44 protein-coding genes are annotated in these 47546 nt (G+C 70.5%); 18 read left to right on the forward strand and 26 right to left on the reverse strand.

The window, feature by feature from the left end; genetic code table 11:
• Positions 1-1273, forward strand: a 1273-nt coding sequence (locus Q0Q23_RS13370; protein ID WP_295124657.1) for an amidohydrolase family protein, incomplete at its 5' end; no start/stop codon positions are given.
• Between the two features lie 869 nt (positions 1274-2142).
• On the opposite strand, the gene Q0Q23_RS13375 is transcribed toward Q0Q23_RS13370, so the two are convergent.
• Positions 2143-2883: an SDR family NAD(P)-dependent oxidoreductase gene (locus Q0Q23_RS13375; protein WP_295124660.1), complete on the reverse strand. Its 741-nt coding sequence runs from the start codon at positions 2881-2883 to the stop codon at positions 2143-2145.
• A 99-nt stretch (positions 2884-2982) separates the two neighbouring features.
• On the opposite strand from Q0Q23_RS13375, the gene Q0Q23_RS13380 reads away from it, so the two are divergent.
• Entirely contained in the window at positions 2983-3963 is a 981-nt protein-coding gene (locus Q0Q23_RS13380) for an aldo/keto reductase (protein WP_295124663.1), read from the forward strand.
• Between the two features lie 94 nt (positions 3964-4057).
• On the opposite strand, the gene Q0Q23_RS13385 is transcribed toward Q0Q23_RS13380, so the two are convergent.
• Entirely contained in the window at positions 4058-4840 is a 783-nt protein-coding gene (locus tag Q0Q23_RS13385; RefSeq protein WP_295124666.1) for an alpha/beta fold hydrolase, read from the reverse strand.
• 137 nt (positions 4841-4977) lie between these two features.
• On the opposite strand from Q0Q23_RS13385, the gene Q0Q23_RS13390 reads away from it, so the two are divergent.
• Positions 4978-5976, forward strand: coding sequence for a methyltransferase dimerization domain-containing protein (locus Q0Q23_RS13390; RefSeq protein WP_295124669.1), 999 nt, complete (start codon positions 4978-4980; stop codon positions 5974-5976).
• A 58-nt stretch (positions 5977-6034) separates the two neighbouring features.
• On the opposite strand, the gene Q0Q23_RS13395 is transcribed toward Q0Q23_RS13390, so the two are convergent.
• The 5 genes from Q0Q23_RS13395 to Q0Q23_RS13415 all read right to left on the reverse strand — a co-directional run bounded on the left by Q0Q23_RS13395 (position 6035) and on the right by Q0Q23_RS13415 (position 12557).
• A complete protein-coding gene (locus Q0Q23_RS13395) occupies positions 6035-6628 on the reverse strand; it encodes a TetR/AcrR family transcriptional regulator (protein WP_295124672.1) in 594 nt (197 codons plus the stop codon).
• A 91-nt stretch (positions 6629-6719) separates the two neighbouring features.
• On the reverse strand, positions 6720-8387 hold the full coding sequence (locus Q0Q23_RS13400) for an amidohydrolase (protein WP_295124675.1): 1668 nt from the start codon (positions 8385-8387) through the stop codon (positions 6720-6722).
• A 2-nt stretch (positions 8388-8389) separates the two neighbouring features.
• Positions 8390-9214 carry a molybdenum cofactor biosynthesis F family protein gene (locus Q0Q23_RS13405; protein ID WP_295124678.1) on the reverse strand — a complete coding sequence of 275 codons (825 nt, stop codon included), beginning with the start codon at positions 9212-9214 and terminating at the stop codon, positions 8390-8392.
• 42 nt (positions 9215-9256) lie between these two features.
• On the reverse strand, positions 9257-11245 hold the full coding sequence (locus Q0Q23_RS13410) for a primary-amine oxidase (protein ID WP_295124681.1): 1989 nt from the start codon (positions 11243-11245) through the stop codon (positions 9257-9259).
• Positions 11246-11582: 337 nt separating this feature from the next.
• Positions 11583-12557: a helix-turn-helix domain-containing protein gene (locus Q0Q23_RS13415; protein WP_295124683.1), complete on the reverse strand. Its 975-nt coding sequence runs from the start codon at positions 12555-12557 to the stop codon at positions 11583-11585.
• Positions 12558-12757: 200 nt separating this feature from the next.
• On the opposite strand from Q0Q23_RS13415, the gene Q0Q23_RS13420 reads away from it, so the two are divergent.
• Positions 12758-14179: an APC family permease gene (locus Q0Q23_RS13420; protein ID WP_295124686.1), complete on the forward strand. Its 1422-nt coding sequence runs from the start codon at positions 12758-12760 to the stop codon at positions 14177-14179.
• Here the strand turns inward: Q0Q23_RS13420 and Q0Q23_RS13425 are convergent.
• Entirely contained in the window at positions 14128-14784 is a 657-nt protein-coding gene (locus Q0Q23_RS13425; RefSeq protein WP_295124688.1) for a TetR/AcrR family transcriptional regulator, read from the reverse strand. The genes Q0Q23_RS13420 and Q0Q23_RS13425 overlap by 52 nt on opposite strands.
• Before the next feature lie 107 nt (positions 14785-14891).
• On the opposite strand from Q0Q23_RS13425, the gene Q0Q23_RS13430 reads away from it, so the two are divergent.
• Entirely contained in the window at positions 14892-16238 is a 1347-nt protein-coding gene (locus tag Q0Q23_RS13430) for an epoxide hydrolase family protein (protein WP_295124691.1), read from the forward strand.
• Positions 16239-16270: 32 nt separating this feature from the next.
• Positions 16271-17680: an aldehyde dehydrogenase family protein gene (locus Q0Q23_RS13435; protein WP_295124694.1), complete on the forward strand. Its 1410-nt coding sequence runs from the start codon at positions 16271-16273 to the stop codon at positions 17678-17680.
• A gap of 598 nt (positions 17681-18278) precedes the next feature.
• On the opposite strand, the gene Q0Q23_RS13440 is transcribed toward Q0Q23_RS13435, so the two are convergent.
• A complete protein-coding gene (locus tag Q0Q23_RS13440; RefSeq protein ID WP_295124697.1) occupies positions 18279-19796 on the reverse strand; it encodes an APC family permease in 1518 nt (505 codons plus the stop codon).
• Between the two features lie 170 nt (positions 19797-19966).
• Here Q0Q23_RS13440 and Q0Q23_RS13445 point away from each other — a divergent pair, with 170 nt between their 5' ends.
• Together Q0Q23_RS13445 and Q0Q23_RS13450 are read left to right on the forward strand one after the other, a co-directional pair.
• Entirely contained in the window at positions 19967-20623 is a 657-nt protein-coding gene (locus tag Q0Q23_RS13445; protein WP_295124700.1) for an NAD(P)-dependent oxidoreductase, read from the forward strand.
• A 48-nt stretch (positions 20624-20671) separates the two neighbouring features.
• The gene (locus tag Q0Q23_RS13450; protein ID WP_295124703.1) at positions 20672-21109 is read left to right on the forward strand and encodes a putative immunity protein; all 438 of its coding nucleotides are present in this window, start codon (positions 20672-20674) and stop codon (positions 21107-21109) included.
• A 24-nt stretch (positions 21110-21133) separates the two neighbouring features.
• Here the strand turns inward: Q0Q23_RS13450 and Q0Q23_RS13455 are convergent, their stop codons facing one another.
• From Q0Q23_RS13455 to Q0Q23_RS13465, 3 genes are all read right to left on the reverse strand, one after another.
• A complete protein-coding gene (locus Q0Q23_RS13455; protein WP_295124706.1) occupies positions 21134-22099 on the reverse strand; it encodes a hypothetical protein in 966 nt (321 codons plus the stop codon).
• A complete protein-coding gene (locus tag Q0Q23_RS13460) occupies positions 22096-22446 on the reverse strand; it encodes a GntR family transcriptional regulator (RefSeq protein WP_295124709.1) in 351 nt (116 codons plus the stop codon). Before Q0Q23_RS13460 ends, Q0Q23_RS13455 begins: the two co-directional genes overlap by 4 nt.
• A 69-nt stretch (positions 22447-22515) precedes the next feature.
• On the reverse strand, positions 22516-23178 hold the full coding sequence (locus Q0Q23_RS13465) for an IclR family transcriptional regulator (protein WP_295124712.1): 663 nt from the start codon (positions 23176-23178) through the stop codon (positions 22516-22518).
• A 124-nt stretch (positions 23179-23302) separates the two neighbouring features.
• On the opposite strand from Q0Q23_RS13465, the gene Q0Q23_RS13470 reads away from it, so the two are divergent.
• Positions 23303-25267: an FAD-dependent monooxygenase gene (locus tag Q0Q23_RS13470; RefSeq protein WP_295124786.1), complete on the forward strand. Its 1965-nt coding sequence runs from the start codon at positions 23303-23305 to the stop codon at positions 25265-25267.
• A 68-nt stretch (positions 25268-25335) separates the two neighbouring features.
• Here Q0Q23_RS13470 and Q0Q23_RS13475 read toward each other — a convergent pair whose 3' ends face one another.
• Positions 25336-26124, reverse strand: coding sequence for an SDR family NAD(P)-dependent oxidoreductase (locus tag Q0Q23_RS13475; protein ID WP_295124715.1), 789 nt, complete (start codon positions 26122-26124; stop codon positions 25336-25338).
• 102 nt (positions 26125-26226) lie between these two features.
• On the opposite strand from Q0Q23_RS13475, the gene Q0Q23_RS13480 reads away from it, so the two are divergent.
• Positions 26227-26730, forward strand: coding sequence for a MarR family winged helix-turn-helix transcriptional regulator (locus Q0Q23_RS13480; protein WP_295124718.1), 504 nt, complete (start codon positions 26227-26229; stop codon positions 26728-26730).
• 102 nt (positions 26731-26832) lie between these two features.
• Here the strand turns inward: Q0Q23_RS13480 and Q0Q23_RS13485 are convergent, their stop codons facing one another.
• Positions 26833-26955 (reverse strand): hypothetical protein, encoded by a 123-nt coding sequence (locus Q0Q23_RS13485; protein WP_295124721.1) that lies wholly within the window; start codon positions 26953-26955, stop codon positions 26833-26835.
• 208 nt (positions 26956-27163) lie between these two features.
• Between Q0Q23_RS13485 and Q0Q23_RS13490 the strand changes: the two genes are divergently transcribed.
• Positions 27164-28063, forward strand: a complete 900-nt coding sequence (locus Q0Q23_RS13490) for an arginase family protein (RefSeq protein ID WP_295124724.1) — start codon at positions 27164-27166, stop codon at positions 28061-28063.
• 210 nt (positions 28064-28273) lie between these two features.
• Here Q0Q23_RS13490 and Q0Q23_RS13495 read toward each other — a convergent pair whose 3' ends face one another.
• Complete coding sequence (locus Q0Q23_RS13495) at positions 28274-29254, reverse strand: NAD-dependent epimerase/dehydratase family protein (RefSeq protein WP_295124727.1); 981 nt, start codon at positions 29252-29254, stop codon at positions 28274-28276.
• Positions 29251-29691 carry a MerR family transcriptional regulator gene (locus tag Q0Q23_RS13500; RefSeq protein WP_295124730.1) on the reverse strand — a complete coding sequence of 147 codons (441 nt, stop codon included), beginning with the start codon at positions 29689-29691 and terminating at the stop codon, positions 29251-29253. Before Q0Q23_RS13500 ends, Q0Q23_RS13495 begins: the two co-directional genes overlap by 4 nt.
• A gap of 101 nt (positions 29692-29792) precedes the next feature.
• On the opposite strand from Q0Q23_RS13500, the gene Q0Q23_RS13505 reads away from it, so the two are divergent.
• Positions 29793-30947, forward strand: coding sequence for a serine hydrolase domain-containing protein (locus Q0Q23_RS13505; RefSeq protein WP_295124733.1), 1155 nt, complete (start codon positions 29793-29795; stop codon positions 30945-30947).
• Between the two features lie 92 nt (positions 30948-31039).
• Here Q0Q23_RS13505 and Q0Q23_RS13510 read toward each other — a convergent pair whose 3' ends face one another.
• Positions 31040-31408 (reverse strand): VOC family protein, encoded by a 369-nt coding sequence (locus Q0Q23_RS13510; RefSeq protein WP_295124736.1) that lies wholly within the window; start codon positions 31406-31408, stop codon positions 31040-31042.
• A gap of 60 nt (positions 31409-31468) precedes the next feature.
• Here Q0Q23_RS13510 and Q0Q23_RS13515 point away from each other — a divergent pair, with 60 nt between their 5' ends.
• Positions 31469-31924 (forward strand): MarR family winged helix-turn-helix transcriptional regulator, encoded by a 456-nt coding sequence (locus Q0Q23_RS13515; RefSeq protein ID WP_295124739.1) that lies wholly within the window; start codon positions 31469-31471, stop codon positions 31922-31924.
• Here Q0Q23_RS13515 and Q0Q23_RS13520 read toward each other — a convergent pair.
• The 3 genes from Q0Q23_RS13520 to Q0Q23_RS13530 form a co-directional block, all read right to left on the reverse strand.
• Positions 31913-32200: a TetR-like C-terminal domain-containing protein gene (locus tag Q0Q23_RS13520; protein ID WP_295124742.1), complete on the reverse strand. Its 288-nt coding sequence runs from the start codon at positions 32198-32200 to the stop codon at positions 31913-31915. The two genes, Q0Q23_RS13515 and Q0Q23_RS13520, sit on opposite strands and share 12 nt — an antisense overlap.
• Entirely contained in the window at positions 32197-33792 is a 1596-nt protein-coding gene (locus Q0Q23_RS13525; protein ID WP_295124745.1) for an MFS transporter, read from the reverse strand. The genes Q0Q23_RS13520 and Q0Q23_RS13525 overlap by 4 nt, the downstream gene beginning before the upstream one ends.
• A gap of 112 nt (positions 33793-33904) precedes the next feature.
• Positions 33905-34933 carry a LacI family DNA-binding transcriptional regulator gene (locus Q0Q23_RS13530; protein ID WP_295124748.1) on the reverse strand — a complete coding sequence of 343 codons (1029 nt, stop codon included), beginning with the start codon at positions 34931-34933 and terminating at the stop codon, positions 33905-33907.
• A 203-nt stretch (positions 34934-35136) separates the two neighbouring features.
• Here Q0Q23_RS13530 and Q0Q23_RS13535 point away from each other — a divergent pair, with 203 nt between their 5' ends.
• From Q0Q23_RS13535 to Q0Q23_RS13550, 4 genes are all read left to right on the forward strand, one after another.
• Positions 35137-36444, forward strand: a complete 1308-nt coding sequence (locus Q0Q23_RS13535; protein ID WP_295124751.1) for an ABC transporter substrate-binding protein — start codon at positions 35137-35139, stop codon at positions 36442-36444.
• A gap of 5 nt (positions 36445-36449) precedes the next feature.
• On the forward strand, positions 36450-37409 hold the full coding sequence (locus Q0Q23_RS13540; RefSeq protein WP_295124755.1) for a carbohydrate ABC transporter permease: 960 nt from the start codon (positions 36450-36452) through the stop codon (positions 37407-37409).
• On the forward strand, positions 37406-38275 hold the full coding sequence (locus tag Q0Q23_RS13545) for a carbohydrate ABC transporter permease (RefSeq protein WP_295124759.1): 870 nt from the start codon (positions 37406-37408) through the stop codon (positions 38273-38275). The genes Q0Q23_RS13540 and Q0Q23_RS13545 overlap by 4 nt, the downstream gene beginning before the upstream one ends.
• A 232-nt stretch (positions 38276-38507) precedes the next feature.
• The gene (locus tag Q0Q23_RS13550; protein WP_295124762.1) at positions 38508-38804 is read left to right on the forward strand and encodes a DUF2277 domain-containing protein; all 297 of its coding nucleotides are present in this window, start codon (positions 38508-38510) and stop codon (positions 38802-38804) included.
• A gap of 21 nt (positions 38805-38825) precedes the next feature.
• Here the strand turns inward: Q0Q23_RS13550 and mmsB are convergent, their stop codons facing one another.
• The 3 genes from mmsB to chvE all read right to left on the reverse strand — a co-directional run bounded on the left by mmsB (position 38826) and on the right by chvE (position 42734).
• Entirely contained in the window at positions 38826-40001 is a 1176-nt protein-coding gene (gene mmsB / locus Q0Q23_RS13555) for a multiple monosaccharide ABC transporter permease (protein WP_295124765.1), read from the reverse strand.
• Positions 39998-41539, reverse strand: coding sequence for a multiple monosaccharide ABC transporter ATP-binding protein (gene mmsA, locus Q0Q23_RS13560; protein WP_295124768.1), 1542 nt, complete (start codon positions 41537-41539; stop codon positions 39998-40000). The genes mmsB and mmsA overlap by 4 nt, the downstream gene beginning before the upstream one ends.
• A gap of 67 nt (positions 41540-41606) precedes the next feature.
• Positions 41607-42734, reverse strand: coding sequence for a multiple monosaccharide ABC transporter substrate-binding protein (gene chvE, locus Q0Q23_RS13565; RefSeq protein WP_363316253.1), 1128 nt, complete (start codon positions 42732-42734; stop codon positions 41607-41609).
• A gap of 360 nt (positions 42735-43094) precedes the next feature.
• Between chvE and Q0Q23_RS13570 the strand changes: the two genes are divergently transcribed.
• Positions 43095-44120, forward strand: a complete 1026-nt coding sequence (locus Q0Q23_RS13570; protein ID WP_295124771.1) for a LacI family DNA-binding transcriptional regulator — start codon at positions 43095-43097, stop codon at positions 44118-44120.
• Between the two features lie 21 nt (positions 44121-44141).
• Here Q0Q23_RS13570 and lysA read toward each other — a convergent pair whose 3' ends face one another.
• The 3 genes from lysA to Q0Q23_RS13585 form a co-directional block, all read right to left on the reverse strand.
• Positions 44142-45401, reverse strand: a complete 1260-nt coding sequence (gene lysA / locus Q0Q23_RS13575) for a diaminopimelate decarboxylase (RefSeq protein WP_295124776.1) — start codon at positions 45399-45401, stop codon at positions 44142-44144.
• 43 nt (positions 45402-45444) lie between these two features.
• Complete coding sequence (locus tag Q0Q23_RS13580) at positions 45445-46350, reverse strand: universal stress protein (protein ID WP_295124779.1); 906 nt, start codon at positions 46348-46350, stop codon at positions 45445-45447.
• Positions 46347-47546: amino acid permease (locus Q0Q23_RS13585; RefSeq protein WP_295124783.1), on the reverse strand; the 1200-nt coding region annotated here is incomplete at its 5' end. The genes Q0Q23_RS13585 and Q0Q23_RS13580, both read right to left, overlap by 4 nt.

Genomic DNA, 47546 nt, shown 5'->3' on the forward strand with positions numbered 1-47546 from the left:
TATAAGAGACAGGGACAGGCACGGCGCGGCCGACGGACACCGCGGGCTGGACAGGCACGGCGCGGCCGACGGACACCGCGGGCTGGACGGGCAGGCCGCCGGCTACGCGGGCGACCCGACGCCGACGGGCGCCGCCGGCGACCCGCACGACACCTCCCACGCGGCTCCGCTGCTGCGCACCCGCCCGGAACGCCGCGCGGCCATCCTGCGCGCCGGTCGCCTGATCGCCTCCCTCGGCATCACCAGCTACACCGAGCCCGGGCTCGGCCCGGGCGAAGACGCCGGCGCCACCGGCTGCTTCGGCCAGGATGTGCTGGACGCCTACCTCGATCTCGACGCCGAGCGGGCTCTGACTGCGCGCGTGAACGTCCTGGCGCTGTACGGCGTGCTCGACGGCCCGAGCTCGCTCGGCCCCGTGCTGGCCGGCATGCGCGCCCTGCGCCGCGGGACCGAGCGCCCCGACCGGCTGCGGATCGCCGGCGTCAAGATCTTCGCCGACGGCATCCCGCCGATGCACCAGGCCTGGACCCGGCACACCTACCCGGACGGCACGCACGGCGGCCTGCTCGTAGACGGCCTCGATGCCGCCGAGCGCGCCGAACGCCTGACCGCCATGATCCGGGAGGCCGCCCGGCTCGGCCTCCAGGTGGGCGTGCACGCGACCGGCGACCGCACAATCGACACGGTCGTGGAGGCCGTGGCCGCCGCCCGCGCGGAGTTCCCGGCCGACCTGCGCCACTACATCATCCACGGCGACCTCATCACGGCGGCCGCCCTGGCCCGGATGCGCAACCTCGGGATGGGGCTGAACGTCCAGCCCGGCATCGCGGTGCGCACGTCTCCCTGGCTGGCGGGCGTCCTCGGCGACGACGTGGCCGCCGCCGCCTGGCCGCTCGGTGCCGCCCGCGCCGCCGGCGTCGCGGTGTCGCTGAGCTCGGACGCGCCGATCCTCGCACCCGACTGGCGGCAGGGCATCGCCGACGCCGACGCATGGATGGGAGCCCCGGCCCCCGGCGATGAGCGGGCGCGCATGCGCGGGCTCCTGCACGCCTACACGACGGTCCCGGCCTACCAGGACGGCGCCGAATCGTGGAAGGGCTCGCTCGAGCCTGGAAAGGCCGCCGACCTCGTCGTCCTCGCCGCCGACCCGCTGCAGCTCTCCCCCGCCGAGCTGCCGTCGGTCGCCGTCGACTTCACCGTCGTCGACGGCGAGATCGTCTACGACCGCGCCGGGCCCCTCCCGCCTCTGACACGCGCGCCGAGGGGCGCGTAAGCGCCCCTAAACCCGCGAAATAACGGCACCAACTCGCCCCTCGCCCGCCCCTCGGAGCAGCGCGCCCGCCGAAGGGCGCGTAAGCGCCCCCAAACCCGTGAAATAACGGCATCAACTCGCCCCTCGCGCGCCCCTCGCGGAGCGCGGGCTCCGCGCGAGGGGCGCGCGGCTCGGCGCCCGCCGAAGGGCGCGTAAACGCCCCTAAACCCGCGGGACAGGGGCATCAACTCGCCCCTCGCCCGCCCCTCGGAGCAGCGCGCCCGCCGAAGGGCGCGTAAACGCCCCTAAACCCACGGAATAGGGGCGTCAGCTCGCCCCTCCCTCACCCCTCGCTCGCCCCTCGCGGAGCACGGCTTCGCACGGCCGGCACGGCACACGACCCCACTGAAGGGCGCGTAGACGCCCCTAAACCCGCGGGACAGGGGCATCAACTCGCCCCTCGCTCGCCCCTCGGAGCAGCGCGCCCCTCGAAGGGCGCGTTAACGCCCCTAAACCCACGGAATAGGGGCATCAACTCGCCCCTCGCCCGCCCCTCGCGGAGCACGGCTCCGCACGGCCGGCACGGCGCACGACCCCACCGAAGGGCGCGTAAACGCCCCCAAAACTGCGGAACAGGGGCACCAACTCGCCCCTCGCGCGCCCCTCGGAGCAGCGCGCCCGCCGAAGGGCGCGTAAGCGCCCCCAAAACCGCGGATTAGGGGCAACAACCCGCCCCTCGCGCGCCCTTCGGGGCGGGCGCGCCCGCCGCGGGGCGCGCAAGCGCAAGCGCGAGCGCCCCGGAGACAGCGGGCCGCGCGCGAGACCGGGGTCGCGGCGCGGCGCCGTCGCGCCGGTGAGGCGGCGTGCCGCGACCCCGGAGACGGGAGGCGTCAAGCGAGCAGTTGGCCGCCGTCGACGGGGAGGCTCACGCCGGTGATGTGCTGTGCGCCGGCGAGGAACACGACGGCGGGCGCCACGTCCTCCACCTCGGCCAGCCGTCCGAGCGGGATGCGCGACGACCAGGCCGCGCGCTCGGGCGAGCCCTCGGGCATCCCGGCGCGCAGCATCGGCGTCAGCACCGGACCGGGCGCGACCGCGTTGACGCGGATGCCCGCGCCCGCGAGCTCGATCGCGGCCCAGCGGGTGAGGGAGTCGACCGCGGCCTTGCTCGACTCGTACGCGCCCATCCCTGGGGTCGGCTGCCGGCCGCCGATGGAGGAGATGTTGACGATCGCGCCGCCCGTGCCGTGCGCGGTCATGTGCCGCGCCACCGCCTGGGTCACGGTGAAGGTGCCGAGGATGTTGACCCGCACGATGGTCTCGTAGTCGGCGGTGGAGAGCTCGGTCAGGCTGCCGTGCAGCGACAGGATGCCGGCGTTGTTGACCAGCACGTCGATGCGGCCGTGGTCGGCGGCGACCTCCTCGACGGCCGCGGTGACAGCGGCCTCGTCGGTGATGTCGAGCGCGACGGCGGAGGCCCCCGTCCCGAGGGCGGCGGCTGCCGCTGCCACCGCGTCGGCGTCGCGGTCGGCGAGGACGACTCGGTCGCCCACCGCCAGGAACGCCTCCGCGATGCCGCGGCCGATGCCGCCGGCACCGCCGGTGATCAGGATGGTTCGGGTGTCGGTCACGGTGGAGCCTCTCTGCTCGGCAGGCACCCGGCGTTCCGGGTCATGTCGTTATATTATACGAACGTAGAAAAACAGCACACCGCACGCAAGGAGGCCTCTGTGACCGCTGGAACCGTCCCCGCCGTCCCCACCCGCACCCTCGGCCCGGGAGGTCCCACGGTGCCGGTCTTCGCCCTCGGCTCCTGGAACACCTGGGACCGCATGACGGCGGACGAGGCCGTCGCCCTCATCCACCGGGCGCACGAGGTCGGCGCGGCCTTCTTCGATGTCGCCCACTACGACATGGGCCCCCACGCGGAGGGTTCCCGCACCGACATCCTGTTCGGCGAGGCGGTGCGCGCGGCCGGGCTGCGGCGGCAGGACTACCTGCTCTGCGGCAAGCTCTGGCTGTGGGAGTACCCGCGCGCGACGTTCGCCGACCAGCTCACGACCTCCCTCGGCCGCATCGGCGTCGAGCACGCCGACCTGGTCGTGGTCGGCGACTTCTTCGGCGAGGTGGATGTCCCCCGCATCGTGCGCGAGGTGCAGGCCCAGATCGACGCGGGCCGTTTCAGCGCCTGGGGCGTCAACAACTGGACCATCGACGCGGTGCGCACCGCCCTCGCCGTGGCCGCGGCGGAGGGGCTCACTCCGCCCACGTTCGCCCAGCTCAAGTACGGGCTGGTGCGCCGCGCGATGGCGGAGGGCTCGGCCTACGGGGAGCTGTTCCGCTCGGGCGCCCTGGCGCTGCAGGCCTCGGACGTCTTCGAGGGCGGCATCCTGGCCGGCAAGCTCGCGCCGGGGCGCAAGATCGGGGCGGATGTCGGCGGAATCCGCGACCGCATCGTGGCCGCGTACCCGCAGGTCGAGCGGATCGCCGCCGGCTTCGACGCGACGCCGACGCAACTGGGCCTCGCGTTCGCCCTCAGCCATCCGGCCACGGCGAACGTGCTCTTCGGCGTCAGCCGGCTGTCGCAGCTGGAGGACGACCTCGGCGCCCTCGCCCTCCTCGACCGGGTCGGCGCCGAAGCGATCCGCGCCGCGACGGCCGGGCTCTGGCTCGACCGCGACGTCGCCGCCGACGGCACCTGGACGCCGTAAGCGGACGCGAGACCGCCGCCCCCGAGGAGCCGCCCCGGACGAAGGGCGCGCGGCCGGACCGGAACCCCTTTCGGCCGGCCGCGCGGTCGAGGGGTCAGCCGAGGAAGCGGATGACCGCGGCCCGGAATTCGGCCGAGTCGAGGGCACCGCGATGATCGCCCGGAACGCGCACGAAGGTCGCCTCCGGCAGGGCGCCCGCCACCGCCCCGAGGCCGGTCGTCATCAGGTCGTCCGCACCCGCGGCGACGAGCGTCGGCACCGTCGGCCCTCCCCCCGCGGGGTCGAACGGCTGCGAAGCGAGGCCGGCCATCAGGGCGAGCAGGGAGGCCGTGTCGCGTCCGGGCGCGCTCACCATCGCGGCCATCATGCCGGCGAGCGGGTCCCTTGCCGCCCCGGCGCCGGAGGCCGTTTCGCCGCCGGAGACCGCCCCACCCCCGGAGGCCGCGGCGGCCACCGCATCCACGTCCACCGCCGCGAAGGGCTCGAAGGGGCTCAGCCCTCCCAGCACCAGCCGGCGCACCCGGCCGGTGGCGGCGGGCAGCTCCCATGCCAACCGTGCTCCGAGGGAGTAGCCGACCACGTCGACGCCGTCGCCTCCGTCGAGCTCCGCGAGCACGTCCGCGAGGGCGCGCACCAGAGCGGAGGTCGTGGCGGCGTCACCGGAGACGGCGGCCGAGCTCCCGTGGCCGGGCAGGTCGGGCACCTCGACGCGGCGCCCCGCTGCGGCGAGCGCCTCGGGCCAGCCCGTCGCGATGAAGTCCTCGTCGCCGCTGGCGGCGAAGCCGTGCAGCAGCAGCACCGGCGGGAGGGCCGTGGCACCTGCCGGCGCAGACGCGGGCGCGGGGAAGCTGCGGCGGTTGAGCGGCGTGGTGGGCATCGTCGTCCGTTTCGTCGGCTGAGAAGAGTGTCGGCGCGACGGGTTCGCGCCGGTTTTTCTATGATAGTAGAAAATAAACTCCGAAATCGGTAGAGTCATCCCGATTTCACCGGACACCCGACAGAAAGAGCTGCGAAGTGACCACATCCACCGCCACCGCCACGACGACGCCCGAGGCTATCGTCGACATCGCCATCGGCTTCATGGGGGCGAAGCAGCTGTTCGCCGCCAGCCGCATCGGCCTCTTCTCCGCCCTCGCCGACGCGCCGCTCGACGCGGCCGGGCTCGCCGCCGCGACCGGCGCTCCGGAGCGCCAGGTGCGCATCCTCGCCGACAGCATGACCGCCCAGGGGCTGCTCACGCGAGAGGAGGGACGATACGCGCTCACGCCCGACGCCGCCGCCTACCTGACAGGCGACCGCGCCGAGCTCGACCTCGCCCCGTTCCTCGCCTTCCTCGGCGCCACGAGCTACCCGCAGTGGCTCGGCTACGACGCGACGGTCGACACCGATGCACCGGGCGTCCTGGAGCTCGACGAAGCGGGCTGGGGCGGCTTCCTCGCCGGGGTGATGCGGTACAACGAGTTGCACGCGTCGATGCTCGCCCGCCACTTCGACTTCGCCCCCTACCGCGACGCCCTCGACTTCGGCGGCCTGAGCCCGGCCTTCGCGGTCGAGGGGCTGAAAGCCAACCCCGACCTGCGGGTGCGGTTCGTGTTCGATCCGCAGTCCGTCGAGCCGGTGCGGGAGGCGGTGGCGGCCGCGGGATTCGCCGACCGCACCAGCGTCGAAGGGGCGGACACCGCGGACGCGCAGCCCGGCGGCGCCCACGATCTCGTGCTGCTCAACCACGTCATCCACCGCTTCGACGACCAGCAGAACCGCACCATCCTCCGCAACGCGCGCGCTGCGGCGGCGCCGGGTGCGACCCTCGTGCTGCTCGACTTCTTCCTCGACGACGACCCGCGGCAGCGCAAGATCGACGCGCTGCACGCGGGCGAGTACTACAACATCGACGGAACGGTCGTGTACCCGGAGTCGGTCGTGCGCGACTGGCTGGCCGACGCCGGCTGGCAGGCTGAGCGCACCGTCGCGCTGCCGGGCAGCCCGCGCATCCTGCTCGCGACGGCGGTCTGACGCTCGCGCGCCCTCAGACGGCGCCGGAGGCCGGGCACGGGAAAACCGGCCTCCGGTGTCACACGGTCGTGATCCGCGCGAAGAACGCGTCCAGCTGAGCCGTCAGCAGCGCAGGAGTCGACAGGTCGGGGGCGATCAGGCTCATGATGTTCGCCCCCGCGTTGATGAGGACGATCTCGTCCACCAGCTGCTCATCGGGCGTCTCCGTCACGATGTCGCCGTCCGCGCGGCCCTGCGCGATATACGACGCGAGGCCCGCCCGCCACGCGACCAGGTGGTCGCGATACGCCTGGTGCAGCTCCTCGTTCGACAGGGCCCGCTCCCAGAAGCTCAGCAGCACGCGGCCCGCCGTGATCGACTCGGCCGTCGTCGGGGCGGAGGCGTAGACGATCGCGCGCAGCGCCTCCAGCCCGGTCTTGTCGCCGACCGCCGCGTCGACCCCCGAGCTCATCATCCCGAGCGCGCGCTCGTAGGTTCCCTGGATGATCTCGTCCTTGCCGGGGAAGTAGTGCTTCAGGGCGCCGTTCGCGAACCCCGCCTCCGCGGCGATCTCGCGCATCGTCGCCGCCTCCAGGCCGCCTTTGACGATCAGCCCCCAGGTGACGTCGATGATGTCCGATCGCCGCTGGTCGTGGTCGATCACCTTGGGCATGATCCTCCCTCCGACGCCCGGACCGTCCCGGGAATCTCCACAAGTGTAGGGGAAAGATCGGACCGCTCGGGAACACGGCGGCCCAGCGGCGTCACGTGCCCGCGTACACCTGCTGCCCGGCGAAGAACGTGCGCTCGGCCCGCAGCGTGACCAGCTCGGTGACCGGCACGGAGAACGGGTCGCGGTCGAGCACCACGAAGTCGGCCGACCTGCCCGGCTCGAGCGATCCGGTCACGTCGCCGAGACCCATCGCCCGCGCTGCGTTGACCGTGAACACCTCGATGGCCTCCGGCAGCGTGATCGCCTGCTCCGCGCCCAGCACGCCCGGCCGCCTCCCGGACGGGTCGGCACGCGTGACCAGACCCTGGATGCCCTCCCACGCGTTCGGCGTCTCACTCACCGGCCAGTCGGATCCGCCCGCGACCAGCGCGCCGGAGTCGATCAGGGAACGGTTGGGCTGCATGGCCTCCACCTCCTCCGCGGGGCGGACGGTGCCGAGGGCGTCGGCGATCACGCCGGGGAACCAGAGGAACGGCGAGATGTCGGCCGCGACGTCGAGCTGCGCGAAGCGCGGGAGGTCCTCCGGCGCGATGAACTGGCCGTGGGCGATCTGGTAGCGCGGGGCCGTGTGGCCGTCGGCGCGCACCGCCTCCACCGCGTCCAGCACCATGCGGACCGACGCGTCACCGGTGCAGTGGATCTTCGCCGAGATGCCCTGCGCCGCCGTCCGGCGCAGCCAGCCGAGCAGCTCGTCCGCCGGCATGGTGGTCGAACCGTGGAAGTGGTCGCCGAACCCGTCGGCCGGCAGGTACGGCGTGAGAAAGGCGCCCGAGTGCGCCGGAGGCGTGCCGTCGAGGAAGATCTTGACGAAGTCCGGCCGGTGGTGGCGGCTCGTCAACTCCTTCCGGTGGGCGATGAGCGCGTCGCCCAGCTCGGCGTAGCCGAAGATCTGGTCGTTGACGGTCATCGACGACACCACCCACGCGCGCAGTTCGCCACGCGCGTCGAGCGCGGCCAGCGCGCGCATCTGGTCGAGCGAGATCGCGGCGTCCTGGAATGCGGTGATCCCGTACGAGTGCAGGATCTCGATCGCACGCGCCGACGACCGCTGATGCTGCTCCGCGGTCAGCGCGACCGCGGGGGCCGCGGCCTTCTCGACCAGGAGGCCGGCGGCCTCCAGCAGAACGCCGCTGGGCTCGCCGGTCGCCGGGTCGCGCACGATGACGCCGTGGTCGGGATCCGGGGTGGCGGCGTCGATCCCGGCGAGTTGCAGGGCGCGGCTCGACGCCCAGCGGTTGTGGTGGCTGTCGTCGGTGAGCAGCACGGGGCGGCCTCCCGCCGCGTCGTCGAGCGCCCGGCGCGCGGAGCTGTGCGACAGCTCGTCGAGGAGGCCGGTTCCCCAGCTGGCGCCGACGATCCACTCCTCAGGCCCGCGCGTCGCGGCGTACGCACGCACCGCACGCAGGATCTCGTCGAGCGATGCCGTGTTCGCGAAGGTCAGCTCGAACAGCTCGGCACGACCGGCGAGCGCGTGGTGGTTGTGCACGTCGATCAGCCCCGGCATCGCGAACGCGTCCCCGAGGTCGAGCGCCCGGGTGCCGGGGCCGCGGAAGGCCGCGATCCCCTCGGCCGACCCGACGGCGAGGATCCGCCCGCCGCGCACGGCCATCGCCTCGGCGGTCGGCTGCTCGCGGTCGGCCGTGTAGAGCCGCCCCGAGACGATGAGCTCTGCGACGGGCAGGCCGGCGACTCCTCCCACCGTCACTCCCCCGCGGGGTCGTACGGCGCCGGGTGCACGGTGTTCGACAGCAGCCGCCCGCGCGCCCCGAAGGTGAAGTGCGTGGGAACGGTGCCCGACTCGTCGAGTCCGAAGAGCACGCCGTGCGAGCGGAGGTTGCGCTGATCGCGGTGGTCGGCGATCGTGACGGAGGCGCACGGGATGACCTTCTCGCGCCAGGCGAACACGTAGATGCCCGGCCGCAGCTGCCAGACCGTGTTCTCGTCGGTGTCGGCCAGCCCCTTCTCCGGGCCGGCGAGGCACTGCCAGCTGTACCAGTCCGGGCTCAGGTAGACGTGCTCGTAGGCGTGCTCGGAGCTGTAGACCCACAGCACGCGGCGGCCGATCAGCGAGGTGGTCGGAGCGGGTGCCGGGCCGGTGGCCTCCACGCCCTCGAGACGCGAGGGCACGAACAGCTGCTTGACGGCGGTGTTGCCCGGGAGGTCTCCCCCGATCGCCTGGATGACCGACAGCGCCCGGCCGTTCGTCAGGTCGATGACGAGGGAGACCGCCTCGGCGGGGTTGTATTCGTGGTGGAACTGCGCGAAGTACAGCCCGTCGTCGACCCGGAAGGCCTCGTAGTCGTCGGCGCCCTCGGTGGCTGGGATGGGGTCGCCCTCCCCCGGCACGTACTCCCACTCGACCCGGCTCTCGCCGAAGCGGTGGACGATGCGCGTTCCGCGATCGTCGACGAGCGTGACGGTGCGCCCCGCGAGCTCCGAGGTGAGGGGGGCCTTGCCGGCGTCGAATCCCGGCGCCAGCCCGTCCAAGGGCAGCCAGGTGGAGGTGTCGGAGAGTGTGACAGGCATGGTGCTCCTTCGTCGGGTCGGTCGGTGGTTCTGGTTCGCGGGTCAGTGCTCGCAGGTGCAGGCCGCGCCGCCGCAGCACGCCGCGCCGGCCGCGCCCGCCGCCCCGTCGGGCAGGTCGAGGGCGGGATTGCGGTCGAGGAAGCCGTACGGTTTCAGCGCGAAGCCGGAGTAGTCGACCGGCATCACCGGCCAGTCCTCCGGCCGCGGGATGTGGGTGGGGCCGAAGACGTGCCAGAGCACGATGTTCTCGTCGACCAGCGAGCGGTCGGCCGCCGTCCACGCCGGCAGGCCGGCTCCGCCCGCGTGCGCGTTGGGGTAGTCGCCTGCCGGAAAGCGCTCGGCGGGATCGAAGCGCGTCGCCCACAGGTGCTTGGTCGCGAAGGTCGCCCTCCCGAACACCGAGGAGTCCGGCTGCGCCATCAGCGTCGCGCCGGGCTGCGGGATGAGGTGGAAGGCCGTCGGCTTGCCGACCGCGTTCGTGCGGGTCGAGCTGGTGATCTCCCAGACCCGGGAGGTCGCCGGGTTCGCGAGCCGGCCGCCGTCCGACTCCCGTTCGATCGGGGTCGTCGTCCAGGTGAACGCGTTGCCGTAGGGGTTGTCCGGCCCGGTCGGGATGCCGACGACGTCCACTTCGGCCACTGAATTGCGGTCGCCGTCGACCGCGACGTCGAGCCGGGCGCAGAACAGGTGCTGGTGCACGGGGGCGAACAGGCCCGGAGCGATCTCGGTGGCGTGCGGGTCGCTGCTGCCGGGGATGCCGGCGCCGGCGAAGACGATGCCGGTCGCCTTGGCCTCCACCTGGATGGTGCCGTCGAGGTAGAAGTACCAGAAGAAGCCGTAGTCGTAGTTGCCGATGGTCGAGAAGTACGACACCACGAGCCGCCGCGAACGCCGCACCTCCGCGTTCCCGGCGAGGTCGGTGTGCTTCCAGAGCACGCCGTAGTCCTCCTCGTGCATGCACACGGCCTGCGGGATGGTGACCGGGTTGCCGTGGTCGTCGGCGACGACGCCGTCGAAGTAGTGGATGACGCCGAGGCAGTCGCAGCCGAGGGCGAGCGTGTTGGCGTTCTTGCCGAGCAGGTACTCGCCGGCGTCGAAGTAGCTGATCCAGAACCGGGTCGGGGTGGTGTCGCCGTACGGCACCACCATCTCGGGCACCGACGCCCGGTACAGCACCGAGCGGTCCTCGTCGCCGTCGCGGAACGTCACCTGGTTGAGCACCAGGCCCTCCCTGGCGTTGAACCCCACGCGGAACGTCCAGTTCTCCCACTCCACCGCCTGCCCGTCGACCCGGAAGCTGGGCCCCTCGGGCTGCGTGATCTCGATGGGCTTGAGGGAGGTGCGGGCCGGGCCGATCGTGGCGGCCCCGTAGTTGCCGTCGAGGTCGGGCACGGGCACGTCGCCCTCGTCCTCCACGCGGATCACCTCACCACGCGTCAGGTCGATGTGGACGATGAGACCCTCGACCGGGTGCGACCACGGGGAGTCGTCCTCGTGGGCTCGGAGGAAGGTCAGGCTGCGGATCGCGCGCCGGCCGACCTCGTCGGCGCGGTTGAAATGCCCGGGCGCCAGCGGCGCGCAGAAGGCGAGGTCGATGCGGTCTTCGAGACCGCGGCGCCGCATCGCGGCCCGCCACTCGGGCGACGCCTTCGCGATCTCCTCGGCGCGGGCGTACTCCTCGAACAGGTACTGCGGCTGCCCGAACGGCGCCTCGGCGGTGTTCAGCTCCCGATGGTCGACGACCTCCCCGGCGGTCACCGAGACGATCGCCTCGGCCGACCGTCCGGTCGCGGTGTCGAGCAGCACGAACAGGATGCGACGCTCGATCGGGTCGCCCGGCCGGAAGCTCGCGACGGCATCCCGCTCCGGCTCGACGGGCAGCACGTCGGGGAAGCGCGTGGTCTCGCCGACGAGCCCGGCGGCCTCCAGAATGGCACGCCCCGCGGCGAGCTCACCGGCGGTGAGGGCGTCGAGCGGGTGGGTGACGGCGACCGGACCGGTCGTCGTCGACGTGTGTGCGTGGGCGGCCATGGGGATCCTTACGTCGGTGATCCGACCAGTATCCGCCGCGCGCCGCCCCGGGTCGCCGGTGCCGGCGCGACCGTTCCGATCCAGTCAAACGACGTGCGCGGGCGGCATAATCGCGGCCGTCGGCGGGGGCTCGCGTCGCCAACGGAGGACTCACGCAGCCCTACCGCCCGCAACTCCTCCGTTGCCTGCCTTTCGACCTTCTCGGGATGCCGATCTCCTCCGTTGCCGACGTTGCGGCTAACGGAGGAGATCAGCGTCGACACGCCCCGCAAAGGCCGTCAGTGGAGGTGTTGCGGCGCGATTCGGAGCGAAGCTCCTCCGTAACCGGCACCGAACCTCAACCCAGCGCGGCCGCGCGCGCCTCCGACGGCGACTCGCCGTAGGTCGCCTTGAACACGCGGCTGAAGTGGGCGGCGTCGACGAAGCCCCACCGGGTCGCGATCGACGCGACCGAGCGAGTGGCCGAGAGCGGGTCCATCAGCTCGCGGCGGCAGCGTTCCAGCCGCCGCGTCCGGATCCAGGCCGACACCGTCGTGCCCTGCTCCTGGAAGAGACCCTGGAGGTGGCGGGTGGAGATGTAGTGCTCTGCGGCGATGCGGGTCGGGCCGAGATCGGCCGAGGCGAGGTTGGCCTCGATGTAGTCGCGGATGCGCTGCATCAGCGCGTGGTGCGGGTCGGCCAGTTCGGCGGCCGTTCCGAGCTGGTCGGCGAAGAGCGTGGTGGTGAGGTCGAGCGCGCTGTGGGCGAGCCGGGCGCCCGTCGCGCCCGAGAGCTGCTCGAGGTTCGCCACCAGCTGGCCGAGGAACGGGACGACGATGCCGCCGACACCTGTCGCGCCGTCGAACCGCACGGCCGTGAGCTGCGAGACCAGTTCGGGAGGCAGCCCGATGAGGTGCTTCGGGAACATGATCACCATGGTGCGGAAGTCGTCGTCGAACACGAGGGTGTAGGGGCGGTGCGTGTCGTAGACGGCGAGGTCCCCGGGCCGCAGCACGGCCTCCCGCCCCTCCTGGATGAGCAGGCCGGTGCCCGAGAGCTGGAGGCTCAGCTTGAAGTAGTTGCGATCGGCGCGGGCGATCAGCTCGGGAGTGCGCTCGACGACGTGCTTCGAGGCGCTCACCTCCGACACATGGATCTCGTCGGCCTCCGCCGAGCGGATCCGCCCGAAGAAGGGCTCCGGCCGATCGCTGGTCACCTGCAGGGGCACGAACGACTCGGAGACGGCGGTGCGGAAGGCGCTGAAGTCGAGCGCGGGCGCGGTCTCGCCTCTGCTGCGGTCCGACTCGATGGACCGGTGAAGCGCGCTGAGCACGATCGACCTCATTCTGGACCGGGGACGACTTTGTATACGATCCGTGATGAGGATGCTAGCACTCGGCGTCAGGTGCGGCACAGCCGCGTCAGCCCACCCCGGTCAGGCGGAATCGCACGTTGACCCCCGGAGAGGTGACTTTTCTGAGAGAACTCACATAAAGTGGTTCCCCAAACGCCGTGTGCACGAGGGGAGCAACCGTGAGCGATCCGTCCTGGACCCAGGTCGTCAAGACCGTCGAGCCGGAACAGCCGGAGCTGAAGCGTGCGCTCGGTCCGGGCCTGCTCCTGCTCTTCATCGTCGGCGACATCCTCGGAACGGGCGTCTACGCGCTCACCGGGCAGGTCGCGGCCGAGGTGGGAGGCGCGGCCTGGCTGCCCTTCCTGCTGGCGTTCGGAGTCGCGACCATCACCGCCTTCTCGTATCTCGAGCTGGTCACCAAGTACCCGCAGGCCGCGGGCGCCGCGCTGTACACGCACAAGGCGTTCGGCATCCACTTCTTCACGTTCATCGTCTGCTTCGTCGTGATGACCTCGGGCATCACATCCGCGTCGACGGCGTCGCGGGCGTTCGCCGTGAACCTCAGCGTCGGGTTCGGGCTGCCGGGAGACAACCTCTCGACGCTCCTCATCGCACTGGCCTTCATCGTGCTCATCATGCTCGTGAACCTGCGCGGGGTGACCGAGAGCGTGTGGCTCAACGTGGTGCTGACCCTCGTCGAACTGTCGGGGCTGCTGCTGGTGATCTTCATCGGGCTCTGGGCGATCGGCGGCGGCCAGGCCGACTTCTCGCGGATCGTCGCCTTCGAGAGCCCGGACGACAAGGGTGTGCTGCTCGCCGTGAGCACCGCGACCTCCCTGGCGTTCTTCGCGATGGTCGGCTTCGAAGACTCGGTCAACATGGCCGAGGAGACCAAGGACCCGTCCCGGATCTTCCCGCGGATGATGCTGAGCGGGCTCGGGATCGCCGCCGTCGTCTACGTGCTCGTCTCGATCGTGGTGGTCGCGCTGGTGCCGATCGGCGAGCTCGCCGGCAGCGAGACGCCGCTCGTGACAGCCGTCGAGGCGGCGGCTCCCGGCTTCCCGATCAACGACCTCCTGCCGTTCATTTCGATGTTCGCGGTCGCCAACACGGCGCTGATCAACATGATGATGGCGAGCAGGCTGCTCTACGGGATGAGCCGGCAGCAGGTGCTTCCGCCGTTCCTCGGCCGGGTGTCGGCGAAGCGCCGCACGCCGTGGACGGCCATCCTGTTCACCTCGGCCCTCGCCGTCGCACTGATCTCGTACGTCTCGATCGACCCCGCAGGATCCATCGTCGCCCTGCTCGGCGGCACGACCTCCCTGTTGCTGCTCGCCGTGTTCGCAGTGGTCAACATCGCGGTTCTGGTGCTGCGCCGCCAACCGGTCGACCACGGCCACTTCCGCACGCCGGTGGCGTTGCCCGTCATCGGCGCGATCACGTGCCTGTACCTGGTCTTCCCGTGGACCTCCGGCCGCCCGGACGGTCAGTACGTCATCGCGCTCGGCCTCCTGGCCATCGGGGTGCTGCTCTGGGTGGTGGAGCGGATCTACCGGTCGTCGGTCCGGCGGACGGAGGCGGGGCGCCCCCCGCGCGCCTGACCTCGGTTCGGGAGTGACGCCGCCAGGGCGTTCGCGCGGTCGGCCGGCACACCGAGCGTGAGGAGGCTGGTGACGGCGGCGGCCCGTACGCCGAGCGCGGGATCGCCTCGACGGTCGTCGGCGATCGCGAACACCGCCGCGTAGGCGATCCGCGCGAGCGCGTCCGGCGGAAGGTGCGTCCCGAACGCTCCGGCGGCCTGGCCCCGCCGGATCAGCGCGGCGAGCATCGCGTCGACGTTGCCGAGCAGTTCGTGGATCTCGTCGCCGTACTCGCCGCGGCGGAGTGCCAGGAGCACGCGGTACCGGTGCGCGAGGGGCCACAGCCTGCCGACGAACCGCACCCACACTTCGTCCGCGGGTGTTGCGGGCGCATCGACGTCGCTCAGCACCACGCCGATCTCGGCCGCCGCGTGCTCCGCGAGTGTGCGCACGAGGTCGTTACGCGCGGGGAAGTGCCCGTAGACCGTCCGACGCACGACGCCCGCGGCCGCGGCGACCTCCGCCATTCCCGCGTCCGGGCGCTCCCCCAGCAGCTCTCGGGCGACGTCGAGGATGCGCGCACGGGTCTCCTCCATCGCCCGATCGCGAGCCGTGTCCGTCGCCATGAATCCAATCATTGCACATAGGTGTGCAATGAGCTACGGTGGCGGGGAGTCGTTGCACACCCGTGTGCAACGGAATGTCGGCGAAACCATCGCAAGGGAGAACCATCGTGACCGCAAAGCCCCGCGCCGAAAGACCCCGCGCCGAAAGACCCCGCGCCGAAAAACCCTCGGCCGACACACCGTCCACCGAACCCCGGCGCGCCGCGACGCGCGCCGTCCGCCCGTTCACCGTCGCGATCCCCGAAGCCGACATCGACGACCTCGCAGCGCGACTCGCCCGCACGCGCTGGCCCGACCCCGAGACGGTCGGCGACTGGTCGCAGGGGGTGCGGCTCGCGCACGCGCAGAGGTTGGTCCGACACTGGGCCGACGACTACGACTGGCGGCGATTCGAGACCGAGCTGAACCGCCTTCCCCAGTTCCTGACCGAGATCGACGGGCTGGACATCCATTTCATCCACGTCCGGTCGCCCCACCCCGACGCGATGCCGTTGATCCTGACCCACGGCTGGCCGAGCTCGTTCGTGGACTTCCTGCCCCTGATCGGTCCGCTGACCGACCCCGTCGCTCACGGCGGCCTCGCCGCCGACGCCTTCGAGGTGGTGATCCCGTCGCTGCCGGGCTTCGGGTTTTCGGACAAGCCGACGGCGCCCGGCTGGAACGTCGAACGCATCGCCGCCGCGTGGGCCGAGCTGATGCGCCGACTCGGGTACCGCCGATGGACAGCGCATGGCGGTGACTGGGGAGCCGTCGTGACGACCGAACTGGCGAAGACGCACGCCGACGGCCTGCTCGGGGTGCACCTCACCACTCCGTACGCGTTCCCCGAGATCGTCCCCTCGACGCCGTCGTCCGAGGAGCGGCACGCCATCGACACGCTGGCTCTCTACAGCGGAGCGCTCGGCGGCTCGAACCACCTGCAGGGCACCAGGCCCGAGACACCGGGCTTCGCCCTCGCCGACTCCCCGGCGGGGCAGGCGGCCTGGATCTACGACAAGTTCCAGTCGAAGACCGACAACGACGGGCTCGCGGAGGACGCGATCCAACTCGATGTCATACTCGACACGATCTCGCTGTACTGGTTCACCAACACCGCCGCCTCCTCCGCGCGGATCTACTGGGAGAATCGCACCGCGACGATGGCCGGCCCGAGGCTGACGCTCCCGGTCGCCGTGACGGTCTTCCCGAAGGACATCCCCCTCTTGCCGCGGACCTGGATCGAGGACGCCTACGCCGACCTGATCCACTACGGCGAAGCGAGCGGCGGCGGCCATTTCGCCGCGCTCGAACAACCGATGACGCTGGTCGACGAGCTCCGGGCAGGTCTGCGGCCACTGCGCAGCGCGAACGCGACGACGGCAGAGCAGGCGACGGAGTCGCGGCCGTCCGTGCACCCTCCGTCATCCCCCCTGCGCGCACGGACAACCCCGCCGCGCGCAGCGGAGCGAGACTGAACGGACCACCATTCCATCGGAGGAGACCCATCATGACCGATGTCCGTGACCTGCTCGACCGTGTGAGTGCGCCGGAGGGCGAAGGGCGACCCATCCACGACCCGGCGACCGGGGAGCTCATCGGCAACGCGCCCGAGGCGACCGTCGACCAGCTGGACGCGGCCATCGCACGCGCCCGGGCGGCGCAGCCCGCGTGGGAGGCGCTCGGCCACGAGGCCCGGTCGGCTGCGCTGGTCGCCGCCGCGGACGCCGTCGACGCCCGCGCCGAGGAGCTCGCACGGCTGCTCTCCCGCGAGCAGGGCAAGCCGCTGAACGGACCGAACGCGCGCTTCGAGGTCGGCGCCTGCTCCGCGTGGCTGCGCACCAACGCCGCGCTGCGGCTGGAGCCGGAGGTGCTGGTCGACGACGGCGAGACGCACGCCGAACTGCACTACCGCGCCGCCGGCGTGGTCGGTGCGATCGGCCCGTGGAACTGGCCGCTCATGATCGCGGTCTGGCAGCTGGCGCCGGCCCTGCGGATGGGGAACACCGTCGTCGTCAAGCCGTCCGAGTACACCCCGCTCAGCGTGCTCGCGCTGATCGACGTGCTGAACGAGGCGCTGCCCGCCGACGTGCTGATCGGCGTCTCCGGCGGCCGGGAGGTCGGCGCCCGGCTGGCCTCCCATCCCGACATCGACAAGGTGATGTTCACCGGCTCCACCGCCACCGGAAAGAAGATCATCGAGAGCTCGGCCGGCAACCTCGCCCGGCTCACGCTGGAGCTCGGCGGCAACGACGCCGGCATCGTCCTGCCGGGCGTCGACGCGAAGGCGATCGCGCAGGACCTGTTCTGGGGCGCGTTCATCAACACCGGGCAGACCTGCGCCGCGCTCAAGCGGCTCTACGTGCACGACTCCGTGTACGACGAGGTCGTGGAGGCCCTGGCCGAGGTCGCCCGCGCCACCCCGATGGGCAACGGACTCGACGAGTCGAACGTGCTCGGCCCGCTCCAGAACAAGCAGCAGTTCGACATCGTGAACCGCCTGGTGGAGGATGCCAAAGCGAACGGCGGGCGCATCGTCACGGGCGGCTCCCCCGCCACCGCACTGGGCGACCTGTTCTACCCGATCACGCTCGTCGCCGACGTCGAAGACGGCACCGCCCTCGTCGACGAGGAGCAGTTCGGGCCGGCGCTGCCGATCATCCGCTACACCGACGTGGAGGACGCGATCGCCAGCGCGAACCGTCTCGACGTCGGCTTGGGCGGCTCGGTCTGGGGTCCCGACCGCGACGAGGCCATCGCGATCGCCAACCGCCTGCACACGGGCACCGTCTGGATCAACTCGCACGGAGGCGTGCACCCGATGATCCCGTTCGGCGGTGTCAAGGGCTCGGGCTACGGTGTCGAATTCGGCGTCGAGGGCCTCAAGGCCGTCTCGGTGCACCGCGTCATCAACGGCTGACGCCGCCCTCCCCGTCGGCGACGACCGCCGCCCTGCGCCGGAGTCATCGGGGAGGTCGTGCGCGCCCGCCGGTTCCACATCGGCCGCGCCGGCCGCCGCAGCAGCGTCCTCACGACGCGTCGGCCGCCGGGCACCCGAAGGGCACCCGAAGGGCGCACGAAGGGCGCATAGGCGCCCCTAAATGGGCGCTTTAAGCGCCCTTCGGCGCCCCTCGCCCGCCCTTCAGCACGGGGCGGCCGAAGGGTACGCCAGGCGCAGGTGAGGGGCAGGCGAAAGGCGCATGAGAGGCGCACGAAAGGCGCACCAGGGGCGCACACGAGGGGCGCACAAAGGCCCCTAAAGAGGCAGTTTAGGGGCGTATGGACGCCCCTCGGCCGCCCTTCAGTGGGGCACGGGCGGAGGCACCCGAAGGGCTCGCGAAGGGCTCGCGAAGGGCGGGTGAGGGGCGCGCAAACGCCCCTAAAGGAGCGTTTTAGGGGCGTTTGGACGCCCCTCGTCCGCCCCTCAGCGAGGGGCGGACGAGGAGCGGGTGAGAGGCGCGCGAGGGGCGCGCGAGGGGCGGACGAGAGGCGCACGAGGGGCGCACGAAGGGGCCGCGCTACAGCTCGGGCGCGTTCTGCTCCTCGGTGCCGTGGCCGATCTGCGCATACACGCGCGGGTTGCGGCGCTTGAGGGCGTAGCCCCAGATGATGCCGCCCACTCCGGAGAGGATCACGATCGCCGGGAGGAGGAACGTGGTCGCCGACGGCGGGGCGGTGGGGTCGCTGGTCAGCAGGGTGTTGAAGTACACGACGATCAGGATGAAGATCGCCGTCAGGCCGACTCCGGAGACGACGGGCGCGACGATCCGCTGCCGGACGCCGAGGCCGTGCTGGGAACGGCGGAAGAAGCCGACGACCGCGAACGAGACGATCGCCATGAGCAGCACCAGACCGAGCGCGCCGGTGTTCGTCAGCCACGAGAAGAGAGTCAGCACCGGGAACAGGATCGCCGGCGCGCCCTTCGGAGGAACCCAACCGACGCTGGCGAGGGCGAACGCGGCGATCACGACCAGCGCAAGGACCGTCTGGGTGAGCGAGCCCGCCCACGGTGCCCGGCTGTGCGCGCGCACGCGGGCCAGCCACGACGGCAGCACGCCCTCGCGGCCGAGCGAGAAGAAGTAGCGCGCGACGGCGTTGTGGAAGCTGACGAGCGACGCGAACAGGCTCGTGATGAACAGCACCTGGGCGATGTCGCTGATGAGCACGCCGACGTTCGACTCCAGGAAGGTGAAGATGAGGTTCGGGCCCTGCTCGGTGGAGTCCTTGATCACGTGGCTCGGTCCGGAGGCGATCGTCATCGCCCACGACGACAGTGCATAGAAGAGGGCGATCACCCCGACGGCGGTGTAGGTGGCGCGCGCGACCGTGCGCCTCGGATCCTTGGCCTCCTCGCCGTAGATCGCGGCTCCCTCGAAGCCCATGAAGGCCGCGATGCCGAACGCGAACACCGCACCGATGCCGGGCACGAACAGGGCGGACGGGCTGAGCGCCTGGGCGCTGACGCCCTCCGGTGCCACGACGAACGCCGAGATGTCGTAGACGATGACGACCAGGAACTCGAGTGCGACGAGCACGCCGAGCACCTTCGCCGACAGGTCGACCCGGTTCACGCCGAGGATGCCGACGATCGCGATGCACACGATGATCGGCAGCCACCAGGGCAGGTCCCAGCCGAACTTCGTGTTCAGCAGGGAGGCCACCTGATAGCCGAAGAGTCCGTAGACGCCGATCTGCATCGCGTTGTACGACACCAGTGCGACGATCGAGACGCCGACGCCGAGCGGACGTCCGATGCCCTGCGACACGTACGAGTAGAAGGCGCCGGCGTTGGTCACGTAGCGACTCATGGCGGCGTAGCCGACCGCGAAGATCGCGAGCACGCTCCCGAGCAGCAGGAACGACAGGGGCACGCCGAGCACGCCGGTGACGGCGAAGGTCGTGGTGACCCCGCCGGCGAGGACGGTCAGCGGAGCGGAGGCGGCGACGATCATGAAGGTGACGGCCGGCACGCCGAGCCGGCGGTGGGCGGCGGGTTGGGCGGCGGTGCTGACAGCGGTGTCAGAAGGTGAGGTCACGGGGGTTCTCCTCGGTGGGACGCGCTCACGGGATGCGCGATTGAACACGATCCAATCGTGCGCGGGCCCGCAGCGCTTGCCCGCCGGTGCACGGCGGTTGACCACAGCGGAACAGTCGGGACGACCTCGCCCGCCGCACGCCCTATCGTGGACGGCGGAAGGGAGTGCGGATGGCACACATCACGGTTCTCGGAGGCACCGGCTACGCCGGAGGGGCGATCGTCGCGGAGGCGGTGAGGCGAGGCCATCAGGTGACCTCGGTGAGCCGCAACGCTCCCGCGGAGGAGATCGAGGGCGTCGACCACGTGATCGGCTCGGTGCTCGACCCCGCGGTCCTCGACCGGGTCGTCCCCGGGAGCGATGTGGTCGTCAGCGCGCTGTCGCCGCGCGGCGACATGGCGGGCGAACTGGAGGGCGTCCTCCGGGAGCTCGCCCGGCGCGTCGACGGCACGTCCACCCGCGTCGGCCACGTCGGCGGCGCCTCGTCGCTGCACGTCGAGCCGGGCGGCCCCACGCTGTGGGACGTCACGGTCGACACGCTGCCCGACGAGGTGAAGCCGGAGATCCTGACCGGGATGCGCATCCTGGACGACCTGCGGGAGACGCCGGAGTCCGTCGACTGGTTCTTCGTGAGCCCTCCCGAGGTGTTCGGCGCGTGGGCGCCGGTCCCGGCGAACGGGAGGTACCGCCTCGGCGGCGACGTGCTCCTCCGCGACGAGGAGGGCGAGTCGACGATCTCCGCCGCCGATCTGGCGGTCGCCATCGTCGACGAGATCGAGCGCCCGGCCCACCACCGGGGCCGGTTCACCGCGATCCGGGAGGCCTGAGCGCGACGCGGGCTCGCCCGCCGCAACGGCGCGTGGCAGCCTGGGGAGGTGATCTCCCCGCAGACGCTCGACGATGCCGACCGCCGCGCTGCCGCCGCCTGGGCGGCCGATTGCGCTGAGCGGGTGCTCCCGCTCTTCGAGGCGGAGGCGCCGGACGATCCGCGGGCGCGCGAAGCGATCGGCCGGGCCCGGGCCTACGCGCGCGGCGAGCTGACCGCGGCCGTCGCTCATGTCGGCGCCCACGCGCTGGGCGCCGCCGCCTACGCGGCGCGTGCGGCCTCCCTCGCTGTGCCCGGCGACCCGCACGTCCTCGACGACGAGGTGAACTGGCAGCTGGAGCGGATGAGCCCCGACGTCCGCGCCGCGCTCGGACGCATACCGCGACTGGGCGAGGACCGCTCCGGCCCCCTCGGCCCCGGACTGCTGGCCTCCGGAGTGCTCGCCACGGTCATCCGCACGCTTCAGGAGGCGGTGGGTCGTAGCTGAGACCAGACAACGATCTGGACACTCTCACGAATCTCTTCGTCGCAGCAACGCCCGGAATACGCTCAGAGCTTGCTCTGCGTCAGGCGTTGTCACCGCGATTTCCCCTCCGCCGCGCAGAGTGACCACGATAGCCGGACCACCACGGAGGACGAGGGCTCTCCCACGAGCACCGATCCGGTAACCCCAGCCTCCCCAACGCAGCGGCTCGAGAGTGATCGTACGCACCGAGGTCACATCTTCGAGGCCAACTGACAGAAGTCGGATCCCGATCGTCCCTGACAGTGCTCGAAGCCCACGCAAGTCCACGGTCACTCGGACCCGCGCGAAGGCAGAGAACATCACAACGAGGAGTGACGCCACGATGGCAAAGCTCAGATTGGACCCCTCGGGGCCAGCCAAGAACCACGGCAGGTATCCAAATGCAATTGCGACCAGGACGCAGGCCACCGACGCCCATACGAAGATCGGGACGACCTGGGTCTGCGACCACGCAAGTATCTCGGTCTGGGTGATGTCCAGCTCGTCCGGGTTCCCACGTTCACCGGTCGTCACGTTCGCGGGCGCACATGCGAACGGGAACAATCCGTAGAACAGCGCTGCGACCGCAACCAACCCGGCGCCGCCGATTTCTTGGCCGGGATGACGTGCGACGATAACGCTGATAAGCCATGCTGCCGCAGTGGCGCCCGCGACTGAACCCGAAATCAAGAACCCCCGACGGTGATATTCGCCGTTGCGAGGGCTCATCGCAGCATGCCACGCGAATAGCGCGGCACCACCAGAAATTGCGACCGCAGAGCCGGCGAACACAAAAGTGGGCAGGCGCGAAACCACCTCGTCCCCGGCCCACTGCGTAGGCAACTCCGCGGGGAGCGCCGGCATCCACGCCAGCAGCGACCACACAATCACGAGCGCCGGGGCGGAAACCAGGACTGCCGCAACGCTCCTTCTCGCAATACCGCTGCCGGCATCCGCGATCTCGTCGTTCATGAGATTTCCTCCAGATATCTGACGAGCTGCGGGCGAGTGACTCCCCGACTGGCGGCTCCCCGTACGAGTGCATCGATGGCGTCGAGGACCTCGTTCGGTAGTCTCTCCGGTCGCGGCAAGACACGTGCTCCCCGTCCTTGGCGAAGCTCGACGACACCGGCCGCGCGCAAGATCGAGTACGCCCGAAGAACTGTGTGCACGTTGACCCCAAGTCCCGCGGCCAGGTCTCGTGCCGCCGGAAGTTTCTCCCCCGCCGCTAAAGCTCCCGTACGTACCTGGTCCTGAATAGCCGCGGCGATCTGCTCCGCCAACCCGACCAGCGACGCCCGATCGAGTTGAATTAGCATATTTGAACCGTACTAGAGATATTTGAGGAGCCTACTCAGTGGTTCACAAATCGCCGAAGTGTCGCCCCCTCACCGCAACGCCCGCGCCACCCGTTCCGCCGCCGCCGTCAGGGTCGCGGCGATCGCGTCCACCTCGTACTCGTGCGTGATGTAGACCACCGCCAGCGATGACGGCGTGCCGTCGGGGACGCGCAGCGGCACCGCGACCGAGGACAGCCCCGGGATGATCTCGTCGCTGCTGACCTCGAAGGCGCGGGGCGGGTGAGCGGCCGGGTCGAGCTGGGAGCGGATGACCCGGCCCGGTGCTCCTCGGTCGATGGAGTGCCGGCTGCCCGGCCGTTGCGCCACCGTCGCGGCCGCCCCGCGCGGCTCGGCGGTCGAGAGCGTCACGGCGGCCTCCCCGTCGAAGGACACCACGAACGACGTCATGCCCAGGCCGTCGGCCAGCTCGGCGAGCACGGGAGCCGCGGCGATGTGCAGGGCGCGGGCGACGTTGCGGGCGAGGGCCACCAGCCGGACACCGAGCTCCAGCTCGCCGGAGGGCGTTCGGGTCACGAAGCCGTGGGCTTCGAGCGTGCGGACCAGCCTGTACACCATGGAGCGATGGAGGCCCAGCCGGGCCGCCAGGTCGGCGACGGTGAGCGGTGTCGGCGACTCCCCGATGAGCGCCAGGACGGTCAGGCCGCGTGAGAGGGTCTGCGACCCGCCGTCCGCGCCGGTCGTTTCGGCCATGACGCCCTCCCTGTTGCCGCGCTACCGACGAAGAGTTAGCCTTGTAGCGATTATTAGATCAGTGTTCCAACTATAGAGACAACACTCTCGGGGCACAACGGTCGTCATTCGAGGAGGAATGAGCGTGCAGATCCACTACCGCGGCTACGAGTCCGGCGATCCCCGCGTCAAGCCGGCAGCCGGTCACGGCGTCGACCGCCCACGCGAACTGCCCGACCGGATGGACGTCCTGATCGTCGGGACCGGCCCCGCCGCCGCCGTGGTGACCGCCCAGCTGTCGCGTTTCCCCTCGATCGACGCGCGCGCGATCGAGAAGCGCCCCGGCCGGCTGGAGGTCGGCCAGGCCGACGGCATCCAGGCGCGCTCGGTGGAGACCTTCCAGGCGTTCGGGTTCGCGGGCGAGGTCATCGAGGAGGCGTACCGCAACGTCGAGATGTGCTTCTGGAAGCCCGACCCCGCCGACCCGTCGCGCATCGTGCGAGCCTCCCGCGCCCCCGACGACGCGACCGGGATCAGCGAGTTCCCGCACATCTACGTCAACCAGTCGCGCATCCTCGACTACTTCCTGCGCGACGCCGAACGCGCACCGGGCCGCATCGTGCCCGACTACGGCATCGAGTTCGTGGACTGCGAGATCGACCCCGACGCGGAATACCCGGTGAGCGCGCGCATCCGCTACTGCCACGGCCCGCGATCCGGGGAGGAGCGCACCGTTCGCGCCAAGTACCTGGTCGGCGGCGACGGCGCACGCAGCAGCGTGCGCACCTCGCTCGGCCACCGCCTGCACGGCGATGCGTCGATGCACGCCTGGGGCGTCATGGACATTCTGGCGAACACGGACTTCCCCGACATCCAGGTGAAGTGCTCGATCCAGTCGCACGACGCCGGAAACATCCTGCTCATCCCGCGCGAGGGCGGCTACCTGGCACGGATGTACGTCGATCTCGGCGAGGTCGACGACGCGAACCCCGGCGCAGTGCGGGCCACCCCGATCGAGGACATGATCGCGAAGGCCAACCGCATCCTGCGCCCCTACACGCTCGACGTGAAGGCCGTGACCTGGTGGTCCGTCTACGAGGTCGCGCACCGCATCACCGACGGCTTCGACGACGTGCCGCCCGAGCTGACCGGCGAGCGGCACCCGCACGCGTTCATCATGGGCGACGCCTGCCACACCCACTCGGCCAAGGCAGGCCAGGGGATGAACGTCTCCATCCAGGACGGCTTCAACCTCGGCTGGAAGCTCGCCGCCGTGCTGGAGGGCCGCGCGCCCGAGGAACTGCTCGACACGTACGCGGCCGAACGCAAGGTGATCGCGCAGAACCTCATCGACTTCGACAAGGAGTGGTCGGGGATGATGGCCAAGCCCGTCGACGACTGGGAGGACCCCGCCGAGCTGGAGCACTGGTACGTGAAGACGATGGAGTTCCCGGCCGGCTTCATGACCCAGTACGCGGAATCGCTCATCACCCTCGGCGGCGAGCATCAGGAGCTCGCTCCCGGTTTCCCGATCGGCAAGCGCTTCAAGTCGGCGGAGGTCATCCGCCGCGCAGACAACCGCTGGCGTCACCTCGGGCACTTCCACGAGGCCGACGGCCGCTGGCGCGTCTACGTCTTCGCCGACGCCGCCGCTCCCGCCCTCGTCGGGACACCCACCGCCGACTTCGCGGAGTGGTGGGCGACCGATCCCTCCTCGCCCCGCGTGCGCTACACGCCGGCCGGAGGCGACGACGACGCGGTCTTCGACACCAAGGTGGTCTACCAGCAGGACTACACCGACGTCGAGCCCGGCGACGTGCCCGCCGCGTTCAAGCCGGCCAAGGTTCCGTACGGCCTCCACGACCTCAATCAGATCTTCTCGGCGGGCCACGGCCGCGACATCCACCGCGACCGCGGCATCGGACCGGAGGGCGCGATCGTGATCGTGCGTCCGGACCAGTACGTCGCCGCCGTCCTCCCGTTGACCGCCCGCGCGGAACTGACCGACTTCTTCGCCCGGCACATGCTCGAACCCGCGCAGAGGCTGGCGGACGCCGGCCGCAGCGAACGCGACGAGGTCGAGATCGGCGCCCGCGTGAACCTGCTCTGATCGTCGAGACGTGAGTAATCGCCGGAATCGGACCTCGGATTCCGGCGATTACTCACGTCTCGGCGCGTCTAGAGCAGACCGGTGAGCACTCCGCCGTCGGCGCGGATCGCCGCGCCGTTCGTGGCGGAGGCCAGCGGACTCGCGAGGTACGCGACCAGCGACGCCAGCTCGCTCGGCTCGAGGAACCGTTCGAGCAGGGTGGTGCGGTTCTGACCGATGATCGCGGCTTTCACCGCGTCGACGGGAGCGGAACGGTCGGCCGCGATGGACTCCACAGCGGCGGCGACGCCCTCGGAGTACGTCGGGCCGCCGAGCACCGTGTTGACCGTGACGGCCGTGCCGCGGGTGAGCTTGGCCAGCCCGTTGCCGAGAGCGGTCATCGCCGCCTTCGTGACGCCGTAGTGGATCATGTCGGCCGGCACGTTCACGCCCGACTCGCTGCCCACGAACACGATGCGACCCCAGCCGCGCTCGAGCATGCCGGGGAGGACGCGGCGCGACAGCCGCACGCCGCTCATCAGGTTGACCTGCAGGTAGCGCGCCCACTCGTCGTCGGTGATCGAGCCGAACGCCTCCACCCCGAAGAGTCCGACGTTGTTGACCAGGATGTCGACGTCGCCCAGCCGGTCGAGCAGCCGCTCCACCTGCGCCGGGTCGGCGAAGTCCGCCACGAGGCCGCCGTGTTCGCCGGGGTGCGCACGCCGCAGCCGCTCCGTGGCGGCGGCGACGGACTCCTCGCGCCGGCCGTTCAGGATGACGCGGGCGCCCTCCGCGGCGAGCGCCGAGGCCACCGCGTAGCCGATCCCCTGCGTCGACCCGCTGACGAAGGCGGTCGTGTCGTTCAGCTGCAGCTCCATGCCTCTCCTCCCCTGCGGTCGCCGCCGCACCGGTTTCACTTGCTCAGGAAAGTGACACTACCCGTCTTCACTTGCCTGAGCAAGTCAGTTAGGCTCGTCCCCATGACGCCACCGACCGATTCCACCGGTCTGAGCACAGCGCAGCTGGAGGCCTGGGCTTCGATCGCGACGCTCCTGGAGCGGCTGCCCGCGGCGCTCGACGCGCAACTGCAGCGCGACAGCGGACTCACCCACTACGAGCAGGGCCTGCTCTACGCGCTCGACACCGCGCCCGACCGCACTCTGCGCCTGAGCACGCTCGCCGGCTACGCCAGCAGCACGCTCTCGCGGCTCTCCCGGGCGATCTCGCGGCTCGAGAAGAAGGGCTGGGTGCGACGGGAGGTCGACCCGACCGACGGCCGCTTCACCCTGGCGATCCTGACCGGAGCAGGGCACGACCAGGTCACCCGGTCGACGCCGGCGCACCACGCGCTCGTCGAGCAGCTCGTGTTCGCGCCGCTCACGGACGCGCAGGTGCGGCAGTTCGCGGCGAACTGCCGACGGATCGCGTCCACCATCGACCCGACCGCGCCGGTCTGGTCGCCTCCGTCGCCGAAAGGCGCGTGAGGGAGCGGCTACCCGCCCGGGTTCTCGACGGGCGCGCCCTCCGGGTCGGTCCCGTGCTCGGGGTCGACCTGGTCCGGTTCCGGCTGGTCGCCCGGCCGAGCCTCAGCGGTCATCGGCTCCGCCTCCCGACGCCGTGTCCCCGCCGTCGTCCGGCTGTTCCGGATCGGTCCCCGAGCCGTCCGGGAGGTCGTCGGCATCCGGTCGTGCTGCGGCGTCTCGTTCCATCGTGCGTCTCCTTGTCGTCGATCGCGCGACGGTACGCCGGGTCGCCGCGGCGCGCCAGGGGCGCCCGAGGAATTGAGTGGGGAAGCCCAGGCGAGCCGGCACCGCGACCCGCCCAGCGGCCCCAGTTCTGGGTGGAGATGCGCACGCTCGGGCGCGCCTATCCTGATCACGTCGTTCCCATGCGCTGACCCGAAAGGCGCCGGTTGAAATGAACTCCGTCGTCGACCTCACCCCGAGCCCGGCTGCGGTTCCCCCACGACCTCGGGAGGCCTCCCCCGCCGCCTCCGCCGTGCCCTCCACCCGCGCGGCCGTGACCGCGTTCGTCGACGGCGTGTCCGGCCACAACGACCGCGCCGGGCGGGCGACGCTCGCGCTCGCGCGTGAGCTGGGCACGCGCCTCGGCGCGCCGATCTCCGTGATCGGCGAGACCTCACCGGGCCGCAGCCTCGGCTGGCGGGCCGCGTTGCAGCAGTCGCAGCCCGAGTTGGAGGCGCTGGCCGACGCCGCCGCGCACTCACTGCGCACCAGCGCGTTCAGCGCGTTCTGCGTGACCAGGAACGCCGCTGCGATCGCGACCCTCCCCGCCGTCGCCCGCGCGCATCCGGACGCCGCGGTGGTGTGGATGGGCGCCCACCCCTGCTTGCACAGCCCGGGCACCACCCGCACCGGCGACCTCAGCGGCATGGCCCTCGCCGCCGCGACCGGCCTGTGGCCTTCCGGTCACGGTGACGACCTCGCCCTGTCGAACGTCGTCCTGCTCGGAGCCCGCGACCTCGACCGCGCCGAGAAGCACGTCATCGCCAACTCGCCCATCCGCATCATCGCCTCGGGCCCGCTGATGCAGGAGGAGCTCGCCGCGACGATCGCCGGACGCGACGTGTTCGTCCACTTCTCCGCCGACGCCCTCCGCCCCGGCATCGTGCCCACCGACTTCCAGGTCGCCGACGGCCTGACGATCGACACGGTCGCGGAGACGGCTCGCACGCTCGCGCACGAGCGCGTGATCGGCCTTCAGATCACCGAGCTGGAGGCCGACCCGACCGACCGTTTCAGCACCTCCGCGCAGCTGATCGTCGAGATGCTCGTCCCGCTGCTGCCGCGCGGCTGAGCCCCGCAGGGCACGGCGCCGCGTGGCCGGCGCTGCGGGCCGTGCGGGCGTAGCCCGCGCAGGGGACGCAACACGCCGCTATGGCTCCCGGGTGACGGCGTGTTGCGACCCCGGGGCGGCGAGCGGGCGCGGACATGCTGCGAGGGCGGGTCGCCGGCCGTTGGCGCCAGGCGCGACCCACCCTCGTCCCTATTTCTGAGGATACCTCAATTAAGCGGGATCGGCTGCGAGCATTCCCAGATCACGGAGGCTGGTCGCGGTCTCGACGATCGTCTCGACCGCCGGCCGCGGCCGGAACCCCAGCTCGGCCTTCGCGCGCTCGTTGTGGATGACGAGCGGCGTGGGCTCCTCGCCCGGCACCTCCGCCGTCGGAACCCGGCTGGCCAGGTCGCCGAGCTCAGCTCGCAGCACGTTCGCGACGTCGAGGAACGTCATGGTCGGGCCGTCGGCGAGCACGAGGTAGCGCTTGCCCGCAGCGCCGGGAGTCGTCATGGCGGCGATGTGCGCCGCGGAGACGTCCCGCACGTCCGCGATCCCGAACCGCTGGCGCGGGACCGCCGTCATCACGCCGTCGAGCATACCCGTGAAGAACTGCAGCGACGAGCGTGCCGAGCCGGTCAGGGTCGGCCCCGCGATCCACGTCGGGTTGACGACCACGAGCTCCGTGTCTCCGCCCTCCCGGTCGACGAAGTCCCAGGCCGCGCGCTCCGCGACCGCCTTCGACAACGGGTACACGGGGAGGCCGGGTGTGGCCGGGTCGGTCCAGTCGGACTCGTCGTACTCGCGCACCGGTTTGGGCGAGTAGCCGACGGCCGCGAACGAGGAGGTCAGCACCACGCGGCGCGCTCCCGCGTCGCGGGCCGCCCTCAGCGCACGCAGGGCGCCGTCCCGCGCCGGCACGACGACCTCCTCGGGAGCGGTCGTCTGGATCATCGGCGAGGCGACGTGATAGACGTCCTCGACTCCCGCCAGTGCCGACGACCAGCCGTCGTCCTCGGTGAGGGACGCCGCTGCGAACGACAGCCCGGCGTCGTCGACGCCCCCGCGTCGCACGGCCTGCCGCACCTCGTCGGCACGATCGAGGCTCCGGACGGTCGTGCGCACGTCGATGCCGGAGGCGAGAAGATCGGCGATGAGCCGCGTGGCCAGATAACCGGTACCGCCGGTGACGAGAACCCGTGCGCCGCTCATCGGAACGTCGCCTCGAGTCGCGGGAGCATGGCCTGGAGCTCGACCTGCGCCTCGGCCTCCGCCGCGGCGTCCGCTCGGTCGCGGGCATCCCACAGCGAGGCCTTGGCACGAAGGTAGTCGAGGTGAGTGCGCAGCGTCACGATCTGCTCCTCCACGCGCTCGGCGTGCCGCAGCAGGATGTCGCGCTGCTCTGCCGCGGCCTTCTGACCCCGGCTCCGGTTGGACTGGTATGTGCGCATGTCTTCGATGCCGACGCCCATCGCCCGCAGGCAGGCGAGCACCTGCGCCGCGTCGAGATCGCCGTCGTTGTACCTGCGGTGCCCGCTGCTGTCGTCGCGGGCGATCGGCCCGAGCAGGCCGACCTCCTCGTAGTACCGGAGCGTCGGCTCGCTGAGCCCGCTCTGCCGGGACACGTCCTGGATGGTGAACCTTGTCATGGCTCCATCAGAACAGACCTCAAGCGCTTGAGGTCAAGAGGCGTCTCAGTAGCCCGCGAGTACGATCGAGCTGCACTCGACCACGGGAGGATCCGCACGGCATGAGCGACCCAGACGTCCACGGCACCGCCCGCGCCGGGTTCGAACGCGTCGCCGACGCCTTCCGGCGGGGCTTCGACCGCCGCCCGACGATGGGCGCCGCCGTGAGCGTGCGCATCGAGGGCGAGACGGTCGTCGACCTCTGGGCGGGCATCGCCGACGAGCGCGACGGGAGGCCCTGGCAGGACGACACGGCCTCCGTCATCTTCTCGTGCACCAAGGGGCTGATGTCGATTCTCGTGGCACGCCTCGTCGAGGACGGCCGCCTCGACTACGACGCGCCCGTCTCACGGTATTGGCCGGAGTTCGCGGCGGCGGGCAAGAAGGGCGTCACCGTCGCGGAACTCGTCTCGCATCGCGCCGGGCTCTCCGCGCTGCGGCAACCGCTCGCCCTCGACGACCTCCTCGTGTGGGGAACGGTGCCGCGGCTGCTCGCTGCCGAGGAGCCGCTCTGGGAGCCGGGCACCGGCTACAGCTACCACGCGCTCACCCACGGGTGGCTCACCGGAGAGCTGGTCCGCCGGATCACCGGCGAGCAGCCGGGTGCTGCCTTTGCCCGGCTCATGCGGCCGTGGGCTTCGGATGTCTGGATCGGCGTACCGCAGTCCGAGGAGCACCGCGTGGCGCACCTCCAGCTCTCGGAGAGCCAGCGGGCGGCGGCGCGCGCCTCGGAGGCGGAGCCCGTGCGCTGGAACCTCCTCGCCTCCACGCTCGGCGGCGCGCTGCCGGCCGAGCTGGCCACGCCCGACGGCGGCTTCAACGACCCGCGCGTGCACGCCGCGCAACTGCCCGGTGCCGGCGGCATCGCGACCGCGCGCGCACTCGCCTCGATCTGGTCGGCGACCGTGACTCCGACCGACGGAGTGCGCCTGCTGAGCGACGACACCCTCGACGCGGCCCTCGTGCCGATGAGCAGCGGCGAACCGGTGTTCCCCACGCCCGGTCCGTGGCCCGTCTGGGCGCGCGGGTTCATGGTCCGGACCGCCGCCGACACCCTTCTGGGCCCGCGCAGCTTCGGCCACGACGGCGCCGGCGGCCAGCTCGGCTTCGCCGACCGCGACGCCGCCGTGGGCTTCGGCTACGTGACCAACTGGATGGAGGCGGGCGACCGCCGCTCCGCCGACATCGTCGACGCGCTGCGCACGGCTCTGGCCTGACCGCCGGACGTCGGCGCTCGGCGAGCACCATGCCCGCGAGCGCCATACTCGCGAGCACCGTGCCCGGCACACCGCGCCGATCGCTTCGGCGGTCAGGCGCGGTCGTGCAGAGTGACGTGGTAGCCGTCGGGATCGGCGAACGTGAAGGTGCGGCCGAACGGGCCGTCGATCGGCGCCGCGACGATCGCGTGCCCGTCGGCCGCGAGCGCGTCATGGATCGCCTGCACGTCCGTCGCGTGCAGCCAGAGCGCGACCCCGACGCCGGGCTGGGCGGCGGAGGCGAGGTCGGTGCCGGGCAGGAGGTCGCGGAGCGCGAACGCGATGGGCGACGTGGCGAACACGACGGCGTGCGGAGGCCCGGCGGGCGAGCGGGCGAGGCCGAGGTACTGCTCGTAGAAGGCCTGTGAAGCGTCGAGGTCGCGGACCTGCAGGGAGATGAAATCGGGACCGGTGGCGGGCATGATGTGCTCCTTCAGTTGTGTCAGTTTTCTGACATAGCGACCCTATGTCAGACTACTGACATGAGTCCAGAGCGTGCCGGGATCGATTTGGAGACCTCGCTCGGCTACCTGCTGAAGGAAGCCTCCAGCGCCCTGCGCTCAGCGATGGAGGACGTGCTCCGACCGCTGGGGATGAGCGTGACCCACTACTCGTGCCTCGAACTGCTCGCCCAGCGCCCCGGCCTGTCGAACTCCGAGCTCGCCCGCGGCGCCTTCGTCACCCGGCAGACGATGAATGTGCTGCTCCAGGCGCTCGAACGCGACGGCTTCGTCACCAGGGCGACGCATGCGCCCGTCGGCAAAGCCCTGCCGACGCGGCTCACGCCCCGCGGCCGCCGAAGCCTCGACACGGCGACCGCCGCCGTCCGCGGCGTCGAACTGCGGATGCTCTCCGGCATGACGGCGGCCGAGCAGTCGGCGGCATTCCACAGCCTCCAGAGCATGGTCCGGGCGCTGCGCGCGGGGTCAGGCGACTGAGCGCGGCCGGAGCGCCGGAAGCAGCACGTGGTCGACGAGCTCGGTCACGGCCGCGGCGTCGAGCGCGCGCTGCCGCAGCGTCACGCTTCCGAACGCAGCTGTCGGGATGATGCCGGCGATCAGCTCGACCCGCACGTCGTCGGGTACCTCGCCGCGCTGGATCCAGCGGTGGATGACCTCGACCAGTGCCCGCACCGGTGGGCGGCCGATGGCCGTGTTCGCCGCCTGGAACAGCTCGGGGTCGTTGCGGAGTTCGCCCAGCAGGCTGGCCGTCACCGCGCCGCGCGCCGCACCGCCTCGGTCTGCAGCAGGTGCTCGACGACCGGCTCTCCGTCGGCGAGCGCCCTGGCACGGTCGAGCAGCTGGCGGTCGTACTCGGTCATCCGCTCCTCATGCTGGCTCAGGTGCTCGCTCCACGATCCCACCTGGAAGGCCTCCACGACGATCGCCGGGTCCTCACGATCGGTGTACAGCCGCCAGTCGCGCGCTCCGGTGCGGCGGCGCGAACGGCCGACCGCGTCCATCCGCGCGGCGAAGTCGTCCCGCCGTTCTGCGGGCACCGTGTAGCGGATCAGCACCAGCACCGGGTTCGCCGCCGAGTCGTCTAGCGGCTCGCCCGAGACCAGGGGTACGTCGGTCAACGGCATCGTGACGATCGCGCGGCCCTTGTGGCGCGTGTCGATCGCCGGGCGGAGCGCACCGACGATCCCGAGCACCACCAGGAGCACGCCGCAGCCGATCAGGACGCCGACGACTCCCGCCCAGGTCGCCAGCGCTCCGGTTACCGCCGCACCGACCGCGGTCGAGCCGAAGAGCACCAGCTGATAGATCGAGAGCCCGCGCGTGCGCACCCACACCGGCAGGAACGACTGGACCGTGCCGTTGATCGTCGCGATCACGCCGATCCACGCGAAGCCCGCGACGGCCAGCACGAGGAGCACGAGCCAGAGCGACGAGATCACGGCCACGGCGAGGGTGCAGAGGCCGAACACGGCCGAGGCGGCGGCGACGATCGCCCCGGTGCTCCAGCGTGCCCGCAGCGGCGGGAGCAGGAAGGCCCCACCGACCGAGCCGACGCCGAGCGAGGCGAGCAGCAGGCCGTAGCCACCGGCGTCGAGATGGAGCTCGGCACTCGCGAGCACCGGCAGGAGCGCCCACAGCCCGTTCGCCGGCAACAGGAAGAGGGCGAGCCGCAGGTACAGCCCGCGGATCGCACCGGCGTTCCGCACGTAGCGCACCCCGGCGCGGGTCGCATCCAGGAAGCGCTCCGGCCGGCCGCGCGGCGGCACGTACCGGCGCCAGACGAACAGGGCGACCAGGAACACCAGGAACGACAGGGCGTTCGCGACGAAGACCGCCGTCACCCCCGACTGGGCGACCACCAGGCCGGCCAGCGCCGGACCGATCGCGCGTGCGACGTTGACACCGATGGACGACAGCACCGCCGCGTCCGCGATCATGGGCGTGGGCACCACGTCCGGCACGACCGCCTGATAGGCGGGCAGCTGGAGGGCGGAGCCGGCGCCCAGCAAGAAGGTCACGGCCAGCAGCAGTGCGGGCGTCATCGCGCCGGCCCAGGTCAGCCCGGCCAGGCCGAGCACGATCAGGAACTGAGCGGTCTGCACGACGATCAACAGCGTCCGCCGGTTGAAGAACTCGCCGAGCACCCCGGCTGGGAGGGCGAGCAAGAGCACGGGCGCCGCGGCGGCGGTCTGCACGAGCGCCACGACCGACGCCGGACTCCCCTGCTCGACGAGCAGCCACTGCGCACCGACGGTCTGCATCCAGCTGCCGATGTTGCTCACCAGCCCGGCGATCCAGAGCAGACGGAAGACACGCACACCGAGCGGGGCGAAGGCGGAGGTCATGGCCGGGCTCCAAGCGACGAAGACGTGAGAGAGCCAACGGTAGTTCGCCCGGGCCGCCTCCGCAAAGAGCCGTCGCGCACGCTGCGGCAGCCGGGCCGGCAGGTCTCGGCGGCTACCCCGCCGCTCGCGCGGTCGAGGCCCGCACCACCAGTGTCGTCGACAGGTCGACGCGCGGCAGCACGGCGGGCGCCGGCTCGCCGGAGAGCTCGGGAGCGCCGAGCAGGAGCCGCACCGCGACCTCGCCCATCTCGGCGATCGGCTGCCGCACAGTCGTCAGGGGAGGCGTCCCCCAGCTCGCCTCCGGTACGTCGTCGAACCCGACGACGCTGAGGTCGGCGGGCACGCGCAGCCCGGCGGCCTGCGCCGCGTCGTACACACCCATCGCCATCAGATCCGAGCAGGCGAACACCGCACCGGGGCGGTCAGGGCCGCGCAGCAGCGGGGCGATCGCGTCGGCGGCGCGGCGGCGGTCCCAATCGCCGTGCACGACCACCGGCGCCGGAGCTCCCTGGAGCTCCAGCGCCGAACGGAACCCGTCGATCCGCGCGCGGCTGTACAGATGCGTCCGGTCGCCCCCGACCACAGCGAACGCACGGTGACCGAGCGCGAGCAGGTGCTCGGCGGCCGTCCGGCCGCCGTCCCAGTTGGTGACGCCGACACGCATCGCGGGAGCGCTCGGCTCACTCATCGGCGTGACCAGCACGACGGGGATGCGCGCCGCCTCCAGCGCGGCGAAATGGCTCGGGGCCGGGTCGACCAGGACGACGATGGCGCCCTGAGAGGGCCGGCGCAGCAGTCGGGACACCCAGTTGCCGTCCTCCCGGGCCACCGTGATGACGACGTCGACGTTCGCGGCGGTGGCCGCGCTCTCGACACCGGTGAGCACGCCGTTCGCCCAGGTCCCGTGCACGTGATTGACGACGAGGTCGATCATGGCCGGTGCGTCGGGCTCCGGGGCGCTCGGCCTCGTGGCGCGCGCATACCCGACGGCACGCACCGCTTCCATGACCCGGTCGCGCGTGGCCGGTGAGACGTCCGTCCCCCCGCGGAGCACCTTGGACACGGTCGGGATGCTCGTGCCGGCCATCCCAGCGACATCGGAGAGGGTCGGTCGGTCGCGCCTGGCGTCCTCACCGTTCATGCGCACAGCCTATCCGCGGCGAAGTCATTGCGCAAACTTTCGTGGAGTTCTTCTCTTGCGCGTCGGTCAGTTCGCTGAAAGTATGGCCCGGCGACGATGTCGAGCGTCGAAAATTTGCGCAAATCGCTCGACCACGCCACCTCTTCAGGTGTTCGACGAAGAAAGCCGCCGGCGTTTCCCCGGCCGATAGAGGAGAAGACAGCATGACGAACGGGTCGAGTTCCGGAACCATCACTCGCCGAGGACTGCTCGCCGGCACCGGCGGGCTCGCCGTGCTCGCCGCACTCGCGGCGTGCAGCGCGCCGGGCGGCACCTCGTCGTCGACCGTCAAATTCTGGAACATGCCGTGGGGAGGGACCGCCTTCTCACCCCTGGACAAGAAGATCACGCTCGCCTACAAGCCGGCGAAGGGGCTGCCCGCCGCCGGGTACCAGGCCGTGCAATGGTCCAACTTCACCACGACGTTCGCGTCGGCGATCGCCTCCAACACCGGCCCCGCGGTCAGCAGCGGCAGCGGCACCCAGGCGTTCCAGTTCGCCGAGAAGAACTACATCGCGTACGCCGACGCGCTCCTCGACTCGTGGAAGGGCAACGGCCTGTTCGACGACTTCCTGCCGGGCGTCCTCGACACGATGAAGACGAGCAAGGGCTACGTCGCCGTCCCCTACAACCTCGACATGCGCGCCCTCTGGTACCGCAAGTCCCTCCTCGAGAAGGCCGGGGTGGAGCCGCCCACCGATTGGCAGTCGTACCTCGACGTGAGCGCGGCGCTCAAGAAGATCGGCGTCTTCGGCTTCGGAATCGCATCCGGGGCGCAGGGCAACGGTTTCCAGGCGCTCGTCGGGCTGCTCATCAACAACGGCGGAGGCCTGTTCAATGCCGACCAGAAGCCCGACTGCGTCACTCCGGCCAACATCGAGGCGCTCGAGTTCGTCGTCGAGCTGATCCGCAAGGGCTACATGGACCCGGGCAGCGTCAGCTACTCGACCACCAACGCGCAGAGCCAGTGGAAGGCCGGAACGTTCGGGATGGGCTTCGAAGGGCCGGGCCTGGCGCAGGTGCTCGGCGGTCCGCTGGTGCAGGACATGGCGGTCACCGAACCCCTGACCGGCGCGCGCGGAGGCAAGGGCGCGCTGTACTTCCCGAACAACATCATGATGTACAAGCACACCCCGAGCCAGAAGGGGTCGGAGGCCTTCCTCACCTACTACTACAAGAACATGGCGCCGCTGTGGACGCAGAACACCGGCATCGGGCTCCCCGTGCTCAAATCGATCGCGAACACCCCGCAGTTCCGGTCCGACGCCAATGCCGTCACCATGATCGAGAAGTGGCAGCCGATCTGCAAGACCTGGGCCGCGCCGGGAGGCGACGCCCTGTTCGCCGACGTCACCCTGGTGGACAGCACGCCCGCGATGAGCACCTGGGCGCAGAGCGTCCTGTCGCTGAAGGCCACTCCGAAGGAGTCGCTGCAGACCCTCCAGAAGACGCTGACCTCCCAGCAGAAGTGACCCGCATGGCCACCCCGACCGCACTCGAATCCGTCCGCCGCGCCCGACGCGGTGTCGCCGTCGCCGGGCGCGGGCGCCCGGGCGCCCGACCGCCCCGCCGCCCGAACTCGGGGACCCTGACGTTCGTGCTGTTCGCGACGCCGGCGGTCCTCCTGCTCCTGCTGCTCAACCTGTACCCGCTCCTCTACGCCGGCCAGCAGTCCCTGCGCAACGGCGATCTCGTCGATGCGGGCACCTTCGTCGGCCTGCAGAACTACGCGACCGTGCTCACCTCTCCGCAGTTCTGGCACGCCGCCTGGTTCACCGTCGTCTTCACGGTCGTCGGCGTCTTCGGCAGCTGGGCGATCGGTCTGGCGCTCGCGCTGGTGCTGCGCACCCGAGTGCCGGCGAACGGGCTGCTCAAGGTGCTCCTGCTGCTGCCGTGGGTCGTGCCGATCGTCGTCTCGTCCACGTCGTGGAACTGGCTGGTCGCCACCCCGCAGAGCCCGCTGCCGCTGGTGGCCAAGGCGCTGGGCTTCGGCGACGTGCTGTTCCTGGCCGACCCGCTGCTCGCGCAGCTCACGGTCTGCGTGTTCAAAGTGTGGGTGAGCTTCCCGTTCATGATGATGATGATGTCGTCCGCGCTCGCCTCCGTCGACACCAACGTCTACGAGGCGTCGCGCGTCGACGGCGCGTCCGGCTGGAAGACCTTCCGGTTCATCACGCTTCCGATGGTCGCGCGGCCCACCTACATCAGCTGGATCCTGATGACGATCTTCTGCGTGAACGACTTCCCGACGATCTTCCTGCTGACCGGCGGCGGCCCGGTCGACTCGACCCAGACCCTCGTCGTCCTCGCATACACGACGGTGTTCCAGAACTTCCAGACCGGTCCCGGCGTCGCCATCGCGTTCCTCATGACGCTCGTGCTCGTCGTCGTCAGCGTCACGCTCTACCGGCAGATCCGAAAGGCGGCCATCGAATGACGGCACTGGTCCAGCGGACCGCTCCGCGTGCACCCCGCACCCGCGTCCGGCCCCGGCCGGCCGGTGACCGCGGCCGGTGGTGGAGGTTCAGCCTGCTCGCCGTGATCACCGCCCTCGTGCTCGTGCCTCTGGTCGCCGTGGTGCTGCTCTCGCTGCAGCCTGCTCTCGGCAGCTCCGCCACCGGGGTCACCCTCGACAACTACGTGAGCGTGATCACCTCCACCGATCTCGGGCGGTGGGTGGGCAACAGCCTCCTCGTCACGCTCGCGACGGTCGTCGTGTCGGTCGTGATCGCCGCCCCCGCGGGGTATGTGCTGTCACGCGGACGCGGGAGGCTGGTCGCCGGCTTCTCGCTCACGCTGTTCGTCATCCAGTCGCTGCCGGTGGTGACGGCGATCATCCCGCTGTTCATCCTGTTCGCCGGGCTGGGACTCGTCGACACGTTGGGCGGCGTCGTGATCCTGTACGTCGGCGGCACCCTGTCCGTCGCGATCTGGATGATGGCGGCGTACTTCGACTCGATCCCGATCAGCCTGGAGGAGGCGGCGTGGATGGACGGCTGCTCCGTCTTCGGCAGCTTCTCGCGAGTGGTGCTGCGCAACTCGCTGCCCGGCATCCTCTCCACCGCGATCTTCGCGTTCCTCCTCGCGTGGAACGACTACCTCGTCGCCGTGGTGTTCCTGCGATCGGATCAGAGCTACACCCTCCCCATCGGGTTGCAGACCTTCTTCCAGCAGAACCAGACCGACTGGGGGCCGGTGATGAGCGTCGCCGTGGTGATGATGATCCCCCCGATCATCGTGTTCGCCGTGCTCAACCGCTACTTCAGCGTCGGCGGGATCGGCGGTTCGCTGGCCGGGCGCTGACAGCTGCCGATGGGCGCTACTGCCGCTGCGGAAGCGCGACCGATCCGGTGGTGACGGGGACGGTCTCGGCGGTGATGCTGTGGTCGGTGTCGCGGAGGGTGCGCTCGATGTGGTCGCGGAGCGAGCTCATGGGGGTGGTTCCTTATCGTGCTGTCGGGTGACCAGGACATCCTGCGCCATGCTTCCTGAGAACTCCCAGAGCAAGCGGGGCCGATGGCGGTATGGTCACGGCATGTGCCGGAACATCCGCTGCCTCCACAACTTCGAACCGCCCACCACCGACGACGAGGTGCGCGAGGCCGCCCTGCAGTTCGTCCGCAAGGTGAGCGGCTCCACGCGCCCGTCCCGTGCGAACGCCGCCGCCTTCGATCAGGCGATCGACGAGATCGCCGAGGCCACGCGCCGGATGCTCGACCAGCTGGTCACGAACGCACCCCCGAAGAGCCGCGAACTCGAGGCTCTCAAGGGCAGGGAGCGCCACGAGAAGCGCATGGAGCGCGAAGTCCGCATCCGCACCGCCACCGTGTGACCGCCGCGGCGGCCCGCCGGGTCACTGCCCGACGGACCGGCGCTTGTTGTAGACGTCGAACGCCACGGCGGCGAGCAGCACCAGACCCTTGATGAGCAGCTGGTAGTCGCTGTCCACTCCGAGGATCGACATGCCGTTGTTCAGCACGCCGATGATCAGACCACCGATGATGGCACCGGTCACCGTGCCGATGCCGCCGGTGACGGCCGCACCTCCGATGAACACGGCGGAGATCGCGTCCAGTTCGAACCCGTTGCCCGCGCTCGGGCTCGCCAGGTTGAGCCCCGCGGTGAACACGAGCCCGGCGACCGCGGACAGCACACCCATGTTGACGAACAGGAGGAACGTCACGCGCTTCGTCTTCACGCCCGAGAGCGCAGCCGCCTGCAGGTTGCCGCCGATGGCGTAGATGTGACGGCCGAAGACCGAGCGGTTCATCACCGCCGAATAGGCGACCACCAGCACCGCGAGGATGATCAGCACGATCGGCGTGCCGTTGTAGCTGGCGAGCAGCAGGGTCATCACGAGCACGAGCGCGACCAGGAACACCAGCTTGACGGTGAACCACCACAGCGGCTCGTCCTCGAGGTCGTACTTGCGTCGAACGGCGCGCTGACGGATCGACGTGTACAGGATGGCGACGCTGGCCAGCAGGCCGAGGATCATCGTCAGCGGCTCGTAGCCCGTCGTGCCGAAGGCCGGGAGGAACCCGGACCCGATCGCGCGGAACTCCTTGGGGAAGAACGAGATCTGCTGGTTGCCGAGCGCGATCTGCGCGGCGCCGCGGAACGCGAGCATGCCCGCCAGCGTCACGATGAACGCCGGAATGCCGAAGTACGCGATCCAGAAGCCCTGCCAGGCGCCGACGAGCGCTCCGAGCACCAGGCAGAAGAACACCGCGAGCGGCCACGGGAGATGCCACTGCGAGATGAACACGCCGGCCATCGCACCGATGAAGGCGACCACGCTGCCGACCGACAGGTCGATGTGGCCGGCGATGATCACCATCACCATGCCGATCGCGAGGATGAGGATGTAGCTGTTCTGCACGATCAGGTTCGAGACGTTGATCGGCGCCAGCGTGATCCCGCTCGTCGCGATCTGGAAGAAGACCACGATGGCGATCAGGGTGATGAACAGCCCGATCTGACGCAGCTGCCCGGCGAGGTAGTTGAGTGCTTTGGTGAGCGGTTTCATCGGTTGTTCTTCTCGCGTTCCTTGGTCATGAATTGCATGAGGTATTCGGCCGTCGCCTTCTCGCGCGGCACGTCGGCGGTGATCCGGCCCTCGCTGAGCGTGTAGATGCGGTCGCAGATGCCGAGCAGCTCCGGCAGCTCGGAGGAGATGACGACGATGCCCTTCCCCTGGTCGGCGAGCCGGTCGATGATCGTGTAGATCTCGTACTTCGCGCCGACGTCGATGCCCCGCGTCGGCTCGTCGAGGATGAGCACCTCCGGATCGGAGTACATCCACTTCGACAGCACGACCTTCTGCTGGTTGCCGCCGGAGAGCTTGCCGGTGAGCGTGAGCACGTTCGGCGTCTTGATGTTCATCGAGCGGCGGTACTCCTCCGCGACCAGCGACTCCCGGTGCTCGTTCACGAACTTGAACCAGTTGACGAGCTTGTCGAGGGCGGCGATGGAGATGTTGCGCTGGATGTTGTCGATCAGGTTCAGCCCGAAGTGCTTGCGGTCCTCGGTGGAGTAGGCGAGCCCGTTCTCGATCGCCTTCGACACCGTGTTGACCGAGATCGGCTTGCCGCGCTTGTAGACCTGGCCGCTGATGCCGACGCCGTAGCTGCGGCCGAAGATGCTCATCGCGAGCTCTGTGCGGCCGGCCCCCATGAGTCCGGCGATGCCGACGATCTCGCCCGCGTGCACGGTGAAGCTGACATCGTCGACGACCTTGCGGGTGCGGTCGAGCGGGTGGTGCACCGTCCAGTTCTCGACCCGGAGGAGCTCCTCGCCGATGTGCGGCACATGATCGGGGAAGCGGCTCGCCACATCCCGGCCCACCATCCCCTTGATGATGCGCTCTTCGCTGGCCTCCTTCCCCATCTCGAGCGTCTCGATCGTGCGGCCGTCGCGGATGATCGTGACGCGGTCGGCGATCGCTTTGATCTCGTTGAGCTTGTGGCTGATGATGATCGCCGTGATGCCGTGCGACTGCAGCTGGCGGATCAGGTCGAGCAGGTGCGCCGAGTCGTCGTCGTTGAGGGCCGCCGTCGGCTCGTCGAGGATGAGGATCTTCACCTCCTTCGACAGCGCCTTCGCGATCTCCACGAGCTGCTGCTTGCCGACCCCGATGTCCTTGATCTTGGTGATCGGGTTCTCGTGGAGGCCGACGCGGGCCAGCAGCTTGGCGGCCTCGAGGTTGGTCTCGTTCCAGTCGATGAATCCGCGCTTCTGCCGCTCGTTGCCGAGGTAGATGTTCTCGGCGATCGACAGGTAGGGCGACAGGGCGAGCTCCTGGTGGATGATGCCGATGCCCGCGGCCTCGGAGTCGTTGATCGACCGGAACTCGACGGGTTCGCCGTTCATGACGATCTCGCCCTCGAACGTGCCGTGCGGGTACACGCCCGACAGCACCTTCATCAGCGTGGACTTGCCCGCTCCGTTCTCGCCGCAGATCGCGTGGACGGAGCCTTCCTCCACGCTGATGGAGACATCCTGCAGCGCCTTCACGCCGGGGAAGGACTTCGAGATGTTGCGCATCTCGAGAATCGTGTTGGTCATGGTTTCCCTTGCTCGGGTGCGTCCCGGGCGGCCCGCTCGGCGCGGGCCGCCCGGGAGCGCGTCGACGTCACTTGAGGTCGGACTCCTTGTAGTAGCCGCTGTCGACGAGGACCTTCTGGTAGTTGTCCTTCGTGACCACGACCGGCTGGAAGAGGTAGCTCGGCACGACCTTGACCTTGTTGTCGTAGCTCTTGGTGTCGTTGACTTCGGGCTTCTTGCCCGTCAGCAGGTCGTTCGCCATCTTGGCGGCCTCGTTGGCGAGCTTGCGGGTGTCCTTGTAGATCGTCGAGTACTGCGTGCCCGCGATGATCTGCTTGACGCTGGCCACCTCGGCGTCCTGGCCGGTGATGATCGGGATCTGCTTGCCGCCCTGTCCGTAGCCGGCGCCCTCCAGTGCGCTCAGGATGCCGTCGGAGAGGCCGTCGTAGGGCGAGAGCACGCCCTGCACGGTCGCCCCGGTCGAGTACGACTTGGCGATCAGGTCCTGCATGCGGGCCTTGGCCGTGGCCGGGTCCCAGCGCAGGATCGCGACCTGGTTGAAGTTGGTCTGGCCGCTCTTGACGACCAGCGTGCCGTCGGCGATGTAGGGCTTGAGCGTGTCCATCGCGCCGTTGTAGAAGAACGTGGCGTTGTTGTCGTCCGGGCTTCCGGCGAACACCTCGATGTTGAACGGCCCCTTGGCTCCGGTCTTGTTGCCGCTGGCGTCGAGCACGCCGAGGCCGGTGAGGAGCGAGTTGGCCTGGTAGACGCCGACCTTGTAGTTGTCGAACGAGACGTAGTAGTCGACGTTCTTGTCACCGGTCAGGAGGCGGTCGTACGAGATGACCTTGATGCCGGCCTTCGCGGCGGCGTCGAGCTGGTCGGTCAGCGAACCACCGTCGATGGAGGCGATGATCAGCACCTTCGCGCCCTTGGTGATCATCGTGTTGATCTGCTGCACCTGGGTCGGGATGTCGTTGTTGGCGTACTCGAGATCGACCTTGTAGCCGTTCTTCTCGAGGTCCGCCTTGACGGCGTTGCCGTCGGCGATCCAGCGCTCCGACACCTTCGTCGGCATCGCGACACCGACCAGCGCGCCCTTGTTGTCCGTGCTGCCGGAGCCGCCGGCGTCGCCGCCGCGGCCTCCGGTGCAGGCGGCGAGCGCGATCACGGCGCCCAACGCCACTGCGGCCAAAGCCACCTTCTTGAGTTTCACTGTGATTCCCCTTCGAGCGATGAGGCGACCGGTACGCCGAATGCGTACGGACTCGCCGGACCGGGAACCGTCGGCAGTGCGGCCTCCAGCGTTCGACGGGGCGATGTGCAACACCAGGCGCCGCGGCTGTGCGGCCAGAGTGCTGACATCCGTGACTCCCTCGTCGTATGCTGGACCGCATCCGATATATGTGACCGGTCCCAGAACGTGTTAGACGATATGGCCATTCCCCGATCCCGTCAAGTGGATCGCGGCGAAGCGACCGAAGAAGGGGCGAGCCGGAACGCACAGGATGCGCAATATGATCAGCACATCGATCGAGCGTGGCAGTGGCGCCGTGCTCCTCACGGGACAGGATGCATGGAAGACCGCAGCACAGGCGATCAGCGGCCGCTCTCGATCCGGGACATCGCCCGCCTCGCCGGGGTGTCCCGTCAGACGGTCTCGCGCGTGCTCAACGGCGAGCGCTACATCAAGCCGTCGACCGAGGCCGTGGTCCGCAAGGTCATCGACGAGAACGCGTGGCGGCCGAACAGTGCCGCGCGAGCGCTGGCCACCTCCAAGACCAGGACGATCGGGGTCCTCGTCTCGGCCCGGTCGCACTACGGACCGTTCAGCGCGGCCGCCGCGATCGACGACGCCGCCCGAGCCAGGGGCTACGCGATCCTGTCGGCGACACTCGAGCGGGAGGACGACGCGAGCATCTCGGCGGCGCTGGACGAACTGGTGACCCACGGGGTCGAGGGCGTCGTGATCATCGCTCCGCAGCAGCGCGCGCACGAGGCGCTGCAACGCGTCGCCATCCGGGTGCCGTCCGTGAATCTGCACTGGGCGGACGAGCAGGGCGGCCACACCGTCTCGATCGACCAGGAGGCGGGCGCGCGCCTCGCGACGCGGCACCTCATCGAGCTGGGGCACACGCGCATCCGCCATCTCGCCGGCCCGCAGGACTGGAAGGAGGCGGAGGACCGCATGAACGGCTTCCTCGCCGAGCTCTCCGACCACGACCTCCCCGCGACCGCGCCGCTGCTCGGAGACTGGACGGCCGATCTGGGCTACGAGGTGGGGCTCCGCCTCCTCGAGCATCCCGACTTCACCGCGGTCTTCGCATCGAACGACCAGATGGCGCTCGGCCTGATCCACGCCGCGACCGAACTGGGGATGTCCATCCCGCGCGACCTCAGCATCGTCGGCTTCGACGACATCCCCGAGGCGAAGCACTTCGCGCCGCCGCTGACGACGATCCGACAGGAGTTCGCCTGGATCGGCGCCCGCGCGATGGATGTGCTCTTCGCCGCGATCGAGGGCATCGAGACGCCCGCGATCGAACATCCGGCGCCGCAGCTGATCGTGCGGGCGAGCACGGGACCGCCGCCGGGGATGTGACGGCCCTTCCAGGTCGACCCCTCACACGTCGCGGTCGAAGAGGTCCTCCCAGGTCTCGCGCCGGATGACGGCGCGCGCCTCGCCGTCGCGCACGAACACCACCGGCGGCCGCCGGTAGCCGTTGTAGTTGTTCGCCATGGTGTGCGTGTACGCGCCGGTGGCCGGGACGGCGAGGAGGTCGCCGACCCGGGACACCGGCAGCCGCAACGGGTCGATGAGCACGTCCCCCGACTCGCAGTGCCGGCCCACCACCACGACCTCCTCCTCGTCCTCGTCGTGCATGCGGCCGGCGAGGACGGCCTCGAAGCGCTGCTGGAAGAGCGCGACCTCCAGGTTGTCGCCCATGCCGCCGTCGACGGCGACGAAGTTCCGCGCGTCGCGCTTGACGGTCGTGACCGTGTAGAGCGTGAACGCCGACCCGTTGACCATGCTGCGGCCGGGCTCGATGATGATCTCGGCGTCGGCGGGCAGGTGCTCGTCGGCCGCCGCGAGCAGCGCCTGGACGTACTCGTCGACGGTCGCGGGCCGATCGGCGGTCGTGTACCGGGCGCCGAGTCCGCCGCCCAGGTCGTAGACCGGGAACGCGCCCAGGGCGGCCAGCGGTGCGACGGCCGCCGCGAGCTCCGCCGGGTCCATGATCTGCGACCCGACATGGGCGTGCACGCCTCGCAGCTCCAGGAGCGGGCTGGCCTCGATGCGCGCCATCAGGGGGCGCGCGGCGGCGGCGGTCAGCCCGAACTTCGAGCCCACCTGCCCGGTCTGCACAGCGGGGTGCGTCGACGACTCGACTTCGGGGACGATCCGGACCAGCACGCCCTGCGCGCGTCCCGGCGCGACCAGCTGCTCGAGCCGGTCGACGTCGTCCGCGTTGTCGACGACGACCAGGCCGATCCCGGCCTCCACCGCGATCCGCAGCTCCTCCGTCGTCTTGGCGTTGCCGTGCATCACGACGAGCGCCGGATCCACTCCCGCGCGCAGTGCGCCGAGGGTCTCGCCGCCGCCCGCGACATCCAGGCCGAGCCCCTCCTCGACCATGACCCGCTGCACCGCGGTCGCCGGGAACGCCTTCGACGCGAACACAACGCGGGCGTTGGCGCGGCGCGACGTGAGAGCCGTGCGGTACTCGCGCGCCCTGGCGCGCAGGGCGGTCTCGTCGACGACGATCGCGGGGGTCCCGAACTCGCGCGCGAGGTCGTCGACCCGGCAGCCGCCGACGACGAGCGTGCCGTCGGGGTCGACGGCGGCGCCGGTCGGGAACAGATCGAGAAGGGGGTGGGTCATCGGTGCGTCTTTCGGTCCGGTTCTGGTGCGGTGCTTCGGAGGATCAGTCCCGTTCGCGGCCGTGGAGTCCGTGCGGCACGACGACGACCGGCACAGGCGAGTGGCGCAGGATCTTGGCGGCGTGCGAGCCCAGGAACACGCGCGCGATGGGGCCGAGCGTGCTGGATCCGACGACGAGCAGCTCGCCCGGTTGCCAGCCGATGTCCGCCAGCGCGTCCTCCCAGGTCTCGCCGCGTCCCACGGCCACATCGGAGACGGCCGGAGCGTCCGGCAGTTCGGACAGCTGGCGGACCACCGACGCCGCATGCTTCTCCACGTCCGCCGCCCAGGTGTCGGCGATCGCGACCTCGGCGTCGAAACCGGCGCCCGACGTGCCGGAGTCGCGGGGCACGACGGCGAAGGAGGCGACCCGCAGGTCCGCGCCGACCGTCGCGGCCACCTCGGCCGCCCCGAACACCAGGTCGGCCGAGGCGCCGGTGCCGCGGTAGGCGGCGGTGACCCGGCCGACGCGCGCGTCCTCCTCGGTGCGGTACCCGGCCGGCGCGATCGCGACGGGGACCGGCGATGCGTGCAGCAGGGTGTCGCTCGCCGAGCCGAGCGCGATCCGCCCGGGCTCTCCCCCGCCGGCGGAACCGACGACGATCAGCGACGCCCCGCGCTGCTCCGCCAGCTCCAGGAGGCCGCGTCGGGCCGACGGCGCCTCGTACAGCAGATACTCGGCCCGGATCGACCCGCCGAGCACGGCCGCGGCGTGGTCGAGTGCGCTGTCCGCGTTCTCCCGGGTGAAGCCGCGCCACTCCGCGTCGGCGCCTCCCGCCGTGGTCGGCCAGGCGGGCGGCACGATCGCGGCCACGACGAGGTCGGCGCCCGACGAGCGTGCGAGCATCGCCGCCAGGTGCAGAGCGGACGCCGACCGATGCGCGGGAGCCACCCCGACGACGATGCTCATTTCCTGCCCGCCTTCCTGCGCTCGGCGGCCGCTCTGATCTCGCTGCGACTCGGCTGCCCGAAGTTGCTCGTGTACGGCGCCTCGGACTCCACGACCGGCCGCCCCGCCTGCAGGGCGGAGTGCGTGCGGCCGTAGAACCAGTAGAAGACGAGGAAGGCGGCAGTCCAGATCAGGAAGACGACGATGGTGATGAGCCGCAGCTGCGTGATGATCGCGATGCAGCCCACGATCGACAGGATCGGGATGGTCCAGCCCAGCGGCAGCCGGAATCCGCGCTCCAGGTGCGGCTCGCGCACCCGCAGGATGATGACGCCGAGCGACACCACGAGGAACGCGACCAGGGTGCCGATGCTCGTCATCTCGGCGAGGAAGTCGATCGGGATCACGGCGGCGAGGATGCTCGTCGCGATCATCACGATGACCGTGTTCTGCACCGGCGTCATCGAGCGCGGGTTGACCTTGGCGAACACCTTCGGGATCATCCCGTCGCGCGACATGGCGAACAGGATGCGCGTCTGACCGTAGAGGACGACGAGGGTGACGGAGAAGATCGAGATGATCGCGCCGATCGCGACGATGGTTCCCGGCCAGCTGGAGCCGACGATGTTCTGCAGGATGGCGGACAGGCCGGCGTCCTGGTTCGCGAACGCAGCCGGAGCCTGCGCGCCGAGGGCGGAGATGCAGGTCAGCACGTAGAGCGCGATGATGATCAGCAGCGCGAAGATGATGGCGAGCGGCAGGTTCCGCTTCGGGTTCTTCGCCTCCTCACCGGCCGTCGACACGGCGTCGAGACCGACGAACGAGAAGAAGATGATTCCGGCCCCTCCGACGATCCCGGCGAATCCCGCGGGGGCGAAGTCGTGGAAGTGGTCGGCGTTCCACCCGGTGAAGGCGACGGCGCAGAAGAACAGCACGACGGCGATCTTGATGACCACCATGATGCTGTTGACGGTCGTCGACTCACGCGCCCCGCGCAGGAGCAGGAGCGAGCACAGCACGATGACGATCACGGCGGGGATGTTGACGATGCCGCCCTGCTCGGGAGCCTGCGAGAGCTGCACCGGGAGCTGCCAGCCGAAGAGGTTCTGCAGCAGCTGGTTGACGTACTGCGACCATCCCACGGCGACCGCCGCGGTGGACACGCCGTACTCCAGCAGCAGGCAGGCCCCGACCGCCATCGCCGTGCCTTCGCCGAG

This window comes from uncultured Leifsonia sp. (assembly GCF_945957465.1).
Taxonomy (GTDB): Bacteria; Actinomycetota; Actinomycetes; order Actinomycetales; family Microbacteriaceae; genus Leifsonia.

Bases quoted from the DNA above. Each gene is read 5' to 3' on its own strand.
- Q0Q23_RS13445 (WP_295124700.1), top strand. From the start codon at position 19,967: ATGGCACACATCACGGTTCTCGGAGGCACCGGCTACGCCGGAGGGGCG.
- Q0Q23_RS13525 (WP_295124745.1), bottom strand. From the start codon at position 33,792: ATGACCTCCGCCTTCGCCCCGCTCGGTGTGCGTGTCTTCCGTCTGCTC.
- Q0Q23_RS13435 (WP_295124694.1), top strand. From the start codon at position 16,271: ATGACCGATGTCCGTGACCTGCTCGACCGTGTGAGTGCGCCGGAGGGC.
- Q0Q23_RS13500 (WP_295124730.1), bottom strand. From the start codon at position 29,691: ATGACAAGGTTCACCATCCAGGACGTGTCCCGGCAGAGCGGGCTCAGC.
- Q0Q23_RS13530 (WP_295124748.1), bottom strand. From the start codon at position 34,933: ATGAACGGTGAGGACGCCAGGCGCGACCGACCGACCCTCTCCGATGTC.
- mmsB (WP_295124765.1), bottom strand. From the start codon at position 40,001: ATGAAACCGCTCACCAAAGCACTCAACTACCTCGCCGGGCAGCTGCGT.
- Q0Q23_RS13465 (WP_295124712.1), bottom strand. From the start codon at position 23,178: ATGGCCGAAACGACCGGCGCGGACGGCGGGTCGCAGACCCTCTCACGC.
- Q0Q23_RS13515 (WP_295124739.1), top strand. From the start codon at position 31,469: ATGAGTCCAGAGCGTGCCGGGATCGATTTGGAGACCTCGCTCGGCTAC.
- lysA (WP_295124776.1), bottom strand. From the start codon at position 45,401: ATGACCCACCCCCTTCTCGATCTGTTCCCGACCGGCGCCGCCGTCGAC.
- Q0Q23_RS13505 (WP_295124733.1), top strand. From the start codon at position 29,793: ATGAGCGACCCAGACGTCCACGGCACCGCCCGCGCCGGGTTCGAACGC.
- Q0Q23_RS13495 (WP_295124727.1), bottom strand. From the start codon at position 29,254: ATGAGCGGCGCACGGGTTCTCGTCACCGGCGGTACCGGTTATCTGGCC.
- Q0Q23_RS13455 (WP_295124706.1), bottom strand. From the start codon at position 22,099: ATGAACGACGAGATCGCGGATGCCGGCAGCGGTATTGCGAGAAGGAGC.
- Q0Q23_RS13395 (WP_295124672.1), bottom strand. From the start codon at position 6,628: ATGCCCAAGGTGATCGACCACGACCAGCGGCGATCGGACATCATCGAC.
- Q0Q23_RS13570 (WP_295124771.1), top strand. From the start codon at position 43,095: ATGGAAGACCGCAGCACAGGCGATCAGCGGCCGCTCTCGATCCGGGAC.
- Q0Q23_RS13425 (WP_295124688.1), bottom strand. From the start codon at position 14,784: ATGGCGACGGACACGGCTCGCGATCGGGCGATGGAGGAGACCCGTGCG.
- mmsA (WP_295124768.1), bottom strand. From the start codon at position 41,539: ATGACCAACACGATTCTCGAGATGCGCAACATCTCGAAGTCCTTCCCC.
- Q0Q23_RS13480 (WP_295124718.1), top strand. From the start codon at position 26,227: ATGACGCCACCGACCGATTCCACCGGTCTGAGCACAGCGCAGCTGGAG.
- Q0Q23_RS13540 (WP_295124755.1), top strand. From the start codon at position 36,450: ATGGCCACCCCGACCGCACTCGAATCCGTCCGCCGCGCCCGACGCGGT.
- Q0Q23_RS13535 (WP_295124751.1), top strand. From the start codon at position 35,137: ATGACGAACGGGTCGAGTTCCGGAACCATCACTCGCCGAGGACTGCTC.
- Q0Q23_RS13485 (WP_295124721.1), bottom strand. From the start codon at position 26,955: ATGGAACGAGACGCCGCAGCACGACCGGATGCCGACGACCTCCCGGAC.
- Q0Q23_RS13405 (WP_295124678.1), bottom strand. From the start codon at position 9,214: ATGCCTGTCACACTCTCCGACACCTCCACCTGGCTGCCCTTGGACGGG.
- Q0Q23_RS13490 (WP_295124724.1), top strand. From the start codon at position 27,164: ATGAACTCCGTCGTCGACCTCACCCCGAGCCCGGCTGCGGTTCCCCCA.
- Q0Q23_RS13550 (WP_295124762.1), top strand. From the start codon at position 38,508: ATGTGCCGGAACATCCGCTGCCTCCACAACTTCGAACCGCCCACCACC.
- Q0Q23_RS13385 (WP_295124666.1), bottom strand. From the start codon at position 4,840: ATGCCCACCACGCCGCTCAACCGCCGCAGCTTCCCCGCGCCCGCGTCT.
- Q0Q23_RS13580 (WP_295124779.1), bottom strand. From the start codon at position 46,350: ATGAGCATCGTCGTCGGGGTGGCTCCCGCGCATCGGTCGGCGTCCGCT.
- Q0Q23_RS13410 (WP_295124681.1), bottom strand. From the start codon at position 11,245: ATGGCCGCCCACGCACACACGTCGACGACGACCGGTCCGGTCGCCGTC.
- Q0Q23_RS13460 (WP_295124709.1), bottom strand. From the start codon at position 22,446: ATGCTAATTCAACTCGATCGGGCGTCGCTGGTCGGGTTGGCGGAGCAG.
- Q0Q23_RS13510 (WP_295124736.1), bottom strand. From the start codon at position 31,408: ATGCCCGCCACCGGTCCCGATTTCATCTCCCTGCAGGTCCGCGACCTC.
- Q0Q23_RS13475 (WP_295124715.1), bottom strand. From the start codon at position 26,124: ATGGAGCTGCAGCTGAACGACACGACCGCCTTCGTCAGCGGGTCGACG.
- Q0Q23_RS13545 (WP_295124759.1), top strand. From the start codon at position 37,406: ATGACGGCACTGGTCCAGCGGACCGCTCCGCGTGCACCCCGCACCCGC.